43 protein-coding genes, 1 other RNA gene and 1 riboswitch are annotated in these 52,729 nt (G+C 71.2%); of the genes, 14 read left to right on the top strand and 30 right to left on the bottom strand.

The features are described 5' to 3' along the window. The first annotated feature begins 129 nt into the window (after positions 1 to 129). Positions 130 to 564, top strand: a complete 435-nt coding sequence (locus tag ABZ635_RS19795; RefSeq protein WP_357767110.1) for a DUF4345 domain-containing protein — start codon at positions 130 to 132, stop codon at positions 562 to 564. Here the strand turns inward: ABZ635_RS19795 and thiC are convergent. The 9 genes from thiC to ABZ635_RS19750 form a co-directional block, all read right to left on the bottom strand. Next, a complete protein-coding gene (thiC, locus tag ABZ635_RS19790) occupies positions 561 to 2,228 on the bottom strand; it encodes a phosphomethylpyrimidine synthase ThiC (protein ID WP_357767107.1) in 1,668 nt (555 codons plus the stop codon). The genes ABZ635_RS19795 and thiC overlap by 4 nt on opposite strands. Beyond that, positions 2,218 to 2,333: riboswitch (TPP riboswitch) on the bottom strand. It overlaps the preceding gene by 11 nt. Before the next feature lie 127 nt (positions 2,334 to 2,460). Next, on the bottom strand, positions 2,461 to 3,315 hold the full coding sequence (locus ABZ635_RS19785) for an SOS response-associated peptidase (protein WP_357767104.1): 855 nt from the start codon (positions 3,313 to 3,315) through the stop codon (positions 2,461 to 2,463). 9 nt (positions 3,316 to 3,324) lie between these two features. Then, entirely contained in the window at positions 3,325 to 4,647 is a 1,323-nt protein-coding gene (locus ABZ635_RS19780; RefSeq protein WP_357767102.1) for an MFS transporter, read from the bottom strand. Positions 4,648 to 4,668: 21 nt separating this feature from the next. Further along, the gene (locus ABZ635_RS19775; RefSeq protein ID WP_357767099.1) at positions 4,669 to 5,685 is read right to left on the bottom strand and encodes a DUF3068 domain-containing protein; all 1,017 of its coding nucleotides are present in this window, start codon (positions 5,683 to 5,685) and stop codon (positions 4,669 to 4,671) included. Beyond that, a complete protein-coding gene (locus ABZ635_RS19770) occupies positions 5,682 to 10,202 on the bottom strand; it encodes an alpha-(1->3)-arabinofuranosyltransferase (RefSeq protein ID WP_357767096.1) in 4,521 nt (1,506 codons plus the stop codon). Before ABZ635_RS19770 ends, ABZ635_RS19775 begins: the two co-directional genes overlap by 4 nt. Further along, positions 10,199 to 11,533 carry a glycosyltransferase family 4 protein gene (locus ABZ635_RS19765; protein ID WP_357767094.1) on the bottom strand — a complete coding sequence of 445 codons (1,335 nt, stop codon included), beginning with the start codon at positions 11,531 to 11,533 and terminating at the stop codon, positions 10,199 to 10,201. The genes ABZ635_RS19770 and ABZ635_RS19765 overlap by 4 nt, the downstream gene beginning before the upstream one ends. Positions 11,534 to 11,752: 219 nt before the next feature. After that, positions 11,753 to 11,893: a hypothetical protein gene (locus tag ABZ635_RS19760; RefSeq protein ID WP_017542507.1), complete on the bottom strand. Its 141-nt coding sequence runs from the start codon at positions 11,891 to 11,893 to the stop codon at positions 11,753 to 11,755. After that, positions 11,890 to 13,830, bottom strand: coding sequence for a hypothetical protein (locus tag ABZ635_RS19755; RefSeq protein ID WP_357767090.1), 1,941 nt, complete (start codon positions 13,828 to 13,830; stop codon positions 11,890 to 11,892). Before ABZ635_RS19755 ends, ABZ635_RS19760 begins: the two co-directional genes overlap by 4 nt. After that, entirely contained in the window at positions 13,827 to 15,452 is a 1,626-nt protein-coding gene (locus tag ABZ635_RS19750; RefSeq protein ID WP_357767116.1) for a GDSL-type esterase/lipase family protein, read from the bottom strand. The genes ABZ635_RS19755 and ABZ635_RS19750 overlap by 4 nt, the downstream gene beginning before the upstream one ends. Positions 15,453 to 15,868: 416 nt before the next feature. On the opposite strand from ABZ635_RS19750, the gene ABZ635_RS19745 reads away from it, so the two are divergent. Beyond that, the gene (locus tag ABZ635_RS19745) at positions 15,869 to 16,780 is read left to right on the top strand and encodes a hypothetical protein (protein WP_357767087.1); all 912 of its coding nucleotides are present in this window, start codon (positions 15,869 to 15,871) and stop codon (positions 16,778 to 16,780) included. Between the two features lie 36 nt (positions 16,781 to 16,816). Here ABZ635_RS19745 and ABZ635_RS19740 read toward each other — a convergent pair whose 3' ends face one another. After that, positions 16,817 to 17,332 carry an NAD(P)H-dependent oxidoreductase gene (locus ABZ635_RS19740; protein ID WP_357767086.1) on the bottom strand — a complete coding sequence of 172 codons (516 nt, stop codon included), beginning with the start codon at positions 17,330 to 17,332 and terminating at the stop codon, positions 16,817 to 16,819. 625 nt (positions 17,333 to 17,957) lie between these two features. Here ABZ635_RS19740 and nagA point away from each other — a divergent pair. The 3 genes from nagA (at position 17,958) to ABZ635_RS19725 (ending at position 20,135) form a co-directional block, all read left to right on the top strand. Further along, positions 17,958 to 19,106: an N-acetylglucosamine-6-phosphate deacetylase gene (gene nagA / locus ABZ635_RS19735; protein WP_357767083.1), complete on the top strand. Its 1,149-nt coding sequence runs from the start codon at positions 17,958 to 17,960 to the stop codon at positions 19,104 to 19,106. Between the two features lie 103 nt (positions 19,107 to 19,209). Continuing rightward, positions 19,210 to 19,518: a hypothetical protein gene (locus ABZ635_RS19730; protein WP_357767080.1), complete on the top strand. Its 309-nt coding sequence runs from the start codon at positions 19,210 to 19,212 to the stop codon at positions 19,516 to 19,518. A 110-nt stretch (positions 19,519 to 19,628) separates the two neighbouring features. Continuing rightward, complete coding sequence (locus tag ABZ635_RS19725; protein WP_357767077.1) at positions 19,629 to 20,135, top strand: SRPBCC family protein; 507 nt, start codon at positions 19,629 to 19,631, stop codon at positions 20,133 to 20,135. Between the two features lie 187 nt (positions 20,136 to 20,322). Here ABZ635_RS19725 and ssrA read toward each other — a convergent pair. The 8 genes from ssrA to ABZ635_RS19685 all read right to left on the bottom strand — a co-directional run bounded on the left by ssrA (position 20,323) and on the right by ABZ635_RS19685 (position 32,890). Further along, positions 20,323 to 20,694, bottom strand: a transfer-messenger RNA (tmRNA) gene (gene ssrA / locus ABZ635_RS19720). Positions 20,695 to 21,070: 376 nt separating this feature from the next. After that, positions 21,071 to 23,077 carry a penicillin-binding transpeptidase domain-containing protein gene (locus tag ABZ635_RS19715; protein WP_357767074.1) on the bottom strand — a complete coding sequence of 669 codons (2,007 nt, stop codon included), beginning with the start codon at positions 23,075 to 23,077 and terminating at the stop codon, positions 21,071 to 21,073. A 38-nt stretch (positions 23,078 to 23,115) separates the two neighbouring features. Continuing rightward, positions 23,116 to 23,580, bottom strand: a complete 465-nt coding sequence (smpB, locus tag ABZ635_RS19710) for an SsrA-binding protein SmpB (RefSeq protein WP_357767071.1) — start codon at positions 23,578 to 23,580, stop codon at positions 23,116 to 23,118. Positions 23,581 to 23,658: 78 nt separating this feature from the next. Beyond that, positions 23,659 to 24,570: a permease-like cell division protein FtsX gene (gene ftsX / locus ABZ635_RS19705; protein WP_357767068.1), complete on the bottom strand. Its 912-nt coding sequence runs from the start codon at positions 24,568 to 24,570 to the stop codon at positions 23,659 to 23,661. Positions 24,571 to 24,653: 83 nt separating this feature from the next. Beyond that, positions 24,654 to 25,343, bottom strand: coding sequence for a cell division ATP-binding protein FtsE (gene ftsE / locus ABZ635_RS19700; RefSeq protein WP_357767065.1), 690 nt, complete (start codon positions 25,341 to 25,343; stop codon positions 24,654 to 24,656). Between the two features lie 338 nt (positions 25,344 to 25,681). Beyond that, a complete protein-coding gene (prfB, locus tag ABZ635_RS19695) occupies positions 25,682 to 26,800 on the bottom strand; it encodes a peptide chain release factor 2 (protein WP_357767062.1) in 1,119 nt (372 codons plus the stop codon). Positions 26,801 to 26,945: 145 nt separating this feature from the next. After that, positions 26,946 to 31,826 carry an NAD-glutamate dehydrogenase gene (locus tag ABZ635_RS19690; RefSeq protein ID WP_357767059.1) on the bottom strand — a complete coding sequence of 1,627 codons (4,881 nt, stop codon included), beginning with the start codon at positions 31,824 to 31,826 and terminating at the stop codon, positions 26,946 to 26,948. 368 nt (positions 31,827 to 32,194) lie between these two features. Further along, positions 32,195 to 32,890: a haloacid dehalogenase-like hydrolase gene (locus ABZ635_RS19685; protein ID WP_357767056.1), complete on the bottom strand. Its 696-nt coding sequence runs from the start codon at positions 32,888 to 32,890 to the stop codon at positions 32,195 to 32,197. 193 nt (positions 32,891 to 33,083) lie between these two features. Between ABZ635_RS19685 and ABZ635_RS19680 the strand changes: the two genes are divergently transcribed. Then, the gene (locus ABZ635_RS19680) at positions 33,084 to 33,566 is read left to right on the top strand and encodes a hypothetical protein (RefSeq protein ID WP_357767053.1); all 483 of its coding nucleotides are present in this window, start codon (positions 33,084 to 33,086) and stop codon (positions 33,564 to 33,566) included. A gap of 63 nt (positions 33,567 to 33,629) precedes the next feature. Here ABZ635_RS19680 and ABZ635_RS19675 read toward each other — a convergent pair whose 3' ends face one another. Both ABZ635_RS19675 and ABZ635_RS19670 read right to left on the bottom strand, forming a co-directional pair. Continuing rightward, the gene (locus tag ABZ635_RS19675; RefSeq protein WP_357767050.1) at positions 33,630 to 33,878 is read right to left on the bottom strand and encodes a DUF397 domain-containing protein; all 249 of its coding nucleotides are present in this window, start codon (positions 33,876 to 33,878) and stop codon (positions 33,630 to 33,632) included. 2 nt (positions 33,879 to 33,880) lie between these two features. Continuing rightward, entirely contained in the window at positions 33,881 to 34,735 is an 855-nt protein-coding gene (locus ABZ635_RS19670; RefSeq protein WP_357767047.1) for a helix-turn-helix transcriptional regulator, read from the bottom strand. 174 nt (positions 34,736 to 34,909) lie between these two features. Between ABZ635_RS19670 and ABZ635_RS19665 the strand changes: the two genes are divergently transcribed. After that, positions 34,910 to 35,224: a hypothetical protein gene (locus ABZ635_RS19665; RefSeq protein ID WP_357767044.1), complete on the top strand. Its 315-nt coding sequence runs from the start codon at positions 34,910 to 34,912 to the stop codon at positions 35,222 to 35,224. A 263-nt stretch (positions 35,225 to 35,487) separates the two neighbouring features. After that, entirely contained in the window at positions 35,488 to 36,576 is a 1,089-nt protein-coding gene (locus ABZ635_RS19660; protein ID WP_357767041.1) for an rRNA adenine N-6-methyltransferase family protein, read from the top strand. A 101-nt stretch (positions 36,577 to 36,677) separates the two neighbouring features. Here the strand turns inward: ABZ635_RS19660 and ABZ635_RS19655 are convergent, their stop codons facing one another. Further along, on the bottom strand, positions 36,678 to 37,778 hold the full coding sequence (locus ABZ635_RS19655; protein ID WP_357767038.1) for an rRNA adenine N-6-methyltransferase family protein: 1,101 nt from the start codon (positions 37,776 to 37,778) through the stop codon (positions 36,678 to 36,680). Beyond that, positions 37,775 to 37,915 carry a hypothetical protein gene (locus tag ABZ635_RS19650; RefSeq protein WP_357767035.1) on the bottom strand — a complete coding sequence of 47 codons (141 nt, stop codon included), beginning with the start codon at positions 37,913 to 37,915 and terminating at the stop codon, positions 37,775 to 37,777. The genes ABZ635_RS19655 and ABZ635_RS19650 overlap by 4 nt, the downstream gene beginning before the upstream one ends. A gap of 183 nt (positions 37,916 to 38,098) precedes the next feature. Here ABZ635_RS19650 and ABZ635_RS19645 point away from each other — a divergent pair, with 183 nt between their 5' ends. Both ABZ635_RS19645 and ABZ635_RS19640 read left to right on the top strand, forming a co-directional pair. Continuing rightward, entirely contained in the window at positions 38,099 to 38,902 is an 804-nt protein-coding gene (locus ABZ635_RS19645) for a GntR family transcriptional regulator (protein ID WP_357767032.1), read from the top strand. Further along, positions 38,895 to 39,416: a GNAT family N-acetyltransferase gene (locus ABZ635_RS19640; RefSeq protein WP_357767030.1), complete on the top strand. Its 522-nt coding sequence runs from the start codon at positions 38,895 to 38,897 to the stop codon at positions 39,414 to 39,416. Before ABZ635_RS19645 ends, ABZ635_RS19640 begins: the two co-directional genes overlap by 8 nt. Here ABZ635_RS19640 and ABZ635_RS19635 read toward each other — a convergent pair. The 7 genes from ABZ635_RS19635 to ABZ635_RS19605 all read right to left on the bottom strand — a co-directional run bounded on the left by ABZ635_RS19635 (position 39,389) and on the right by ABZ635_RS19605 (position 45,819). Further along, the gene (locus ABZ635_RS19635) at positions 39,389 to 39,847 is read right to left on the bottom strand and encodes a hypothetical protein (RefSeq protein WP_357767028.1); all 459 of its coding nucleotides are present in this window, start codon (positions 39,845 to 39,847) and stop codon (positions 39,389 to 39,391) included. The two genes, ABZ635_RS19640 and ABZ635_RS19635, sit on opposite strands and share 28 nt — an antisense overlap. 55 nt (positions 39,848 to 39,902) lie before the next feature. Continuing rightward, positions 39,903 to 40,559, bottom strand: coding sequence for an HAD family phosphatase (locus tag ABZ635_RS19630; protein ID WP_357767025.1), 657 nt, complete (start codon positions 40,557 to 40,559; stop codon positions 39,903 to 39,905). Positions 40,560 to 40,753: 194 nt separating this feature from the next. Continuing rightward, the gene (locus ABZ635_RS19625) at positions 40,754 to 42,427 is read right to left on the bottom strand and encodes a glycoside hydrolase family 3 N-terminal domain-containing protein (protein ID WP_357767022.1); all 1,674 of its coding nucleotides are present in this window, start codon (positions 42,425 to 42,427) and stop codon (positions 40,754 to 40,756) included. A gap of 100 nt (positions 42,428 to 42,527) precedes the next feature. Continuing rightward, positions 42,528 to 43,016, bottom strand: a complete 489-nt coding sequence (locus tag ABZ635_RS19620) for a PTS glucose transporter subunit IIA (protein ID WP_357767018.1) — start codon at positions 43,014 to 43,016, stop codon at positions 42,528 to 42,530. Between the two features lie 93 nt (positions 43,017 to 43,109). Then, on the bottom strand, positions 43,110 to 43,346 hold the full coding sequence (locus ABZ635_RS19615; RefSeq protein ID WP_357767015.1) for a glucose PTS transporter subunit EIIB: 237 nt from the start codon (positions 43,344 to 43,346) through the stop codon (positions 43,110 to 43,112). Between the two features lie 190 nt (positions 43,347 to 43,536). Further along, positions 43,537 to 45,033, bottom strand: a complete 1,497-nt coding sequence (locus ABZ635_RS19610) for a PTS transporter subunit EIIC (RefSeq protein WP_357767012.1) — start codon at positions 45,031 to 45,033, stop codon at positions 43,537 to 43,539. Between the two features lie 48 nt (positions 45,034 to 45,081). Then, a complete protein-coding gene (locus ABZ635_RS19605) occupies positions 45,082 to 45,819 on the bottom strand; it encodes a GntR family transcriptional regulator (RefSeq protein ID WP_357767009.1) in 738 nt (245 codons plus the stop codon). Positions 45,820 to 46,103: 284 nt separating this feature from the next. Between ABZ635_RS19605 and ABZ635_RS19600 the strand changes: the two genes are divergently transcribed. From ABZ635_RS19600 to ABZ635_RS19590, 3 genes are all read left to right on the top strand, one after another. After that, complete coding sequence (locus ABZ635_RS19600; protein WP_357767006.1) at positions 46,104 to 47,147, top strand: SIS domain-containing protein; 1,044 nt, start codon at positions 46,104 to 46,106, stop codon at positions 47,145 to 47,147. 188 nt (positions 47,148 to 47,335) lie between these two features. Next, positions 47,336 to 47,743 (top strand): YciI family protein, encoded by a 408-nt coding sequence (locus ABZ635_RS19595; RefSeq protein ID WP_357767003.1) that lies wholly within the window; start codon positions 47,336 to 47,338, stop codon positions 47,741 to 47,743. Between the two features lie 19 nt (positions 47,744 to 47,762). Beyond that, the gene (locus ABZ635_RS19590; RefSeq protein ID WP_357767113.1) at positions 47,763 to 48,902 is read left to right on the top strand and encodes a DUF6596 domain-containing protein; all 1,140 of its coding nucleotides are present in this window, start codon (positions 47,763 to 47,765) and stop codon (positions 48,900 to 48,902) included. Between the two features lie 62 nt (positions 48,903 to 48,964). On the opposite strand, the gene secA is transcribed toward ABZ635_RS19590, so the two are convergent. Then, positions 48,965 to 51,811: a preprotein translocase subunit SecA gene (gene secA / locus ABZ635_RS19585; RefSeq protein ID WP_357767000.1), complete on the bottom strand. Its 2,847-nt coding sequence runs from the start codon at positions 51,809 to 51,811 to the stop codon at positions 48,965 to 48,967. 332 nt (positions 51,812 to 52,143) lie between these two features. Here secA and ABZ635_RS19580 point away from each other — a divergent pair, with 332 nt between their 5' ends. Beyond that, complete coding sequence (locus tag ABZ635_RS19580; protein WP_357766998.1) at positions 52,144 to 52,641, top strand: hypothetical protein; 498 nt, start codon at positions 52,144 to 52,146, stop codon at positions 52,639 to 52,641. Positions 52,642 to 52,729 lie beyond the last annotated feature (88 nt).

Genomic DNA, 52,729 nt, shown 5'->3' with positions numbered 1-52,729 from the left:
CCGCCGTGGTCTGGCACAACGACCGCACCGGCCAGCCGGTCCTACGCTCATTGACCGCTTACGATCACTGACCCCTTGGAATCACTCATCTAGGGTCGGGAGGGAGACCCCCCGTCGGATGGAGCCCCCGTGCGTCCCCCCAAGGCCTTCCAGGCCCTCCTCGTCCTGCTCGCGCTGTTCGTGGTGGTGGTCGGCGCCGTCGACACCCTGTTCGGCACCGCTCCCCTGCCGGGGGAGACCGCCGTGAGCCCGGAGGTGGACAGCAACTACCGCTTCTTCTCCGCGCTGTTCCTGGCCGTGGGCCTGCTGTTGCTCTGGATCGCGCGCGACCCCCTCGCGGCGGACCGGAGCCTGACGCTGCGCTGGGTGTGCGGCGCGGTGGTGCTCGGCGGTCTGGCGCGGGTGCTGTCGTTGGCCGTGGCCGGGCCTCCCGCCGCACTGCTGTTGCTGCTGATGGCGGTGGAACTGGTGGTGCCCCCGCTTCTGCTGTGGCGGCACCACTCACTGCTCCGGCGGGCCCGCCGCCCGGTGCGGGGCGACGGGCCCGGGGCCGTCGCCCGCTAGTCGGCGAGCGGCAGGTAGACGCGGTTGCCGCCCTCCGCGAACTCGGCGGACTTGTCCGCCATGCCCTTCTCGATCGCCTCGACCGTGTCCAGACCGTTCTCCTCGGCGTACCTGCGCACGTCCTGGGAGATCTTCATCGAGCAGAACTTCGGTCCGCACATGGAGCAGAAGTGCGCGGTCTTGGCCGGCGCGGCGGGCAGGGTCTCGTCGTGGAAGGACTGCGCGGTCTCCGGGTCGAGCGACAGGTGGAACTGGTCCTGCCACCGGAACTCGAAGCGCGCCTTGGACAGCTCGTCGTCCCATTCCTGGGCCCGGGGGTGGCCCTTGGCGACGTCGGCGGCGTGCGCGGCGAGCTTGTAGGTGATCACGCCGGTCTTGACGTCGTCGCGGTTGGGCAGCCCCAGGTGCTCCTTGGGGGTGACGTAGCACAGCATCGCGGTCCCGTGCCAACCGATCTGGGCCGCCCCGATCGCCGAGGTGATGTGGTCGTAGCCGGGGGCGACGTCGGTGGCCAGGGGGCCGAGCGTGTAGAAGGGCGCCTCACCGCACAGCTCCTCCTCCAGGCGCACGTTCTCCCGGATCTTGTCCATCGGCACGTGGCCGGGGCCCTCGATCATCACCTGGACGTCGTGGGAGCGGGCGATGTGGGTCAGCTCGCCCAGGGTGCGCAGCTCGGCGAACTGCGCCTCGTCGTTGGCGTCGGCGATGGAGCCGGGGCGCAGGCCGTCACCGAGCGAGAACGTGACGTCGTACCGGCGGAAGATCTCGCACAGCTCCTCGAAGTGGGTGTAGAGGAAGCTCTCCCGGTGGTGGGCCAGGCACCAGGCGGCCATGATGGAGCCGCCGCGCGAGACGATGCCGGTGACGCGGCGGGCGGCCAGCGGCACGTACCTGAGCAGGACGCCCGCGTGGACGGTCATGTAGTCCACCCCCTGTTCGGCCTGCTCGATGATGGTCTCCCGGTAGATCTCCCAGGTGAGCCGGGTGGGGTCGCCGTCGACCTTCTCCAGCGCCTGGTAGATCGGCACGGTGCCGATGGGTACCGGGGAGTTGCGGACGATGCGTTCCCGGGTCTCGTGGATGCGCTTGCCGGTCGACAGGTCCATGACGGTGTCGGCGCCCCAGCGGGTGGCCCACACCATCTTCTCGACCTCCTCGGATACCGACGAGGTGACCGCGGAGTTGCCGATGTTGGCGTTGATCTTCACGAGGAAGTTCTTGCCGATGATGGTCGGTTCGGACTCGGGGTGGTTGCGGTTGACCGGGATGACGGCGCGGCCGATGGCCACCTCGTCGCGGACGAACTCGGGTTCGGCGCCCTCTCGGGCGGCCACGAACCGCATCTCGGGGGTGATGGTTCCGGCCCTGGCGTGGGCCAGTTGGGTGACCGCGCCGTTCACGGGGTCGAGCGCCCAGCTCTCGCGGGTGCGCGGCAGCCCCCGGTGGACGTCGATGTCGGCGTTGTCGTCGGTGTAGGGGCCGGAGGTGTCGTACAGATCGAAGTGGCTGCCGTTGCTGAGATCCACCCGGCGGCGGGGGACGCGGAGGGTGGTGCCCTCGGGGGTGGTGATCTCCTCGTGGACCTTGCGAGATCCCATGATGGGACCTGTGGTCACCCGGTGCTCGTCGGTGGTGGAAACGTCACGACCGTCGATAGCCGTCATGGCATGCCTCCCTACGTCGGAATTACCCGAACAGGTTCTGCGGTCGGCGACACCGTCGAGTCGCCCTCTCAGCCCGCCATGGCGCGAGCTCCCGCGTTGCGTATTCACATGTGCGCACGTCGAACGTGCCGGGACACCTCGATCACGGTGCCCCGGGCTGGGGGGAAGCACTCCCCCGTGGCCTCGCACACCATACACAGGACGTCCCCGGGCCTGTCCAGGCCTCCGGGGGTCAGAAGAGTGTCTCCAGCTGGTCGGCTCCGTCGCCCGCGGTCGGTTCCAGGAGGTCGGGGCCGTTGTTCTTGATGCTGTTGACCTCGGTGGAGACCTCGTCGACGGCGAACCGTTCCACCGGGGTCTCGTGCAGCACCCGCTCCAGTCGGTCGGGGCCGCTGGACGGGTCGAGCCAGGCGGCCCAGTCCTCGCGAGGCACCACGACGGGCATGCGCTCGTGGATGTGCGCGAGCTCGGGCGCGGCCTCGGTGGTGATGACCGCGCAGCTCCAGACCCAGGCGGCGGGGTCCCGCTCGTCGTCGACCTCGGGGTCGCGCCAGCGCTCGAAGATCCCGGCCATGGCGAGGGGTTCGTCCCCGGTGTAGTGGACGGAGAACGGCTTCTTGGCCGCCTTGGCCTTGCGCCTGCGGTGCTGCGGGTCGGTGGCGGGCGAGGTGCTGGCCTCGGCGGTGCCGTCCTTGTTGAGGAGCTGCCACTCGTAGTAGGCGTCGGCGGGGATGAGGCAGCGGCGGCGCCGGTAGGCGGTGCGGAAGGCGGGCTTGTCCGCGACGGTCTCGCTGCGGGCGTTGATCATCCGGTAGCCGACGTTGCGGTCCTTGGCCCACGAGGGGACCAGGCCCCAGCGCATCGTGTGCAGGGTGCGCGGGCCCGGCGCACCGGTGCCCTCCCCGCGCGGCGGCGGTCCGAGCACGGCGTACACGGGGCGGCCCGGCGAGATGTTGTAGTCCGGGTCGAGTTCCTCCAGCGGGGGCCAGGAACGCGGGTCGTCCTCCTGTTCCCGGGCCTCCTCGGGAAGGGCGAAGGCCAACTGGAGCTGGTGCACGTTCCGGGACTGGGCATAACGACCGCACATGGGGGAATCCTACGTGATCCGCCCCCGGTCCTCCCCGTGCGCGCCGTCGTTCCCGCGGCCCCCGTCCGGCCCGTCCGACCCGTCCGACCCACCGTCGGCACCGGTGAGGCGCAGGGCCAGCGCGCCGAGCAGCCCGGTGAGCAGGGCGACCGACCCGGCGGCGGCCAGCAGCTCCCGGGGGTGGTCGGCGGCGAACCACCCGGCCACGAGGAAACCAGCGACGAACCCGCCGTTGACGAGCGATCCCATGAGCGCGTGGGCCCGGCCGAGCAGGGGTTCGGGCGTGTGCCGGTGCACCACCGACCTGAGTAGGACGTTGAAGGCGGCGTTGCCCGCCCCGGCCGCGACCACGCACAGCGCGGCCACTCCCAGGGCGGGGAGGGCCGCCCACAGTGCCAGTGCCGCGCCCACCAGGGCCGCGGCCAGGGCCACGGCCCGCCCGGTCGGTGCCGGGCGCAGCAGCGACACGGCCAGCGCACCGGCCAGGAGTCCCGCCCCCCAGCCCGCCGTGAGCGCACCGAAGATCCCGGCCCCGTGCCCCATGACCTCCCGCACCACGAACACCATCGCCACGTTGGTGGTGGAGGTGGCCGCCACGGCCACCAGGAGGACCGGCAGCAGGACCCGGAACAACCGGGCGCGCGCCAGGTGGCGGGCTCCGTCGAGGGCGCCCGCCCACAGGGGCCCCGGAGCCCGGGCGACCGGGCGCCGCACGCCCAGGAGCAGGAACGCGGTGGCCGCCGCGAAGAAGCTCACCGCGTCCAACAGCAGGGCCGGGGCGACCCCGAAGAGGCCGACCAGCACTCCGCCGGTGAGCGGCCCGAGCACCGTGGCCGAGGCCCGTACCCCCTCGAACAGGGCGTGGGCGCGCACCGGGGCGAGCTCACCGGCCGCGCTCGGCAGGAGGGTGAGGATCGCCGGGTTGGCGAAGGCCGCCAGGGAGCTGACCGCCAGCACGCACAGGACCAGGGCCCCCGGGTGGGGGAACCACAGCGCCGGGAGGATGGCCAGACCCTGCCCCGCGCAGGACAGCACCAGTACCCGACCCGTGTCGAAGCGGTCCAGCACGACCCCGGCCAGGGGCGCGAGCAGGATCAGCGGGCCGATCTGGGCGGTGAGCAGCGCGGTGACCCACAGGGAGTTCCCCGTCTCGGCCAACCGGAGGATCGCCGCGACCAACACCACCTCGTCCCCCATCGACGAGAGCAGGATCGCGCCGAGCAGGACGGCCGCCCTCAGGCGGCGTACCGCCGGAGGGCGCGGGGCGGCGGGGGCCGGGTCCGTGGTCACGGTGTCTCCGGGGGGTGCGGAGGAACGGTTCGGTGCGATCATGACCGCCCCTCCGCCGGTTCGTCACCCGGTTTTCGCGACCGGTGGCGCGTCGGCCCCCGCCTCCGGCACCGGCCCGCCGTCCTCCTTCGCGACCGGGGACCGGGACCGCCAGGCCCCGAGCAGCCCCGCCAGGACGGCGAGCGCCCCCATGGGACCCAGCGCCATGGGCGCCCAGCGTTCCAGGCCACGCAACAGCAGCGACCGCACGCGGGCCTGCTCCGCGTACCCGGAGACCTGTCCCTCGGCCAGGGCCAGGTCGGCGTCGAGCAGCTCCACCTCGCCGGAACCGTTGGTGGGGCGCAGGGTCTCGGTCCTGCGCTCCTCCAGGTTCACCACGGTGCCGGTGACCGGCTCGACCCAGAAGGTACGCTCCACGGCGATCCACCGGGCCGCGCTGACCGTCCCCTCGGCGCCGGAGTCGAAGAGGGCGGCCGGGACGTCCCGTGCGGAGTCGGGCACCTGGGTGGCCCCCAGGCTCTGCGCGTACCGGCGCACCGTCAGCCCGGCGACCTCGTCGTCGTCCTCGAACACGACCGCGGGCGCCGCGCGCACCTCGGCGTCGTAAAAGGAGTGATCCCCCTCGGGGACGCCGGGCGGCCAGTACAGGACCAGCCCCGCCTGGCGTACCGCGCGGTCGCCGCCGACGTGCTCGCCGCAGCAGTTGACCGCGCGTCCGGTCGCGCGGTCCACGATGACCCGGCGGCTCCAGTAGTCGAGCACCCGGTCCGCGGAGGCGGTCTCCACGGTCATCTCCCAGGCCGACCAGTCGGCTCCGTGCGCCGAGGCCTCGACACGGGTGTCACGTTCGAGGTCGGCGCCCCGCACCCGGGTCCAGGTGGCGGTGTCCAGGTAGCTGGCGTCGTCGTCGACCAGACGCAGGCCCAGGCTGGCGTCGGCGGGCAGCAGGGCGACCCGGTCGTGCACGTACAGCGGAAGCAGCAGGGCCAGGGTCAGCAGGAACGCTCCGGCCGCCACCAGCAGCGTGCCCGGGGGCGGGCTCCGGTCGGGTTCGGTTCCCCTGCCCGGGGTGGTCCTCACGGGTGCGCCTCCTCGACGTCGTGACCGGTCCCGGGCCGTTCCGGGCGTCCGTCCCGGCCATCCGGCCCGGCACCGTTCGGGGACGGGAACGGCTCGCGCCGCCTCCGCTCCCGCGTCCCGTTCGGGGACCCGGCCGCGCTCACTCCGTCGGCGTCCGCGCGCACGGCACCGGTGGCGACGGCACCGGTGGCGACCGCGTCCGGCGGGGCCTGGTCCGTGGAGGGCCGGCCGTCGTCACCGCGCTGGCCCAGTGCCAGGACGAGGCGGGCCATGGCGGGCAGGCACAGGGCCTGCGGCACCCAGCCGCGCAGGGCCGTCCCGAGGGTCTCGGTGACGTCGTGGAAGGGCAGGTTCACCACCAGGTACGTGCCCGAGGCCATGGCCGCTCCGGCCAGGGCCAGGGACACCGTGACCACCCACGGACCGGCCAGGTACGGCAGTGCCCGGCCCCCCAGGGACGGCCGACCGGGTTTGGCGTGGCGCAGTCTCTTCGGGGCCCGGCGGGCCAACCACCACAGGGACAGCAGGATCAGGCCGACCACGGCCGCGCCGGACCAGCCCGCGATCCACACCCCGTAGGCCAGGCCCAACGGCAGGAGCACCCGCCGGGGCAGCCAGCCCGGCCCCGCGCCGGGCAGGTCACGCGCCCCGCGCACCGGGGCGTCCGTCGACGCCCGCCCACCGGGAAGCCAGCGGCGCGGCCACAGCGCCAGCACCACGAGCAGCGCCGCCATGGCGCCGCCCCCCGCCAGCACCCGGTGGTACACGGCGTCGGGGGTGTAGGTCAGGGTGACCGTGCCCGCGCTGCCCTCGGGGAGGACCCAGGCCTGTTTCCAGCCCTCCAGCCGCACCGGCTCCAGCGGCCCGTCCGCACCGTCGAGCACGGCCTCCCAGCCCTCGTTGAAGTTCTCGTTGACCACCAGGAGGCTGTCCTCGTCGACGTCCACGCCGACGCGTCGCTCACCCGGTCCCCACCCGTGCACCTCGACCCCGGCCATCCGCACGCTCGGGGCCCCGCCGATCCCGTCGGCGCCCGAGGCCGCCTCGGCCTCCACCAGCGCCGACCGCACCTGGTAGCGGTTGCCCGGGTCGACCACGACCCGGTTCTCCCCCTCGGTGAGGTCCAGGTCCGTGCAGGTCTCGTAGCGCAGCGGACGCCCGGCGAGCTGGTCGGCGAGCGTGCCCTCACTGATCCGGGACTCCACCCGCTGCCCGTTCACCCGCAGGGTCGGCCCCAGGCCGCACGCGGTGGAGGCGTCCCCTTCGGGGAGCGGGTCCACGGCGGGCACACCGGGCAGTGCGACGGTGCCGATCTCCAGGGCCTGACCCTCGGGGGGCTCGAAGGTGATCCGCAGGGACGACGCCGTCAGTTCGGCGAAGTCGACCCGGCCGCTGCCGTCCAGCCACCCCTCACGGACGGTCCCGCCGCCCTCGACCGTGACGCGGATCGGCCGCATCACGCTGTCGGCGCGGGGGAACTCGACCCGCATGTGGTCGATCGCGGTGGGGGTCCCGAGGTCGACGTCGAGCCAGGGCTCCCGTTCCTCCGGGTCCGGGTACCAGACCGTGCCCTCGTCGTCGTCGAACGCGCCCCGGCCCATGGCCGCGGGGTGGCCGACTGCGGTCGAGGACCCGGTCACCAGCGGATACCCGCCGGCCCGGTTGGCGCCGTTCTCCGCTTCGCGGGGGTCGGTGAGGACCACCTCGCCGGAGATGGCGTGCGGCCCGGCGGCCGCGTCGGCGGAGAGCTCGAAGGTGCGGTCGAGCCCGCTGGCGTCCTCGCCGCTCACCTCCAGGCGGGGGTTGCACACCCAGGCGTGCGACCCCTCCATGCAGCCGGGAACGGTACCGGTGGACCCGGTGAAGAGGTGCGTTCCGGCGTCGGCGGGCCCGGGCACCCGCAGAGTCCGGGTGGGTTCCAGGCCGGGCAGGGAGATCATGGAGATCCCCACCCGGGTGCCGAAGCGGTACTCGGGCTCCCACGCCAGTTCGTCGATCCGGACGCGCAGGGTGCGGGTGGGCCCGGGCGGCGCGGCCAGGTCCTGGGGCTCGTCGGTGGCGGCCACGGTCGCCTCCGTGCGCCCCTCGTCCGTGATGAGGGTGACCCTGGAGGGCGGAGGGTCGCCGGGCAGCTGCTCGAAGGCCACACTCAGGCCGGTGAGGTCGCGGGGTTCCTCGAACTCGACCTCGATCCACTGGCCGAGGGCGCCCGCGAAGGCGCTGGACCGCCAGGCGGTGCCGAGGTCGGCGTCCAGGGCGGCGTGCGGGGCGTGACCGGGGTCGCGGTCGCTCGCACGGGACTCCACCCCGCCCTCGGAGCTGGACGCGGTGACCCCGGCGACACCGAGGTCCTCGGCGTGGGAGACGTACTCCTCCCAGGCCGGATCGAGGATGTCGGGCGCGGGGACGTCGCGTTCCAGCTCCTGGTCTTCTGTCATGGTGGCCGAGACGTTGCGGCGCACGTCGGAGTAGACGACCTCGCGGCGGCGGGCGGTGTCGGTGACGATGGTGTCCTCCGCGGGGACGGCGTCGGCACCCGGGTCGTCGCCGAGCAGGATCGGCCGGTCGTCGTTGACCAGGCCCTGTTCGGCCAGGTGCAGCACGGACTCCGGACCGCCGGTGACCCGCAGCGCGTCGGCGGAGGGCACCGTGCCGACCGTGGGCGCGGCGTCCTCCACCTCGTACACCGTCAGTGAGGGGTAGGGCTGGTCGAACCACTGCGAGGCGGACGAGTGGTCGAGGGAACCGATCACCGGCCCGAACTCCGCGGCCTCGGTGACGCCGGGTGAGTCCTGGAGCGCCTGGTGGACGCGGGCGGGCCAGCCGCCGTTGTTGCCCACGCGCTGGAGGTCGTTGCGGACGACGAGGTGGGTGACGCCCAGGCGGGCCAGGGTGTCCGCGAGCCCCTCCGAGCCGCGCCCCGACGAGACGCGCTGGTCGATCTCGTGGTTGATGCGGGAGATGCCGGAGGAACCCCACGGGATGATCTGGTGGTTGGTCCACGCGCCGGAGAGCAGCGGTTGCAGGGGTTCGTCGAGGGGGCGCCCCCACTCGTACTCGCCGCGCGCCGACCCGGGCAGGGCCATGGTCATACCCCGGTCGTCGCCCTGGTCCTCCAGCCACTCCACGGCCTCGTACCAGTAGTCGGGGATCTCCTCGAACCCTCCGCGGGGGGCGATGCCCACGGTCGCGATGGGGGTGAGGGTGACCAGGAAGACGGCGGCGCCGGCCCCGGCGACGGTCCGCCGGACCCGCGCCACCTCGCCGGGGGCCGGTCGGCCGCCCCGGCGGTCGGCCCAGTCCCGGGCGACCACGACGGGCAGGTGGGCCAGGCCCAGGACGATGGGAAGACGGATCAGCGCGTCGAACTTGTGGACGTTGCGGAAGGGTGCCAGGGCTCCGTCGAACAGCTCTCGCATGAGCGGCGCGAACGGCCCCGTCAGCGCGCCGGTGAAGCCCGCGACGACGATGGCGGTGCCCACCAACAGGCAGCTGATGAGGAAGAGGCGTTCGGGGGTGCGCCGGTTGATGAGCCCGGCCAGGCCCAACCCGGCGACCAGTGCGGTGACCGCGACCAGCCAGGGCGTCAGGGAGAGTTCGGCGCCCGAGGGCAGGGCGGTGTTGCCCATGTCGGGCAGGAACCCCATCCAGTTCGAGGTGCCGCGCAACGCGTTGAACAGCGAGGTGATCCCCGTGGTGACGGCGGCGTCCTCGGTGTAGGGCATGAACGAGTACACGTACCGCGACATCAGGAGCAGCGGGGCGATGTACCAGGCGGAGGCGAGCACGAGCGCGACCGACCACCACAGGATGAGCCTCCGCTTGCGCGGCCCGCGTTCCCGGGTGAGCAGGTAGAGGCCGGGGACGACCAGGACCGCGAGCTCGGAGGCCGCGTTGGTGCCGCCGCACATCAGGAAGGCCAGCCCCGAGAGCAGCGCCATGCGCGCGGGCGGGTATCCGTGCCGGGCCCCCAGGACCAGTGGCAGCAGAATCCACGGCATGAGCAGCATGGGCTGGAGCTCGGCCGAGTTGTAGGAGAGCAGAGTGAGCACGCGCGGGGCGAGCGCGTAGGCGACACCGGCGAGGATGCGGGTGTTGACGGTGCCCAGCCCCAGCGCTCCGGCGACCTTGTACACGCCGACGAACGCGGCGATGACCAGCACGGCCATCCACAGGCGCTGGATGAGCCACTCGGGCATGCCGAGCACCTCGAACAGCAGGTGGAAGGGGCCGTTCGGGAAGAAGTACCCGTAGGCCTGGTTCTGGAGCTGGCCGAAGTAGGAGGCGTCCCACAGGTGGAGGGCGCGCTCCATGAAGCCCAGCGGGTTGACCGTCAGGTCGATCTTGGTGTCGCTGACGATCCTGCCGGGGTCGATGCTGGCCGCCAGTGCTCCCAGGAGCAGACACACCGCGAGGACCTTGAGCCGCGCCAGCAGCCTCTCGTCCACTCCGCCGGGGGCGGTCGGTGTTCTGGAATCCTCCGGTTCGCGCCTGGCGGTGGATTCCGCCGAAGTCACATCGTCGCTTTCTTGCCTGCTGTGGGGTCGGGGGTGCCGATGGCGGTGCGGGCGGGGGCGTCCAGACCGAGTTCGGCGGCGACCAGGCGGGTCATGCGGGCGCCGCTGGCCTCCCAGGTGAACCGGGACGCCCAGGTGCGGCAGGCCCGTCGGACCTCCTCGGCGCGCCGGGGGTCGGACAGTTCCGAGAGGGCGCGGGAGACGACGTCCTCCAGGGTCTGGCCCTCGCGGACGAGCCATCCGGTCTCGCCGTCGCGGACCGAATCGCGAAGTCCGTCCACATCGTAGGCCACCGTGGGCACGCCGAGCCGCGCGGCCTCGATGACGGTGAGGCCCCAGCCCTCGAACTCGGAGGCGGTCACGTGGAGGTGGCAGGAGGCCAGGACGGCGTTCTTGTCCTCCTCGGAGAGGAAGCCGTGCAGGTCCACGCGCTCGTGGAGGCCGTCCCGCTCCACCTGCGCGGCGAGGTGCTCCCCCTCGGGGCCGCGACCGATGATGTGCACGCGCAGTCCGGGGTGGGTGTCGTCGAGCGCCCGGACGAGGTCGACGACGCGGGAGACGCGCTTTTGGACCACGAGGCGCCCGAGGCTGACGAGCGCGGGCGCGGCGTCGGCGGCCGGGGCGGGCTCGGCGGCGACCGGGGCGGGTGCCACACCCCCGTTGTGCACGATCTCGATGGGGGCGCGCCACCCGAGCTTGTCGCGCATGGCGGCGCGGGAGGACTCCGAGACGGTGACGGTGGTGCAGTTCCGGTACACGCGGGAGGCGACCGCGGACTCCAGGAACCGGCCGAACCAGGCCATCGGGGCCGGGAAGTAGGCGTTGAACTGGAGGTCGTGCACGTGGTGCACCACGCTGACCACGCGGGTGCGGCGGCGCAGGACCAGCCGGGAGAAGAACGGGACGCCGTTCATGCAGTCGAAGGCGAGGTGGTACTCACGTCTCCACAGGGCCAGCCAGGCCATGACGCGCGGGTAGACGGTGAACCTGCCGCCCATACGGCGGATGACGATGCCGTCCTTGGTCTCGACGCGGGCCTGGTGGGGTTCGCGGCTGGTGAGGAAGGTGACGATGGCGCCGCGTTCGGCCAGGTGACGGCTGATGCGCCAGGCGTACTCCTCGGCTCCTCCCGCGGTGGACTGCCATGGGTCGCGCCAGTTGACCATGACGATCCGGACGCCGTCCAGGCGGGGGCCGAGGTCGTCGGTTGCGGACCGTGCGGGGGCCGGCGCGGCGTCGGGGGCCGCGCTGGGGGCGGGAACGGTGGCCTGGGCGGGGGCGGCCGCGGGGCGACCGGACTCCACCCGGGCCGGGACCTTCTGGAAGACCACACGCTCTCCTTCCGCGCGGTTCCCGGGCGCTGGCGCGAACGCGGAGCGCGCGCTCGGACACGTTCGGCGAGCGCGCGGGACGCGTCGAGGGCACGCCGAACGGACCCGTGGACCGGGCGTCGTTGGGGATGGGGCGGTCACGAGGGGTGCGACCGCGGGGGGCGGGGCGGGCGCCCCACTGGCGGCGGGGCGCCCGCCTGCCTCGGCAAGAACGGACGCCTAGCGGTCGCCGTAGTTGTAGAGGGTTTCGTTCACCGGTTCCGCGGTCGCGGTCGACTCGGTGGCGAGGTTGGTGGCCACGACGGTGGCCCCTCCCGCCAGAGCCGCGCCGATCACGCAGGCGGCGATTACCTTGATCACTTGGGGATCTCCTTCCGCGCGTCCCGCTCCGTTCGTGGTCGGGGACGCTGGAACCCGAGACTAGAACCTGATCTAGCCATAGACCGGATGATTGCCCCAACTGTAACTAACCCACTGGTAACTTCCAACCCCGGAAATGGCTCTTTGTCCGCGTTGATGTGCTGGTCATCCACACGCAGAAGGGTCATGTCAGCGCTCTCGACCACGACCGACAGGGACTCCGCCCCTGACCAGAACCGGTTCTCGACCGGGGCGGAAACCACCACGTGGCGTACCCCCAGCCCGCCCAGGAGCTCCGCGAGGGCGTCGGGGTCCGACAGCAGCGCGTCGCCCGGAAGGCCGGTCGCCGGATCGGGGTCGAGCAGCCGCGCGACCTCCCGGGCCCGGGCGTCCTCCCCGGTGACGACGACCCTGCCGCCGTCCGGGGTGCCGACGCTGAGGTCGTCGTTCCAGAGGGTGCGCCGGTCGAACAGCTTGGTCGCGGGGTCGAGCACCACGACGGGCGCCCCGGACCACTCCGGTCCCCGGTAGGCGCTCCAGGGCAGGACCAGCACGGCGCCGGGCCGGTCGTCCGCGGCCACCGCCTCCTGGGCCGCCCGCCACCCCGGCGGGTACTCCACCGGCGCCAGACGCCCCCCGGCGCCCCACAGCAGCCCCGGCAGCACCACCACGGGCGCCAAGGCCACCAACACCACCGACACCGCGCGCCACAGCGGCACTCCCGTGCCCCGTGAGGCCTCCCCGGCCGCGCCGCCGTCCGGGCCGCGTCGCCCGTGGCGCCTCCCGTCGGGCCACCGCTCACCCGTCGAGGGCGGGGCGCCCAGCAACCACAGGACCACCGCGCCCGCGCCCAGCGCCTGCACCAGGGCGAGCGGCGCCAGGTACAGCTGCCCGTCGCGCAGCGGACCGAACCCCGGCCACACGCCGATCAGCGCGGCCAGCAACTCCCTGCCCGGTGCGCTCACCCCGAGGAGAGCGACCCCGAACCCGGCCGCCGCCGACACCGTCAACCCGACGCCCACCGCCGGGCGGAACCGCCGCAGCCACCACGCCCAGCCGACCACGGCCGCCGCGCACAGCAGGAGCCGGGCCGTGGCGGTCACCGGTTCTCCGTACCCCGGCGGCACCGCCCCCGCGTTCCACACACCGCCCAGCAGTGCCAGCGACCCCACCGTTCCGAAGGGGGTGTCCGAGCGCGCCGCGAACGCCTCGACCCCAGCCGGGTCCGTGACCGCGCCCGCCGCGCCCGCGGCCAGGGACGGCGCCAGCCACGGCAGAGACACCAGGACCAGCCCGAGCACGAACAGTCCGGCGTTCCGCCAGCGGCGCGGCCCGGTCAACGCCTGGGGTCCGGCCGTCAACGCGCTCAGCACCACCGACGAGAAGCCGCCGACCGCCGCCGGAACCAGGGCGACCACCACACCGGCCAGCCCCGCGCCCGGCCGCGCCGACCCCAGGCGTACCACCGCCCACAGCACCCACGGCAGCCCGGCGTACCCCAGCAGCACCGCCCACTGTCCGAGCAGCAGACGCTCGGCCACGAACGGGTTCCACACGTAGAGCACACCGGCGGCGGCACCGGCCGACAGCACCGCGCCCGGCGCCCGACCGCGTCCGGACGCCCCGCCCACCAGCCGCACCGACAGCCGGAAGGCGCCCGCCCCGCCCACAGCGAACACCGCCAGCAGTGCGAGCGACTGCACCAGGTCTCCGGGCAGCACGAGGGACAGGGCCGCCACCACGGCGTCGCTCGGGATCGCCCTGGGGAACCCGTCCGCCCCCACCAGCACCGTGGCCGGTGAGAGGTCGGGGACGAAGACCATGTCGTACCGGAGCACGTACCCCGGGCCCAGGACCGGACCGAGCGCGAGCACACCCGCGGCCAGACCCACCAGCCAAGGGAGCGCCCGGGTCGTCAGGCGCGCGGCCGTCCTCACCAGCCCTCCGTGAGGACGACGCCGGCGGAGTGGCCGCCCTTCACGTAGTCGCGGTGGGAGCGCACCACCACCTCGTGGGGACCGGAGACCGACACCGTCCAGTCCGTCCGCTCACCGACGGAGCCCAGCGTGTGCCAGCCCTCGCCGTCCTCGGGCCCCCGGTCGTCCGGGGGCGCGCAGGAGGTGCCGGGCGCGGGCGCCGCCGGGGGCGGGGGGTCGGGGTCCGGTTCGGGTACGGTGACGGGCGGCTCCGGCCGCTGGGAGGGGGTCGGCCGGGGCTCCTCCACCTCGGGATCGGTGCCGCCCGGGACGTCCGGGCCGTCGGTGGCCGGGTTGGCCGGGCGCGTCACGACCCGGTCAGGGGGCGCGGCCGCCACGCGGAGCCCCCCGGGGGCGGCACGCTGGTCCGGCCCGCACTCCAGACGCCGTACCCACACCTCGTAGTGCCCTGCCTCCGGAACGTCCTCCCAGGTCACCCGGGAACCGCCCTCGTGCACGCGCACCCAGGAGGGCGCGGGCGGCGGCTCACCGTCCCACACCAGTTTCAGCGGAGCGGACCCGGTGCCCTCGTCCCGCCCCTTGAAGGGGCGCACGACGAACTCGTAGCGGGCTCCGCTGAAGAGCGAGTCGACCAACAGGAAGCGGTCGTCGTCCTCACTTCGGACGTCGGCGGGAATCACCCCCGCCTCGTCCGGGTCGGGGTCCAGTCGGCGCTGCACCACCCGGTAGTCGGTGGCCCCGGGGACGTTCTTCCAGCTCAGCAGGAGGCCTTCGTCGGTCTCCTCGTACTCGGGTTCGGGGGCGGTCAGCGGACCGGCGGAGAGCTCGGGCAGGGGGCGCGAGAACCCCTCCCCCACCCCCAGCGGGGCTGCCAGGGCGTCGGCGAAGGCGGCGGCGATCTTGAGTTCGCCGCGCACGTTGGGGTGGGTGGCGTCCCAGTTGTCGAACGCCGGGACGTACTCCCTGGCGACCTGCGCGACCACCACGGGCGAGGCCGCGGAGGTGAGCTGGTCGGCGAGGTCGACCAACCCCATGTTGAACCGGGCGATCTCGGCGTTCACCCTGCCGTCGTCTCCGGTGCCGTCCACGTCGGGCAGCTCGCCCACCACGAACCGGGCCCCGTCGAGCACCACCCGCACCGTGGACACCGTCTCGGCGATCCCGTCGAGCGCCTGGTCGGCGCCTCCCCCGGCGAGGATGTCCTCCGTCCCGGCGAGCACCAGCAGGTACTGGGGGTCGTGTTCGGCGGCGACCTCGGCGATGTCGGCGGACAGCTCCCGGGCGGTGGCGCCCCAGCGGGCCGCGTGGTCGGTGTCGAAGCCGGGGACGGCGTAGCTGCGGTCGCCGGGCTCCTCCGTGTCGAGCGAGTACATGTCGTCGCTGGGGCCCACGAAGTCGAAGTCCACACCCTGCTCGGACAGGTGGGTCCACAGGTGGTAGCGCCAGGTGTGGTCGCCGCTGCTGCCCTGGGTCGCGGAGTCGCCGACCAGCATGATGCGCAGCTCGCCGTCCGGAGGTCCGGGAACCGGGACCGGCCCCTGGTCACCGGTGCCGCGCTCACCGCCCAGTCCTCCGGAGCCGGTCTGGAGGAGCAGCATGGTGACCGCCATGGCGGAGAGCATGACCCCGAGCAGGCCGAGCGGGCCGGGCTCGAAGCGCGATCCCCCTCGGCGCCAGACGGCGAGGCCGCGCCAGTCCCGGGCGGTGAGCCAGGCGGGCGCGCGCCGCGTCCACGAGCCGCGCCCCGTACCCGTCCCCGACCGGTCGGGGGCCGCGTCGGCGTCGGGGAGCCCTCCGTCCGCGGGGTCGCCCGGCCCTGGGGTGGCGTGCTCGTCCGGGTCCTGCACCGTGCCCCATCTCTCGCCGCCGCGCGTCGCGGGTAGTTACAGGTTCCTGTTCGGCAACGGAGCGCCGTTACCCCTCGTCCATCGACCAGGGACCCGTCGCTCGCCAGACCAGACTAGAACTGGTTATATGGATGCCGTCAAGCCTCTGGCCCAGCCCGGTCCGGCGGCACCGAGCCGAAAGGCCCCTCACCGTGATCGGACTCCTGGTCGCGCTGCTCTCGGCGCTGGTCTACACGATCGGTCTGACCGTGGAACAGCGCGCGCTGCACGGCTCCGAGTCCATCTCGATCAACCGCCCCCTCCACCTCGCCAGAGTACTGCTGGGTAACCCGAGGTGGGTGTTCGGATGCGCCTTCGCCGCCCTGGGCAGCGTGGGCCTGATCGTCTCCCTGGGCCTGGCCCCCGTGTCCGTGGCCCAGCCCGCCTTCGCGGCCGGAGTGGCCACCACCCTGCTCGTCGTCACCCTGGCGCGCGGCGAGCGGATCACCCGCGGCGAGTACACGGCCCTCGGCGTCATGCCGGTCGCGCTGGGCCTGCTCAGCCTGTCGACCGTGGACGGGGCCGAGACCGGCACCACCGCCGACACTCCGGTTCTGGTCGCCGTCAGCGTGGTCACCGTCGTGGCGTGCGTGGCGGTGATGGGCTTCGTGGGAGGGAGGGGCCGGTACGTGTCGGCCGCCGCCATGGGGGCCGCCGCGGGACTCGCGCAGGGCAGCGCCGGGCTCCAGGGCAAGGGGTTGGGCGGCCTGCTCGCCGACAACGGCTTCCTCGGCGCGGTCGTGCCCGCTCTGCTGTCCCCGTTCCCCTACCTGTACGCGTTGGGTTGGGCGGTGGGGATCGTCCTCTTCCAGACCTCGCTCCAGCGCTCCCGGGCCTCGATCACCGCCCCGGTGTCGAACGTGGTCGGCAACGTGTTCGTGGTGGTGGTCGGCACCCTGCTCTTCGGCGAGCAGCTGCCCGAGGACCCGCTCCTGCTGGCGCTGCGGGTCGGGGGGTTCGCCCTGACCCTGGTCGTGGTGGTCCTGGTGCGCGGCAACGTCGCCCAGGCCGAGGCGGACACCAACAGGCTCCGCGCCGAGGCCGACCCCGCCCACCAGGGGTAGCCCGGGGCCGCTCGGGCCCCGGGCCACCGGCGTTCGTTAGGCGGCCACGGACACGGCCTGACGCAGACCGGGAGCGGCCACGTCGGCCCAGGCGCGCACGACGCTGTCCGGGCTGTGGGTCTCGTCGGCCGCCAGGACGAGGCCGGGTTCGGCCACCCAGGCGCCCAGGTCGGCCAGGAGGACGCGCAGGTCCTCCTCGATACCGTGGCTGTTGCGCAGGTCGTCGACGACGGCCAGCGGCACCGCGACGGTGTGCCCGAGACCGAGCTCGGGGAGTCGGTCCAGGAACACCTTGAGCAGCCCGGTGTAGGTGCCGTGGACCTGCGGGGACGCCACCAGCAGGACGTCGCTGCGGCTCACCCGCTCCAGAGCGTCCTCCACCGGGGCGGAGGACTCGGCGAGCAGGTCCGGGCCGAGGGCGGCCAGGTCGATGATCTCGGGCGGCGAGGTGACCCCCGCGCGGGCGGCGACCTCGGCGGCGGCGCGCAGGGCGGCCGCGTGTACGGAGGAACGGGGCTGGGGGGCGGCGACGAGCACGGTCAGGCGAGTCATGGCGGAGAACTCCTGGGTTCGGTCAGAGCGAGCCGGGATCGACCGGAAGGAACGCGGGGGGCGGTGATCGGAAGACACCGGAGGGGAACCGCTGTTCCTCGTGGACCTCGACCGAGCGGGACCTCGTCGTCCGGGGCTCGTGTGCCGTGGTCCAGTCGGGGGTGCTCACACGGACCGAGAGAGGCGGTCCGGGACCCAGGTGGGAGTCATGAGCGTCCGGTGTCTGCGTAAGGGCACGGGGGCACGGGTCAGAACCGTGGCGGGGCGGGGCCCCGCAAGGCGCTAGCTACGACAGAGCGCGCTCGCCTGCTGTCTCAGATCGACATGCAGGCGCTGGACAAGCAGCTCACCGGCGGACATGTCTCCATCATGAGGCGCGTCGGCCGCTATCGTCAATGCGTGCCGCCGCCCCTCCCAGGGGGTGTCGGGTTCCGCGCGGGCCGGTCCACCTCGCGGACAACCGTCCCAGGGAGCGGGATCACCCTGTTCCGCTGGGGTTACGCGACGGTCCGGGGGCGCGCACGGCCCCCGGAGGAACGGCGCGTTCACAGAAATGTAATTTACGACACACAGAGCCCGACACCCGCCCCAGAGCGGCATCCGACACACAGGGAGAGCCCCAGACATGGCCCACACACCCCTCACCCTGACCGACGCGCGCGTCGTCACGGCCGACGGCGTCCACGAAGGCTGGCTCCGGATCGAGAACGGCAGGGTCGCCGCGCTCGGCACCGGCCAGCCGGGGCCGGGCGACCGGCTCGACGTCGGCGGACGGCTGGTGACGCCGGGGCTCGTCGACACCCACGTGCACGGCGGTGCGGGGCACGCCTTCCCTGAGGCGGACCCGGAGGGCGTGCGGGAGATCGTCGCCTTCAACCGCCGCGCTGGAGTGACGTCGCTGGTCGGCGGGTTGGTCGCGGCCACCCCGGAGAGCACGCTGCGCCAGGTGGCGGCGCTGGCCGACCTGTGTGAGGCGGGCGAGCTGGCCGGGATCTACCTGGAGGGCCCGTTCATCGCGCGCTCCAAGTGCGGGGCGCACGATCCCGACCTGCTGCGCGATCCGGACACCGCCGAGTTCGACGCCTGGTTGAAGGCGGGCCGCGGCCACGTCCGGATGATCACGGTGGCCCCCGAACTGCCCGGCGCCCTCGACCTGATCCGGGCGGCGCGCTCCTGCGGCGTGGTCGCCGCGGTGGGGCACACGGAGGCGACCTTCGAGCAGACCCTCGCCGCGATCGACGCGGGCGCGACCGTGGCCACCCACGTCTACAACGCGATGCGGCCGCTGAACCACCGGGACCCGGGGCCGATCGCGGCGGTCCTGGGAGACGAGCGGGTGACGGTGGAGCTGATCCTGGACAACGTGCACGTGCACCCGGGGGCGGCGCGGCTGGTGTTCGACGCCGCCGGACCCGGGCGGGTGTCGCTGGTGACGGACGCGATGTCGGCGACCGGCCTGGGCGACGGCGAGTACACGCTGGGCGACCTGAGGGTCCGGGTCCGGGACGGTGAGGCCCGGCTGGTCGAGAACGGCGCGATCGCCTCCAGCACGATCGTGCTCCCCCAGGCGGTGCGCAACGCGGTGGCCCTGGGCGTCCCCGTGACCGACGCCGTACGCTCCGCCTCCTCGGTCCCGGCGGCGGCACTGGGGCTGGAGGCCGCGGGTCGCGTCGAGGTCGGGGGCCACGCGGACCTCCTCGTCCTCGACGACGACATGACGGTCTCCTCGGTGATGTTCCGAGGCGCCTGGAATTCGGACACTTCGGTGTTCTAACGGCGTGTCGTGAGCACGGTACGGATTAGTAACTTGCCCCTGAGCGACAATTACGGACAGGGCGTCGAGGAAAGCACCGTGCCTGACACGAAAGGAACCAGCCATGGCTCAGTCGAGACAGGCCAGCGACCAGCAGCCGACGCGCGTGCCCTCCGAGGAACGCGAACACCTCGGCAAACTCGCCGGTGAGCTGACCCGCTACGGGGTCCAGGCGGAGGTGGTGGACGAACCCGCGGTGTGCCTGCGGGTACGCAACCCCTCCTCCGTCTACGCGGTCGAGGACGTGGTCTGCGAGCGGCGCGAGCACGACTTCGCCTTCCTCGCCTCGTTCGGAGTGCACCTGGGCAACAGCGGCAGCGTGTCCCTGACCGCCCACAAGGTGGCGTGGCTCGTCGGGGCCACCGAGGCGTAGGACGCGTCACACGACGGGGGCGAGGGCCTGCGGCCGCCGCCCCCGTCAGGCGTCCCGCCTCGGCTTGGTACCTTCACCAGAGGTGACCCCGGACGCAAAGGACCGCCCTCGTGACCGCCTTCCGCTACGGGCTCGACCCCGTCGACGAGACCTTCTTCGAGACCGCGCCCATGCGCTGGCGGGTGGGTTTGGAACTGGCCGCCCCACCGGACCGGGTGTGGGCGGGCCTGACCGCGCCCCGACCGCTCTCCTGGTGCCGGGCCCTGCCCGAGGTCGTCTACACCTCGGAACCGCCGCACGGAGTGGGCACCACCCGGGAGGCCAGCGTGCTCGGCACGTACCGGATGCGGCAGGAGTTCTTCCGGTGGGACGAGCCGGGGCGCCGCAAGTCGTTCCACGCCACCGAGGCCACCCTCCCCCTGTTCAGCGCCTTCGCCGAGGACTACCACGTGCTCCCCTTCGCCGACGGCAGCAAGCTGGTGTGGTCGTTCGCCTTCGCCCCCTGGAAGGGTCTGGACAGCGCCGTGCAGCTGGGACGGCCCCTCACGGAGACCCTCCTCGCGTCCCTGGTGCGGGACACCCGCAACCACTTCGGCTCCCTGACCGAAGTCCGCTGACCGCCCCCACCCCGGACACGACAAAGCGCCCCGCAGGGAGGAGGCCAGAGGCCCCCACACCACGGGGCGCGTCGGGCGCGAGCGCCAGCGAGCGCACATCGGGGGGTCCGGGGGTCGTCCCCCCGAAAAGACAACGAAGGCGACCCCGGCGAGCGCGTTCACGCGCGAGCAGGGTCGCCTTCGAGACAGGTGGAGGTGGCGGGAATCGAACCCGCGTCCTTCAGCATCGAGCCAGGGCTTCTCCGGGTGCAGTCTGTAGTGTCGTTCTACTCGGCCCCAGCGCTTGTACAGACACATCGCTGACGGGCCCAGCCACGAAAATGTCCCGCTCGGGCCCCGTGGCCTGATCTGAGCGGTGAGTCATCTGAATGGTGCCGGACCCCGAGCCGATGACGAGCCCGGGCCGACAGAGTCACAATCGCTTAGGCAGCGAGAGCGAACTCAGTGCGCTTGGAATTGGCACTTGAATTTACGCGAATGCAGGATTAACGAGGTCACAAACACAACCCTCGACCCGCTTCCCCTGGAACGGCTACCAAAGTCGAAACCGATCACCCCCTGTGAAGTTGTCAAGACCACCTGTCACCCGAGGGTTCCGGGTGGCCGACAAGCGAGTGAACGAGCACTCGCGTGATCGACACTCTACCTCTTCAACGGTGTGGGCACCAAGCTGATTCCCGGTTGCGGCGGGGATGTGCCGGGCAGGGAGAAACCCCCGTGAGGCGGACTCCAGAGTGGTCGACGCGCTCACGGGGGCGGTCGGCCTGGGTCGGGGCCGACCTCCAAACGCGACGGGCCTCCCGCGGGGCGGGGTCCCGTCTCCTACCTGGTCCGCTACCCCCTGCGCGGGCCAGTCACAGGGAAAGACGCCGCCGGAGCACCCGTGGGTTGCTCCGGCGGCGCCTCGACATCGCGGACGTGGTCCGATCTTCGGTTCAGGGTCCGGTGGCGTCGGCCTCGGCACCCTCTCCGAAGCCCTGGTCCTCGACACCGGCGACGCCGGTCGGCGGGGCGGTCTCGCCGACGCCGGGGGCTCCCTCGATCCCGGTCTCGGCACCGGTCTCGGGCACGACCCCCTGGGCCAGTCCGTTCAGGAAGCTGGTCGCGGCGGTGACGGCGTACTGCTGTAGTCCGCTCATCCCGGGGTCGACCTCGGCGAGCACAGCGAAGGCGACGTCGCCCTGGTATCCCACGAACCAGTGCAGGGCGGTCCCGTCCTGTTCGGCGCGGGCGGCCTGTCCGTACACCTGCTCCTCACCGACGTTCACCTCGGGGACGCGCAGGGTGACGGCGTCGCCGAGCCCTTCGCGGACCACTTCCAGGTGGGCGGCGTCGAGTTCCTTGGCGTTGTCAGGGCTCGGCCCCTCCTCGCGGACGAGGGTCGGGCCGTGCCAGGAGCCGTCGGCGACGGCCGCGACGGCCAGGGCCATGGAGAGCGGGCTCACCCGCACCCCGTGGTCACCGATCATCGCGGCGGCCAGTTCGGCGTCGCCGTCACCGATCTCCACGGTCCCCGGGGAGACCGGCAGGGGCAGCTGCCAGTCGGCGCCCAGCCCGAGCTGGCCGGCGGCCTCGGTGATCGCGTCGGCGCCCACTTCGGAGGCGATGTCGACGAACCCGACCGTGCACATGTAGGTCATGTTGCGGACGAGTGTGGGGTTGTCCGCGAGGAAGCCGTTGCTGGGGTTGGTGAAGACCTGGTCGCCGACCTCGGACTGGTACCCGCAGGGCATGGCGCTGTCCGCGGTGACCGCGCCGGACTCCAGGGCGGCCAGCGCCGACACCATGGTGAAGGTGCCGCCCGGGGCGTAGCTCCCGGAGAGGGCACCGTCGTCGGCGGCGCTCCCGGACGCGTTGGCGGCGGCCAGGACCTCGCCGTTGGTGGTGTCGACCGCCACGATGTAGCCGTCGCCGGGCAGCGCCTCCAGGGCGCTCTCCGCGGCGTACTGGGTGGACAGGTCCAGGGTCGTCTCGATCCCGGCGCTGCGCACGCCCTCCCAGGACTCCAGGACGTCGGTCTGGTCACCGTCCGCGCCCAGGCTCACGACCTGGGTGGTCGCGGTTCCGGCCAGTTCCTGCTGGAAGATGTTCTGGAGGCCGCTCAGGCCGACGGTGTCGCCCGCCTGGTAGGGCCCGGCCACACGGGAGGAGACCCGGTGCTCGGCCGTGCCCGCGACCTCGCCGAGGACGGAGGGCGCCACCCGAGGCGAGAGGTTGATCTCGACCTCCTGGGTGTCGACCCCGGAGATGCTCGCGGCCTGGCGCAGGAGCGCCTCGTCCGCGTCGCGCATGAGCACCAGCGGCTGGAACTGCTCGGGCGGGGCGGACCGCACGCGGTTGACGAGCGGGTCGGGGTCCTCGTCGAGGAGTTCGGCGAGCTCGGTGACGCCCGCCTCCTTGTCCTCCATGTCGGCGGGCAGCACACCGAAGGCGGTGACGCTGTCGGCGCCGACCAGGGGTTCGCCGGACCGGTCGAGGATCTGGCCCCGGTCCTCGATCTCGTAGCTGACGGCGAGGCGTTCGCCTTCGGAGAGGTCGGGGTGGATGACGCTCGGCGACCAGTCGATGAGCCAGCCGGTGGGGCCGTTGGTCAAGGACATCTGGCCGGTGTAGTTCCACACCGGGTCGCCGATGCCGAGGTCGGCGGTGGCACCGAACTCGGCGCTCGCGGACCCTCCCTCGGTGGAGATCCGGCCGAGGTCGAACCGGATGGAGGCGAGGTCGAGCTGATCGTGCACGTCCGTGAGCGCCCGCTCGACCTCCTCCGGTTCACCGTTGGTGTGTCGCGCGGCCTCGGCGTGGTTCCCGTCCTGCCAGGCGAGCAGGAAGGACCTGACTGCCACCTCCGGACTGGGGTGGGTCGTACACGCCGCGAGACTCAGGGCGACGATCAGGCCACTGCTGGCGGCCGCGATGCTGCGGCCGAGGGGACGGGGGGACACCTTGTGTGTTCCTTTCAGGCGCCTCAGTGTGGGACGGCTCAACGCCGACGACGGAGCGCGCGCTCCATGTCGCGCTTGGCTTCGCGTTCGGCGATGGCATGGCGCTTGTCGTACTCGCGCTTACCGCGGGCCAGAGCGATCTCCACCTTGGCCCGTCCGTCACTGAAGTACAGGGACAGCGGGATCAGCGTGCGCCCGGGCTCCCGGGTCTTGCCGATCAGCCGGGAGATCTGCTCGCGGTGCAGGAGTAGCTTACGGGATCTGCGGGCGGAGTGGTTGGTCCAGGTGCCCTGTGAGTACTCGGGGATGTGGACGCCTTCGAGCCACACCTCGTTGTCATGGATGTGCGCGAAACCGTCCACGAGGGAGGCGCGACCCTCTCTGAGGGACTTCACCTCGGTGCCGGTCAGGACCAGGCCCGCCTCGTAGGTCTCGTCGAGGTGGTACTCGTGCCGGGCACGGCGGTTCTGGGCGATGTTCTTTCGCCCGGTTTCCTTGGCCACGGTTGGCTCCCTTCATGCGTCCGGGGGGCCACGCCGTGTGGCCCCCCGGTACCCTGCGCCCGCCGGACTGGTGACCCGTCAGACCTTCAGGTAGCGGCGCAGGGTGAGGAACGAGGTCACGGTGCACAGGAGCACACCGAGGATCATCGAAACTCCGATGACGTACAACAGCGAACCCGTGCCGAGCGCCACGTCGAACTGGAACCAGTCCTCGATCTGGGTGAGCAGTGTGTACCTGGTGGCCACGATGAACCCGGACGCGATGACACCGCCGATGAGACCGGCGATGGCCCCCTCCAGGAGGAAGGGCAGCTGGATGTAGAAGTTCGAGGCGCCGACCAGGCGCATGATGCCGGTCTCCCGGCGGCGGCTGTAGGCCGACAGACGGATGGTGTTGCCGATCAGCAGCGCGGCGGCGGCCAGCTGCACACCGGCGACCACCAGTGCGGCCCACTTGAGGCCGTCGAGCAGCCCGAAGAACTGTTCGAGGACGCGCTGGTCGTTGGAGACCGAGTCGACTCCCGGAGCCCCGTCCACCGCCGCGCGCACGGTGTCGTAGTGGTCGGGGTTGGTGAGCTGCACCCGGTAGTTCTCCGGGATGTCACCCTCCTGCGCGGCCTCGGCGAGGGCCTCGTTGGAGGAGCCGATGCGCTCCTGGAAGTCGGCCCAGGCCTCGGCGGCGGTGAGGTAGCGGTACTCGTCGACCTCGGCCAGCGAGTCCAACTGCGCTTCGAGTGCGGTGCGGTCCTCCTCCGTCGCGGCGCCGTTCTCCTGACAGGCCGCGGTCGGCGAGATGTCGTTGCACATGTAGATGGTCAGCGTGATCCGCTGGTCCCAGTAGTTGCGCATCTCGGAGACCTGCTGGTTGACCAGCAGACCGGCACCGAACAAGGCGAGGGAGATGGCCACGGTCGTGATGACCGCGATGGTCATCGTCAGGTTGCGGCGTAGGCCGATCCACGTCTCGGAGAGAACGAATTGTGCTCGCATGATCTGTTAAAGGTCCATCCTTCGGGGCTTCGCCGTGCCGGTTGTCGCGGTCGCCGACCGCCCGGCGACGAGCGTGCCAGGGGTCAGTACGCCTGGCCGTAGACGCCGCGCGTCTGGTCGCGGACCACCACGCCCTCTTCAAGCTCGATCACGCGCTTGCGCATCGAGTCGACGATGGCGGCGTCGTGGGTCGCCATGACGACGGTCGTGCCCGTGCGGTTGATGCGGTCCAGCACCTTCATGATGCCGATGGAGGTCGCCGGGTCGATGTTTCCGGTGGGCTCGTCGGCCAGCAGGATCTGCGGGCGGTTGACGAAGGCGCGGGCGATGGCCACGCGCTGCTGCTCACCACCGGAGAGCTCGCCGGGCATGCGCCCGGCCTTGCCTTCGAGCCCCACGAGCTCGACGACCTCGGGGACGACCTTCTTGATGAACCGCCGGGGCTTGCCGATGACCTCCAGGGCGAAGGCGACGTTCTCGAAGACGTTCTTGTTCGGCAGCAGCCGGAAGTCCTGGAAGACGCAGCCGATGCGGCGGCGCAGGTGCGGGACCTTCCAGTTGGACAGGCGGGCCAGGTCCTTGCCCGCGACGTGCACCCTGCCCTCGTTGGGCTTCTCCTCCTTGAGCACCAGCCTGAGGAAGGTCGACTTTCCGGAGCCGGACGGGCCGACCAGGAAGACGAACTCGCTCTTGTCCACGTCGATGGAAACACCGTCGAGCGCGGGGCGCTTCTGAGTCGGGTACAGCTTGGTGACGTTATCGAAGTGGATCACAGGCGCATCACAAGGCTCTCGAAGGTATGGGCACCCGGCGGACCGAGCTCCGCGCGGGATCGTACCGGCCGCATGGCCACCGACAGTTTAGAGGGGACAGGGGCCCGGATTGTCCAGGTCCCGTCGCACCCGGGAGATCTGTGGAGATCAGAGCACTATCGGCCAACAGCCACGAGCATATCGGAGGTGTCAACCGATGATAACGTTCACATATAGCAGTTTCGGTAAAACTGCGGGGTCGTGAGTGTCACCGTCGCGACACGGGGCGGGTTCCACCGCCCCGGGCACCGCTCACGCGGCCGGGCGTGTCCCCGCCGCGCGGGCGGGGACGCCACGGGTCAGTTCTGTTCGTTCTTCTCTCGGCTGCGCATCCACCGGATCTCGGCGTCGATGAACGCGTCGATGTCGCCGTCCAGGACACCGGAGGTGTTTCCGGTCTCCGCGCCGGTCCGCACGTCCTTGACGCTCTGGTACGGGTGCAGGACGTAGTTGCGCATCTGGGTCCCCCAGCTGCTCACCGAGTCGCCCCGGATCTCGTCCAGCGCGGCCTGCTCCTCCTCGCGCTTGCGGGCCAGGAGCTTGGCCTGGAGCATCGACATCGCGGTCGCCTTGTTCTGGAGCTGCGAGCGCTCGTTCTGACACGACACCACGATGCCGGTGGGCATGTGGGTGATGCGCACGGCGGAGTCGGTGGTGTTGACCCCCTGGCCGCCGGGACCGCTGGAGCGGTACACGTCCACCCGCAGCTCGGTCTCGTCGATCTCGATGTGGTCGCTCTGCTCGACCATGGGGACGACGTCCACTCCCGCGAACGAGGTCTGGCGCCGGTTCTGGTTGTCGAACGGAGAGATGCGCACCAGGCGGTGCGTGCCGTGTTCGCCGCGCAGGGTGCCGTACGCGAAGGGGGCCCTGACCGCGAACGAGGTGGACTTGATGCCCGCCTCCTCCGCGTAGGAGGTCTCGTAGACCTCCGTGGGGTAGCCGTGCCGCTCCGCCCAGCGCAGGTACATGCGCTGGAGCATCTGCGCCCAGTCGGCGGCGTCGACGCCGCCCGCCTGGGAGTTGATGGTGACGATCGCTTCGCTCTCGTCGTGCGGGCCGTTGAGGAGCGTGCGCACCTCCAGCTCGCCGATCTCCTTGCGGAGCTGCTCCAGCTCACGGTCGGCCTCGGCGCGGGTGTCGGCGTCGTCCTCGGCCTCGGCGAGCTCGTAGAGCACCCCGAGGTCGTCCAGGCGCTGTCCGATGCCGCTGACCTTGTTGACCATGGACTCCAGGCTGGAGAGCTGGCGTGTCACCTTCTGCGCGTTGCCCTGGTCGGCCCACAGTTCGGGGTCGGCGGACTGCTCGCGCAGTTCGGCGATCTGGGTCTGCATCGCCTCCAGGTCCAACACGGCGGTCACACTCGCCAGGGTCGCCGCGAGTTCCTTGATCTTCTCTGCTGGGTCCAGTTCTGCCACGGACCCAGTGTAGGACCCAGCGGGAGGGCGGACCCCATCCGTGCCCCGGCCCCGGTCCCCCGGCCTCGCCCACCGCCCCCGGACACGCGGGAGGGGCGCCCGGGCACTGAACTGCTCCCCGGACGCCCCTCGAAGGCTCGGTCCGCTAGTCGACCAGCGAACGGATCGACCGCAGCGCCACCGAGAGGGTGGCCAGGTCGAAGCGCTCGTTCTCCTGGATCTCCGACAGCGTGATCCCGGCGCGCTGCACCGCGGCCTCGTTCTGCCCGGTCCACGCGGAGATCAGCTCGTCGTTGGAGCCCTCCCCGCCCGCCTCCAGCACACGGCTGGTGAGGTCGGCGTGGGCCGCGTAGAGGTCGTCGCGCAGGGCCGAACGGGCCATCGTGCCCCAGCGGTCGTCCCGGGGCAGGTCGATGATGCGCTCACGCCACCAGCTGATGTTGAACCGGTCGGCCAGCTCGAAGTACAGGCTGGCGACCCGTCCCACGGGCTGACCCGTGCGGCGCGCGATCTCCACCAGGTCGAGCGTGGAGTAGGCGGGGACCATCACGGCGACCCGCTCGGCGAGGTCCGTGGGCACGCCCAGCGACGTGTAGCGGTCGCGGCGCTCCTCGAACGCCTCCAGGTCCCGGCCGTGCAGCAGCTCCCGGAGCTGCGGCAGCACCTCGCCCACGCCCTCGGCGAAGAAACCGATCTCACTGGCGAGGTCGAACGGGAAGGTGCGGTTGCGCAGCAGCCACCGGGCGGACCGCTCGGCGAGCTTGCGGATCTCCAGCAGCAGCACGAGCTGGCTGTCGACCGAGATCTGGTGGTCCAGCTCCTCGATCTCGCCCCAGTACTGGCGCAGCTCCAGGATCTCCTGGGTGACCAGGTAGGCGCGGGCGATGTCGGCGGCGCTGGAACCCAGCTCCTCGTTGAGACGGAACGCGAAGGTCGTCCCGGACCGGTTGACCATCTGGTTGGTCACCTGGTTGACGATGATCTCCCGGCGCAGCGGGTGCGACTGCACGCCGGCGGCGTACCGGTCCACCCGCAGCGGGGTCGGGAAGTAGTCCGTCAAGGTCGACGCCAGGTACGGGTCGTCGGCCAGGTCGGACAGCCCGATCTGCTCCTTGAGGCTGATCTTGGTGTAGGAGAGCAGCGTCGCGAACTCGGGGCCGGTGAGCCCGGTGCCCTGGGCGCGCCGCTCGGCGATCGCCTTGTCGGAGGGCAGGTCCTCCTGCTTGCGCTTGAGGACCTTGGTGCGCTCCAGGTGGCGCATGTAGCGGCCGTGGACGTGCAGCATCTCGCCGGTCTGCTTGCGCGCGGCGGCCAGCACGGCGTTCTGCGCGTAGTTGTTGCCCAGGACCAGCGAGGCGACCTCGTCGGTCATGTCGATGAACAGCTGGTCGCGGTCGGCCTTGGCCAGCTCGCCGGAACGCACCTCGCGGTCCAGCATGATCTTGATGTTGACCTCGTGGTCGGAGGTGTCCACACCGGCGGAGTTGTCGATGAAGTCACTGTTGACCCGGCCGCCCTCGCGGGCGAACTCGATCCGGGCGGGCTGGGTCAGGCCCAGGTTGCCGCCCTCGCCGACCACCTTGACGCGCAGCTCGGTGGCGTTCACCCGCACCTGGTCGTTGGCCTTGTCGCCGACCTCCGCGTGGGTCTGTCCGCTCGCCTTGACGTAGGTGCCGATGCCGCCGTTCCACAGCAGGTCCACCGGCGAGGTGAGCACGCACCGGATGAGCTCGTCCGGGGTGAGCGAGGTGACGTCCTCGTCGATACCGAGGACCTCGCGGACCTGCGGGGTGACCGGCACGGACTTGGCGGTGCGCGGGTGCACGCCGCCGCCCTCGGAGATCAGCGCCGGGTCGTAACTCTCCCACGTGCTGCGGGGCAGGCGGAAGACGCGCTCGCGCTCGGCCCAGGAGACGGCCGGGTCGGGGTTCGGGTCGAGGAAGACGTGCCGGTGGTCGAAGGCGGCCACCAGCTTGATCTTGCGCGACAGCAGCATGCCGTTGCCGAACACGTCGCCGGACATGTCGCCGATACCGACGACGGTGAAGGGCTCCTCCTGGACGTTGACGCCCATCTCGCGGAAGTTGTACTTCACCGACTCCCACGCGCCCCGGGCCGTGATGCCCATGGCCTTGTGGTCGTAGCCCACGGAGCCGCCGCTGGCGAAGGCGTCGCCCAGCCAGAAGCCGCGCTCGTTGGAGATGGCGTTGGCGGTGTCGGAGAAGGTCGCGGTTCCCTTGTCCGCGGCGACCACCAGGTACGAGTCGTCGCCGTCGTGCAGGACGGTGCGCTCGGGGTGCACCACCCGGCCGTCGACGAGGTTGTCGGTGACGTCCAGCAGGCCGCTGATGAACTGCTTGTAGCAGGACACGACCTCGGCCATGACCTCCTCGCGGCCGGCCCCGGCGGGCAGCCGCTTGCAGACGAAACCGCCCTTCGCGCCGCTGGGCACGATGACGGAGTTCTTCACCATCTGCGCCTTGACCAGGCCCAGGATCTCCGTGCGGAAGTCCTCGAACCGGTCCGACCAGCGCAGGCCGCCACGGGCTACGGAGCCGAAGCGCAGGTGGACGCCCTCGACCCGCGGCGAGTACACGTACATCTCGAACCGGGGCCGCGGGTGCGGAAGGTCCGGGATCTGCTGCGGGTTGAGCTTGAGCACCAGGTAGGGGCGGCCCTCGGAGCCGCCCTGGTAGTGGTTGGTGCGCAGGGTGGCCTGGATGACCGCGAGGAACGAACGCAGGATGCGGTCGTGGTCGAGGCTGGCCACGCCGTCGAGCTCGCCCTCGATCTTGCCGACGATCACGTTGCCGCGCTCGGCGCGGCCCTCGTCGGGCTGGTCGGGGTCGAACCGGGCCTCGAAGAGCTCCACGAGCAGGTTGGCGATCCCGACGTTGGCGACCAGGACGTCGGCCAGGTAGTCGGGGGTGAAGGTCGACCCGGTCTGGCGCAGGTACTTGGCGTAGGCGCGCAGCACGGTGAGCTGGCGCCAGTCCAGCCCGGCGCGCACGACCAGGCCGTTGAACCGGTCGGACTCGCCGAGGTCGCGCCAGGAGGCGTCGAAGGCGTCCTCGAAGAGGCCCTTCAGGCGTTTCGGGGAGAGGTCGGAGGACTCCAGCGGGCCCAGGCCGAAGTCGTAGATCCAGACCCGGCCGACGCCGTCGACGGTGATGTCGTAGGGCAGCTCGTCGACCACCTCGACGCCCAGGTGCTCCAGGACGGGCAGGACCTGGGACAGCGAGATGGGCTCGCCGATCCGGGCGAGGCGGAACCGCCAGGCGCCGGAGGCGGCGCCCTCGGGCTGGTAGAGGCTCGCGGAGAACTCGCCCGCGCGGTCCTCGGGGGCGGTGCGCTCGAGCAGCTCCTCGATGCGGCAGATGTCCGTGGCCGCGACCGTCGGGTCGTTGTCGATCTTGTAGGCCTCGGTCAGGCCCGGGCCGTAGCGCTCCTTGAGCGTGGTGGCGCGGGTGGGACCGAACGCGTCGACGAGGGCGTCGTCGAAGTCGGCGTCCCAGGAGCGGGCCGCCTGGCGGACCTTCTCCTCCAGCTCGACCTGGTCGATGTCGGCGAGGGTCTGGCCGCTCCGCGCCCGGGCCACCAGGTAGAGGCGGGCCAGCGGGGCGGCGCCGATCATCACGTTGTGGTCCATGGTGGCGCCCTGGAAGGCGTCCGCCAGCACCTGCTGGATGTCGAGGCGCACCTGGGTGCTGTACTCGTCGCGCGGCATGTACACGAAGCAGGACATGTAGCGGCCGCCGTACGGGTCGCGGCGCATGAACAGCTTGGTGCCGCGGCGGTCGCGCAGCCGCAGGACGCCGCGGACGATGCTGTACAGCTCGCCCACGGGGATCTGGAGGAGTTCCTCGCGCGGGAAGGTCTCCAGGAGCTCGATCAGGTCCTTGCCGTCGTAGCTGTCGGCCTCGAACCCGGCCAGGGCGAGGACCTCGGCCTGCTTGCGGCGCAGGATGGGGATCTGGGCGATGCTGCTCGTGTTGGCCTGCGAGGAGAACAGGCCGAGGAAGCGGCGTTCCCCGATGATGTTGCCCTGGGCGTCGAACTTCTTGACGCCGATGTAGTCGAGGTACTTGGGCCGGTAGACGGTGGCCCGGGAGTTGGCCTTGGTGAGCACCAGGACGTAGGGCTCGCGGGCCTTGCCGCGGATCTCCGGGGGCAGCGCCGAGAAGCTGGTGGGCGCGTCGGCGTCCATGCGCAGGATGCCCAGGCCGGTGCCGGGCTCGGGGCGCAGGGAGTCGTCGCCGTTCTCGTCGGTGACCAGGGCGTACTCGCGGTAGCCCATGAAGGTGAAGTGGCGGTCGGCGATCCAGCGCAGGAAGTCGACGCTCTCGCCGATCTCGCGCGGGTCGACGCCACCGGCGACGAGGCGGTCCTGGTAGGCGGAGACCTCGTCGGCGATCCGGATGACCCGGTCACTCATCTTGGCGGAGTCCTCGTCGGCGTAGCGGACGTCGTTGAGGACGCGCTCCAGCCGGGTGGTGATCTCCTTGACCCGCTCGGGGTCGCTCTGCCGGTCGATCTCGATGTGCATCCACGACTCGTCGGTCGGCAGCAGGCCGTCGCCGCCGATCTCCGGGTCGAACTCCCTGAGGTGCCCGGCCAGGTCGCGGCCGACGGTCATCTGGGGGTGGATGATGAGCCGTACCCCGGCACCCAGGTCGCTGAGGGCCATGGTCACGGAGGAGACGAGGAAGGGCGCGTTGTCCGTGACGATCTCGACGACGCTGGTCTGCTGCTCCCACCCGTCGTCTTCGAGCGTCGGCGTGTAGACGCGGACCTTGGCCCGGCCCTGGACGCGCTCGGCACCGAAGGAGCGGTGGGCTTCGGCGGTCCAGCAGATCTGCTCGGGGCTGCGCCCGCTGATCTCCTCGGGGTCCGTGTGCCGGTAGTAGAGGGGGAGGAAGCCGCGGACCGCGTCGGCGGCCTCGGGGCTGAGCCGGTCCCCCGGATTCCACCGGGAGGCCGCGTCACTCAGCAGCTTCTGGAGGATGACGTCTGATTGCCCGGACATAGGGATCTTCTCACTCCTTTGTGAGCAACGTCGCACGAGCGCAGTCGAGGACACCCGGTCATGTGACGTGTGTGGCTCGTCAGGCGACCTGTGAACTTCTGTGGCTGACTTGTGAATTCCCGTGAGGTCCTTGGGCCGCAAGGAACCCACGAGGGCGTTGGTTGGGTTGGTACCTGTGCGCACAGGTGGCGTCAAACGAGGTCGGGACGTCGTTGTCCCGCCCTCTGCACGACCCCCACTCGGTGGGGGCCGCCCCCAGGCTACTGCTTTTCGCGCGCGAGAACAGGACCAACACCGTTACGGGCTGGTTACGTACCGTAAGGACTGGATTGCGGCGGGCACGGAACCACGTACGCGGCCCGGCCCGATCACCGTGTGGTGGCCTGGTGGACGGCCGTCATCACGGCTCGCGGGTCGCTCAGGTCCTGGAGGACGATCTGGGCCCCGGCGTCCCGCAGCTGCCCCTCGGTCGCGGAACCGTTGAGCACCGCGACGGGGGTCGCCCCGCCGATCAGCGCCGCCCGTACGTCCGGGGCGGAACCGGTGACGAACACCGTCTCCTCCTCCGTGTAGGCGCGGCCGCCCTCGCCGGAGGCGTGCAGCCGGATGGACTGGATCAGGCTCGACTTCGGGTAGTTGACCGACCCGAACCCGCCCACCGCCAGGTTCAGGTGCGAGTCCAGGCCGAAGGCGGCCAGCTTGGCCGTGGCGTTGGCGCGCGTGCTGCCGCTCACCACGGTCTGCAGGGTGTCCGGGAGCGCGGCCACGGCGGCCAGGGAGGCGGCCGCGCCCGGCATGACCCGGCCCTTGGCCAGCAGCTGTTCGTGGCGGGCGGCGAAGGAGGTCTCCAGGGCGGCGAGGAAGTCGCCCAGGACCTCGGTGTCGGGTTCGAGCTCCACGTAGTTGCGGGCGCAGAACTCGAAGAACATCTCCGAGTCGGTGCGGCCCGCCGACGAGGTCAGGTAGACCAGCGGTTCGCCCGTGACCTTCTCGAAGGCCTCGGCGTAGGCGGCCCTCATCACCTGCCCCACGTCGAGGAGGGTGAGGTCGATGTTCCATAGCACCAGGCGGCTGATGGCTGACTCCTCGGGGATCGGAGCGGGGGTTCGGGATCTCCCTATTGTGCCGGATGGGTGATGAGAGGCGGAAACGGCGTCCGGACCCGGCCAGCGGCGGAGCACCGGGGCCTTCGCGCGCGTCTCATCCCCCGCGGACGCGTATGAGCGGACGTACCCCCCTGACGAAGGAAGGTCCCCCGTGAACGGTTCCTGGCGGTTGCCCCTGATCGCGGCGACGACGGCGGCCCTGGCGGCGTGTTCTCCCGGCGGCCCGGCCCGTGACGGGACGGCGGTGGTCGGCGACGACCCGCGCGTCATCGTGCACGACTTCTCGTACGGGATGGACATGGGTCTCACACTGGCGCTGGAGTACGTGCCGGAGCACGGTTGCCTCCTGGTGCGCACGGCCGACCCCGAGGACGGCGGGCCCGGAGAGGCGTTCACGCCGATCTGGCCGAGCGACGTGGAGCCGTTCCATGAGGACGGACGTGCGGGGGTCAGCGTCCCGGGAGTCGGTGAGCTCGTGGACGGGGACGCGTTCACGAGCGGGGGCTCCTACACGGACGCGTCCGAACTGGACGAGGTGCCCGACCTACCCGGGGAGTGCCTCCCGGAGGGCGGGTTCGTCACCATCAACCAGGGTTCGGTGGAGAGGAGTGAGGGAGCCCCGGGCACGGAGTGACGCCCGGGGCACACGTGTTGGCGTCCCGGCCCGGTCGCGGGCCGGGACGCCAACACGGGAACCTCAGACGTGGGAGGGGCGGGCGGCGACCAGCCGCGCGAAGGCGGCCCACTCGGAGGCCCCGACGGGCAGGAAACCGTGGTCGGGGTTCTTGGAGTCACGGATGGCCGCGCCGGTCGGCAGGTCCGCGACCTCGACGCAGTTCTCCTGAGAGGTGGAGTAGGAGGACTTGCGGAAGGTGAGGATTGGCGCGACCTCGACGCAGTTGTCCTGGGAAGAGGAGTAGGAGGACTTGCGGAACTCCAGCAGCATGATCAGGCTCGCTTGTCGTGCTCGGCGGCGATGGATTCGATGAGGTCAAGAGACTTCCTCGGGTCCAAGGCCAGGTTGTGGACGCCGTCGAAGATCAGCCTATGCCGATCCACGTAGGCCTCATCCTCCACGTACAAGGACTCCACCCCAGTGGAGATGCTGACGATCCCCGGCTCCGGATTGGGAAACTCCAAAAGCGAGAAGGCACCGTCCATCGCGGTGTGTGCTCCAGCATCAAACGGCACCACCAGTAGTGTCACCTTGTAGTGCGAGGCCATGCCTTGCAGAAATCGAAGCTGTTCGGCCATCACCTCAGGTGAACGTACAGCCCGACGAAGAACGGCTTCGTCAATCACGCTGATCAGCTGTGGCCCCTTTGGAGCATCGAGCACGCTCCGACGGGCCATCCTGGATTCCACCTTGCGCTGTGTGTCTTCGGGTGGGACGACACCCCCGGACTCGAAAATCGCAGCGGCATAGCCCGGTGTCTGCAGCAATCCCGGTATCGCAAGCGCCTCATAAGAGCGGATTCGGACGGCCTCGGCTTCCAGGTCAGGCAGAGCTCCCGGGAACAAATCGGCGTATTCATGCCAGTCGCTGCGCCCGCGAGCCTCCTCGGTCAGACTGAGAAGATGCGCGCGGTCATCTCCCTCCACCCCGTAGAGGTCCAGCAGGGCCTCCACGTCAGTGCGCTTGGGAAACCGCCACTCGTTCCGCTCCGACCTGGTCAGCTTGCCCGTCGACCACTTCAGCTTCTCGGCCACCGACGCGGCGGACATGCCCCTGTCATCACGGAGCTTCCTCAGCGCGGCCGACAGCCTGCGCCGCCGGACCCCGGGCGAATGACCTCCGGCCACGACATCTCCTTCCAGGCAGCGGTTGCGTGCCTCGATCGTAGTAGCAGCCATCGTCGGGCCGATTTTTCTGACTGACTACAAAAATTGCTTGTAATCATGACTGGCTCGAATCATACTGAGATCAGTAGCACACCCATACCGGGTGTCGCCTCCTCTACGTAGGGAGATGACTCCATGGCGTCAACAACCCTGTCTCAAGCCCCGCTGATCACCGACATCGTCCAGATCATCCGGGGCGGAGAGCCCGACGAGCACGGGGTCTCGCTGGCCGGGCGCCTCTCTCCGTCCGCCCCGCGCTACCACCGGGAGTGCGCCTGCTCCTGCGTCGGGATCGCGGACTACTTCTGGGAACGGCTTGACCGCCTGAACCCCTACGGCAAGAACAGCGGATTCTGGCTGCGAGTCGTCTCCGAGGACTTCGAGGACGAGGGTCTCCCCGAGGGAGCGACCATCGTCGAGACGATCCGGGTGAGCCACCGCGTCCACTGATCCCCCTCCGTGCCGTTGGGCGGCGCCGTCCTCGTCAGGCGGCGCCGCCCATCCGCACGGATGGACATCCCTCGATTGGAGACCTCCATGTCGCTCCTGTCCCCCACTCGTGATTCCGCCCTTCCCCCGTTGAGCGACCCTCGTGCCACTGACTCTTGTACCTGCGGCGGGTCCGGAGAGATGCGCATCGAAAGCGACGGAAACAGACCCTGGCCGGGTCACCAGCCAGTCGACCATCCGATCTGCAAGGGAAGTGGTGAGGCATGAACTCGAACGACCCGCACACCCGGCTCGTGGAGGCGCTGGACACGTCCGAGACGGTGCGTGCGGCCTTCGCCGACCACCCCCGGCACCGGTTCGTCCCGGACATGATCTGGCCCGGTGTGTCCGGGCTCCCGCTCTTCCGCTCGGCCGACCCGGAGCGCTGGACGCGGATCGTCTACGAGAACGACGCCGTCATCACCCAGGCCAACGACGGTGGGAGCGGGCCCGTCAACAGGCCCTCCTCGTCCTCCTCCGCCCCACAGGTGATGGCGGACATGATCCACGCGGCGGGGGTCGGCCCGGGGATGCGGGTTCTGGAGATCGGCACCGGGACCGGTTGGAACGCGGCGATCCTCTCCTCTCTCGTCGGCCCCACCGGATCGGTGACCTCCCTGGAGATCGACCCCAAGGTGGCCGAGCACGCCGTGAAGAGGCTCTCCGGGACCGGAGTGTCGGTCGCGACCGGCGCCGTGCCACCCGACGGGCCCTACGACGCGGTCATCGCCACCTGCGCCGTGCGGCGCGTCCCGGAACCGTGGACGACGGGCCTCGTGCCGGAGGGCACGATCGTCCTTCCCTGGGCCACCCACGACTCTCGGGGGCCCACACCGATCGTGGCGCTCTCCGCCGGAAGTCCCCTGGCCGGGCCGTTCGTCCGGGACGGTTCCTTCATGCGCGACCGCACCCAGCGTGTTCCCCCGGAGCGGTTCCCCGGTGTGGGGGCCGAGAGCGAACGGGAGGGGCACTTCCCTCTGGGCTCTGAGGAGCTGATCGACCAGGACCGACTGACACGTCTGGTCCTGGCCGCGCCGTTCCTCTCGATCGACCTGCACGGACACCCGTGGCGGGAGGGACACGCCTCGATCGTCGCGCTGGGTGCCGACGACTCCTGGACGTACGTGTGGCCGGACGGCTCGACCACCGGCGGCGGCCCCCGAGACCTCGGCCGAGAGCTGGGCGAGGTTTACACCGAACTGGACGGGGCGGGCTGGCCCGAGCTGAAGGAGTTCACTCTGGAGGTCTCCCCCGACCGCCGGACGCACACGATCCGCAGCGGCCCGCTCGGCCCCTGGGAACACGGGGTGTGAGGTACCGCCCGTCCCGGAGCCCTCGGCACCGGGACGGGCGGACCTCGCGGCCCTGGACGACCGCTCGGACGGGGAAGACCACCGAGGTACCAGGACGCGACCTACACCGAGTGCTCCCAGCTACCGAAGGGCGCCGTGACCCGGCACGCCCCCTCGGCCAGGTCGGCTTCCAGCGAGAACTCCGTCAGGGCGGGCCACCCCTCTCCCGCCAGGAGTGCGTGGGCCGCGCGCAGGCGCTCCACCAGATCCGTGGGGCCTCCGCCGTGGGTGGCGCCGTCCGGCCACAGGTAGGCCCAGGAACCGTCCGGGGTGCCGAGGTAGATGATGGACCCGACACCCCCGCCGAACGGACGCATCCCCACCCCGAGGCGAACTCCGGGAAGCATGAGCATGAACCGGGTGACGCGGTCGTCCTCGGTCAGGTCCTCTGCGGTGAAGGGCAGGACCCGGGTGCCCTCCGACTCACAATCCATCCCGGGAAAGTCTCCGCTGGGGACCCGCTGGGTGCGGTCCCGCATGAAGAAGGCCTCACACACGAACGGCCCGGCGGCACTGGTCGGTCCGGTCTTCTCCAGGACCGCGACCGGACTGGCGTGCGAGTCCGAACTCGGCCCCCAGGGCACCACGATCCGGCCCTCCGGGCTCAGCCCGCCGAGCCAGGAGACGGGGACCCGGCTCACCGCACAGGTGGCGATGACCGCGTCATAGGAGTCCCCTGTGGGCGGCTCCGCCGCGTGCACCACCTTCACCGGCGTTCCCGTGAGACGTTTGCTCGCCCGCCCCGCGACCTTGGGGTCGATCTCCAGAGAGGTCACCGATCCGGTGGGACCCACGAGAGAGGAGAGGATCGCGGCGTTCCAGCCGGTCCCGGTACCGATCTCCAGCACCCGCATACCGGGTTCGATCCCGGCGGCCCCGATCATGTCGGCCATGAGCTGCGGTGCCGAGGAGGACGAGGAGGGGTGGTTGACGGCTCCGCTGCCCCCGTCGTTGGCCTGGGTGACCACCGCGTCGTCGTCGTAGACGTAGGCGGCCCAGCGCTCGGGATCGGCCGAGCGGATCAGCGGCAATCCCTGGATGTCCGGCCACACCAGGTCAGGGATGAACCGGTGCCGGGGATGGTCGGCGAAGGCCACACGCACCGACTCGGAGACGTCCAGCCGCCCCACGAGATCGGAGTGCATCCGCTGGAGATCCGTCACTTCCGAACCGTTCCCGTCCCCCCGCAGTCCTGGCAGGTCACCACTTCCTTGTCCTGACCCCAACCCTTCTTCTGCCCGTCACTGGTGAGGATGAAGGTTCCCTCACCACGGCAGGCGCCGCATGTGCTCTCAGCCACGTGGATCTCCTCATTCCAGGGGTGGGTGAGAGGACACGTCCCTCGCCCACCAGGGGGTTCCTGAACAGCACCTCACGGAAATCGGACCAAGAGTCACTCCGTGGCGACGCTGAGTTCCATCAGAGCACAAGTGGCTTAAGCCAGTCAAAATACTGGCTCAAGCCAGCTGCGTAGAATATCTACATGACTTCCGAGGAGCACAGAGAGCAGCCGCCCCCCAGCCGGAGGATCGCCGATCGCCTGCGCTCGGCGATCCACGACGGCGACCTGCTCCCGGGGGACAGGCTGCCCTCAGAACGCGATCTCGCGCAGGAGTACGGAACGGCCCGCAACACGGCCCGTGAGGCGCTCCGCATCCTCGCCGAGGAAGGCCTGGTCGACCGTCGGCACGGTTCCGGGGTGTTCGTGCGCGAACGCCGCAGGACGCTCAGGTTCGGGGCTGAGCGGTATTCCCGACGCCTGCGGGAGGAGACCGGGCTCTCCCCCTACCGTGCGGAGCTCGCGAAACAGGGCCTCGTCCCCCGCGTGGACTGCGTGTCCATCGAACGGGTCGTCCCACCAGCAGATGTCGCCGAGCGGCTGGGGCTGACCGACGGGGCATCGGACGTGGTGCGCAGGGAGAACTGGTACTACGCCTCGGATGGCACTAACGAACACCCCGTACAGGTGGGGGTCACGTTCGTGCCCTGGGCCATCGCCGGGGGCACTCCTCTGGCGACCTCGGCGAACCTGGGCAAGGGCAGCCTGTACGCCCGTTTCGAGGATCGCGGCCACCGGATCACCCGCAGCCGCGAGGAGGTGTCCGCCCGCATGCCGACCCCCCAGGAGGCACGTGGGCTCATGGTTCCCTCCGGGGTTCCGGTCCTGGAGGTGCTGCACACCGGGATCGATCAGGGGGGCCGCCCCTTCGAGGTCACCCGATTCGTGATGCGGGCGGACCTGGCGGCATTGGACTACGACATGGCGGTGGAGGAGACGGATGACTGACCGAGTGCGGGTCCGGGAGCGGACCGACGACGACCTGACCGCGCTGAGCGACCTCCTCGTCCGGGTGCACGCCCACGACGGCTACCCGGTGGAGGGCGTGGCCGACCCACGGACCTGGCTGACCGACCCGGGGTTCCTCCGCTCGTGGGTGGCCGAGCACGACGGCGCGCTCCTCGGGCAGGTGAGTCTGGCCGAACCCGAGGGGGCGGACGCGGTCGCGCTGTGGAGCGAGCGGACCGGCCGCGCCCGCGACGAGGCGGCCGTCCTCTCCCGGCTGTTCGTGAGCCCCTCGGCACGCGGCCGGGGTGTGGGCGAGTCCCTGACCCGCGCGGTGATGGAGCACGCCCGCCGCCACGACTCCGCGCTGGTGCTGGACGTGATGGCCAAGGACCGGTCGGCCGCGCGCCTGTACGAACGCCTGGGCTGGGAGCGCCTGGGCGCGATCACGCACGCCTTCGACGGTTCCCCCGGCGTGCCCGCGTACTGCTACGCGTGGGACTCCTCGACCAGGTAGCGGATCTCCTGCACGCCGAACCACATGAGCTCGTGGTCCTCGGCGGCCTCCGAAGCGGGATCGGCGGCGGACTCGGCGACGTCGTCGGCGGCGTCGGTGTCGTCGATGTGCACGGAGCGCAGCTTCTTGTAGGGCACGCCGCCCGCGACGGTGACGCGGGCGACCCCCTCGGCGTGCCGCCCGCCGTGCTCCACGGCGGCGTCGGGCATCTCGGCGGCCAGGACCACGCGGCGGCGGGGCGCCCCGGGGTCCTCGGCGAGCAAGCGCAGGGAGGCCCGGGCCGCCGCGTACATGGCGTCGTACTCGGCCTCCTCGGTGTCACCGTCGGGTCCGGCGTCGGCGGTGAACGCGGTGAGGGCCTCCCCCTCCAGGCGGCCCCGGTCGAGCAGGGCCGCGAGCGCGGGGACGGTGCTGGGCAGGAAGACGTACATGGGCTCTCCAGGGCGGGATCGGGTCCCTACGAGTTTCCCAAAGAACCCGACGAGGTCAGACCGGCTGCCGCTCGTGTTCGTCCTCGGGGGTCAGGAACCGTTCCAGCGCGCGGCGGGTGCTCTCCACGTCGGTGTGCAGGATGCCGGTCATGCCGAGGGACTCGGCGGTCGCCACGTTGTGCGCCAGGTCGTCGATGAACACGCAGTCCTCGGGTTCCAGCCCGAGCCGCTGGCAGGTGTGCAGGTAGATGCGCTCCTCGGGCTTGCGCATGCCGACCTCGCCGGAGATGACGACGGTGTCGAAGGTGGCCGTGAAGTGGTCGCGGGGGTAGCCATTGCCCCAGGAGTTGGAGAGCAGGGCGGTGCCGTGCCCGCTCCCCCGCGCCGAGCGCAGGGTGTCGTACATGGCGTCGACCGGGTCGAAGTGGGCGAACATGCGCTCGATGAGCCCCTCCGCGCGCACCGGTGCGCCGTGGGTGGAACGCAGCAGTGCGGCCAGGTCGCGCTCGAACAGGTGGGTCTCGATCTCGCCGCGTTCCAGGGCGTGCACGGGGTTGTCGGGTGCGCTGCCGTCGAAGTACGGGCGCATGACCTCGTGGTAGTGGTCGATGTCGATCCGGTCGGACCTGAGCCAGGCCCGGATTCCCTCGGGCAGGGGCGGGGTGAGCACTCCGCCCCAGTCGGAAATGACCCCTCGTCGGGTGCCGTTCATCCGGTCGCCTCCATCGGTGATCGCCGCTGTGGACCACCCGTCCGGCCCGGTGCGGAGCCACCTGGAGGCCGGACGGGGAACGGTTCTTCCCGTTCCCCGTCCGGTTCAACCTTCGTCCACGGCGCGCGGACCGGTGGTGGGCGCCGCCGGTCGCGGTCCCCGGCCCGGGCCGCCCGGCACCGCCGCACGGCGGGTCAGTAGCCCAGCCCGGTCCCCGCGGTCACCTCGGCCCCGGGGATGTCCACCGGCAGCGTGCCGGAGGGGTCGACCTTCCCGGAGATCGCCCGGGCGGCGGCCACACGGGAGACCTCCACCGCCGAGTACAGGGCGATGTAGGCGTCCACGTCGGGGAAGGCCTCCAGGTCGTAGGGGCCGCCCTGGGCGACCGCGACCACCGGGGTGCCCTGGGCCCGGCCCGCGGCGACCATGCCGCGCTGCTCCTCGGAGCTCCGCGCGCCGTTGGTGCCCACCACGAGGACGTCCTCACCGCTGTCCACGACCTCCAGACCGGCCTCGGCGAGCGCCGGAGCGATCCGGTCGGCGCCCACCCCCTGGACGCGCACGCGCGTGCCCGCGTCGAGCGGCAGGAGGCCGCCCTCGTTGCGTACCAGGGTGACGGAGGCGTCGGCGACCCGTTGGGCCGCCTCGGCGTGCTCGGGGTCCTCCATGGCGGCGTCGGCCTCGGCGGGGTCGGCGGACTCCCGTTCCAGGACGCCGCGCTTCTCCTTGAGCGTGAGGACGCGCAGCACCGACTGGTCGATGCGCTCCTCGGTGATCCGGCCGCTCTCGACCGCCTCCCGGATCGCGGAGACCGCCGCGCCCGGGTCCGGCGGCATGAGGAGCTGGTCCACCCCGGCCTCCACCACGCGCACGGCGATCTCGCCGTCCGGGTGGGTCTGGCGCACGCCCTCCATGTTGAGGGCGTCGGTGGTGACCACCCCGTCATAGCCGAGCTCGTCGCGCAGGATGCCGTCGATGATCAGCGGCGAGAGGGTGGCCGGGTCCTCTCCGGGGTCCAACTGCGGCATGAGCACGTGCGCGGTCATGATGGCGTCCACGTCCGCGTCCACGGCGGCCCGGAACGGTGGCAGGTGCTCGGCCTCCCAGCGGTCGCGGGGCAGGTCGATCACGGGCAGGCCGGTGTGGCTGTCGACGTCGGTGTCGCCGTGGCCGGGGAAGTGCTTGATGACCGGCACCACGCCCTGTTCGGCGTAGGCGGCGGACTCGGCCAGCACCATCTCCGACACCAGTTCCGGGTCGGAGCCGAAGGAGCGGATACCGATGACGGGGTTGTCGGGGTCGGTGTTGACGTCGGCGTCGGGCGCGTAGTTCATGTTGACGCCGACCGCGAGGAGCTCGTCCGCCGTGGTGGACGCCCGCAGCGCCGCGAGGTCGGTGTCACGGGTGGCGCCGACCGCCATGGCGTCGGGGAACAGGGTGCCCACGGGCATGCGCACCACGAGGCCCTGCTCCTGGTCGATGCTGATGAACAGGGGCACGCCCGGACCCTGACCGGCCGCCTGTTCCTGCATTCCGGCCGACATCCGGGCGATCTGCTCGGCGTCGTCGAGGTTGGCGTCGAAGTAGATGACGCCGCCGGGCCGGTACGCCTCGATCTGGGCGGCGTTGTCGGCGGCGGTGGTGCCCTGCGCGGTGAGGACGAGGAGCTGGCCGATCTTGTCGTCCAGGTCCATGTCGGCGAGCAACTGTGGAGCCAGGACCGGTTCGAAGGGCTCGGGTGTGGCCTCGGCGCTGGGTTGGACGTTCTCGGGCGAGGTGTCCACCTCCTCGGGTGTGGTGCAGGCTGTGGTGATCAGGGTGAGGGCCACGCAGGCCGGGGCCAGGGCGCGTGGAACGGACGGTCTCATAAGGGACTTCTTCTCCGCCGGATCGCTGGTTGCGGGCGGAGACTACCCGCTCGGGCGGAGCGGCTGGGACACGCCCCTCCGTGGCGGGCGGTGCGCGGGGTCAGCCCCAGGCGAACAGCTCCTGGCCGGGTTCCACCGCTCCCCTCGCCAGTTCGGAGAGGCTGCCCGGCTGGGCGTCCAGGGCGACGACGGGTACCACCGAGGGCTTGCCAGCGGCGGCCACGGAGCCCGGCGACCAGCGGATGACCGGGGTGCCAGCGGCCACCTCGGCGCCCTCCTCGGCGAGGAGGGTGAACCCCTCCCCCGCCAGCTGCACGGTGTCGATGCCCAGGTGGACGAGGACACCGCGCGCGCCGTCGGAGGACAGGACCACGAAGGCGTGCGGGTGGAGCTTGACCAGGGTCCCGGCGATCGGGGCGACCGCCTCGTGTTCGGAGTCCTGGCCGCCCTCCTGTCCGGGTTCGGGGTGGACGGCCACGCCGGGGCCGACCATGCTCTGGGAGAAGACCGGGTCGGGCACCGTGTCCAGGGGCAGGGCGGTCCCGGCGACGGGAGAGAGTACGCGCAGCGCACCGTTGAGGTCTGACATGGGTGAGGTCTTCCCCGGGAACGGGACTTAACCCAGAAAAGGGGCGACCGGAAGAGCACAAAGGCCCTTTTTCCCGCGGCCCGTCCAGGGGCGTCAGTCCAGCAGGTCCTGGATGTCGTCCGTGAGGGAGTCAGCCTCCGGACCGACGACGACCTGGACGACGTTGCCCGAGACCAGGACCCCGTGCGCGCCCGCGGCCTTCAGGTCGGCCTCCCGGACCAGTGCGGGGTCGGCGACCTCCGTCCGCAGCCGCGTGATGCAGGCCTCGATCTCCTCGATGTTGGCCGCGCCGCCCAAACCGGCGACGATCGCCGTTGCCTTGTCCGACATGTGCCCTCCGTGCTCTACCCGGGATCACGTGACCCGGGGGGTCTGAGCCGAGCTTAGAGGTGGCGTGCCTCACACGCCAGGGTCGGCGCGGCGGCGGGCGCGGGCGCGCTGGTGGAGCGGGGTGGCCCGGCGCCGCCACCGGGGGCGGTCGCCGGGCTGCCCGGGCGGGCGGGCCGCTCGGGCCCGCCGCTCAGCCGGAGCGGTCGGAGCCGCCGCCGCTCGGCGCCTCGGGGCCGGTCCCGATCGCGCCGTCCGCCTCGGCCGGGGCGGTGGGCGGCGGCGCGGGCTCGTCGGGGTCGGGCTCGCGACCCGGTGTGGGGAAGTCGAACCGCCTGATCAGCACGTAGAAGATCCCGAAGTAGACCAGGAAGTAGACGACACCGAACAGCAGCAGTGCCCCCAGCCCCTGGGTGTTGCTCTTGGTGGCGTTCAGCAGCAGGTCGATCAGGCCCGCCGAGAACCCGAAGCCCAACTGCACGTCGAACAGGTTCATCAGCGCCAGCGAGACACCGGTGAGCACGATGTGTACCGCGAAGAGCACCGGGGCCACGAAGATGAACGCGAACTCCACCGGCTCCGTGATGCCCGTGACGAACGCCGTCAGCGCCGCCGGGATCATGATCGAGCCGATCTGGGCACGCCGCTCCTTCGACGCGGCCAGCCACATCGCCAGCGCCGCGCCCGGCAGGCCGAACATGAGCACCGGGAAGAAGCCGGAGAGCATGCTGCCCGCGGTCGGGTCACCCGCGAAGTAGCGGGTGATCTCCCCGTGCGAGACGGCGCCGTCCGCATCCGTGTAGGTACCGGAGACGAACCAGACGAACGAGTTCACCACGTGGTGCAGGCCGAGCGGTAGCAGGACCCGGTTGACCACACCGTAGATCCCGGCACCCAGCGCGCCCGCGCCGATGAGGGCCTCGCCCAGGTTCTGAATCCACATGCCGACGATCGGCCAGACCAGTCCCAGCACCACGCCCATGCCCAGCCCGGCCAGGGCCGCGACGATCGGGACGAAGCGGCGCCCGCCGAAGAAGCCCAGCCAGGTGGGCAGTTTGATCCGGTGGTAGCGCTGCCACAGCACGGCGGCCACCAGGCCCACCACGATCCCGCCCAGCACGTCGGTGGGGTTTTTGACCGCGTGGTTGATGACCGGCATGAGGGCGTTCACCCCCTCCGCTCCGGCAGGTGGGTCCAGGACCGGCGGCGGGTCGAGAACCGGTTCCCTGGACACCGGATCGGTCGCGACCGGGTAGGACACGAGCCGGGACCCGATGTCCCCTGTCGCACCGTCGAAGGTCACCATCGTCCAGGTGGAGACCCGGTCGAACACCAGGTAGCCGACCACGGCGGCCAGGGCCGTGGAGCCGTCCGCGCGCTTGGCGAAGCCGATCGCCACACCGATCGCGAACAGCAGGGGCAGGGCCTCGAAGATCGCCTCGCCGGCGGTGCCCACGGCACCGGCGACCGGCGCCATCCAGCCCATGCCGTTCACACCGGCCAGGCCGTCCGCCCCGAGCAGGTCGTCCTGGCCGAGGCGGAGCAGGATCGCGGCGGCGGGCAGGACCGCGATGGGCATCATCAGGCTGCGGCCGAGCCGCTGGAGCACGGCGAGCGCGGCGGCGCGGCGACGGCGTGCGGGGGGCCCGGACCGGTCCGGGTCCTTCGTCGCTGGGGTCGGGTCCGACATGGTGGGGGGTCCTCCCTCTCGGACGCGCGCCCGACGGGGCGCGAGACGTCAGTCCCCGTGCCTCCGCGGGTCCAGGCGGGAGTGCAGCTGGTAGCGGTCGGCACGGTAGGTGGACAGGGCGAGTTCCACGCACTGTCCCTTGGCGAAGCTGCGGCGCTGCATCACCAGCACCGGGCTTCCGGCGGGTAGGCCAAGGAGACGGGAGTCGGCCGAGTCGCAGATCCCGGCCTCGATGGTCTGCTCTCCGGAATCCAACAGGATGTCGAACTCGTTTTCCAGGACCTCGTAGAGAGATCGTTCGGCCAGATCGTGGTCCTCCAGGCCGGGGACCATGGCCGCCGGGATGTTGGAGCGCTCCACCGCCATCGGCTCGTCGTCGGCGGTACGCATGCGCTCGATGTGGTGCACGAGCGTGCCGGGGGCGATGTCGAGCATGCGGGCGGTGTGACCGCTGGCCGGGATGACCTGGCGGATCAGTTCGCGCGCGCCCGGCTCGAAGCCCCGGGCGCGCATGTCCTCGCTGAAGGAGGCCAGGACGAGGGACATCTCGATCTTGGGCCGGGCCACGAAGGTGCCCTTGCCCGGGACCCGGTACAGACGCCCCTCGGCGACCAGGAGGTCGATGGTCTGGCGCACGGTCATGCGGGAGAGGCCGTAGGTGGAGCTGAGCTCCCGCTCGGAGGGGACCATGTCGTCCACGCCCAGCCCGGCCGCGGTGATCCAGTCCAGGAGCAGGTCGCGGAGTTGGACGTACTTGGGCAGGGGGTTGCTGGCGTCGATCGGCATGGGGCGGATGGCCTTCTCGGTCGGCGGGTCGGGTGGTCCGGTGGTCGGCGTTCGACCTTAGCGCGGCATCCGCCCGGACTCGTGACACTTGCCGGGTCATGCCGGGATCTGACTGGTATAGTCCGGACTAGACCATAGCTCGACCCGCGTGTCAATCCTCCTTGTGCCACGCGGAGTGAACCAGCATCGTGGCTGGCCAGCGACGTAGTCCGGGCCGTCCACGAGCGACCAGCGCGGCCCCCGGCGTACGTCCAGGACCGCACGTCCACACCGGAAGGCTCCGTATGACCACCACGACGAGCGTGATGCGCTCCGAGATCGCCGAACAGCCCGAGGCCCTGCGCCGGACCTTCGCCGAGCTCCTCCCCCTGCGCGGCGAGATCGAGGCGCTCGGCCGCTCCACCCAGCACGTCCTGTTCATCGCCCGGGGCTCCTCGGACAACGCGGCGGTCTACGGCAGCTACCTCCTCCAGGCGCACACCGGACGACTGGCCACGCTGGGCTCCCCCTCGATCGCCACCGCCTACGGTGCGCGCGTCGACCTGTCCGGGGTCCTCGCCGTGGCCATCTCCCAGTCCGGCAAGACCGAGGAGATCGTCGAGACCATGCGCTGGGCCGCCGACTGCGGCGCCCGGACCGTCGCCGTCACCAACGGCGCCGACTCCCCGCTCGCGACCGAGGCCGACGTCGCCCTGGTCACACGGGCCGGGAACGAGCTGGCGGTCCCCGCCACCAAGACGTACAACACGCAGTTGGCCGCCCTCGCCGTGCTGGCCCTGGGTCTGGGCGCCAAGCTGGACGCCGGGGAGCTGGACCTGGTTCCGGAGGGCATCGAGCAGACCCTCGCCGCGCCCACCGACTCCCTGGAGGAGATCGTGGAGCGGATGGTGGCCGTCCAGGGCGCCGTGATCTCCGGTCGCGGCATGGCCTTCTCCACCGCGCTGGAGGCCGCGCTGAAGCTCAAGGAGGCCTGCTACCTGCACGCCATGGGGCTGTCCTACGCCGACCTCCAGCACGGCCCCATCGCCGTGGTGGACCCGCGCACCCCCGCCCTGCTGGTGGCGGCCCCCCACGGCCCCACCCTGGAGGGCACGGTGGCCCTGGCCGACCGGGTCCGCTCCGCCGGAGCCCCGGTGTTCGGCTTCGGCGGCGGTGCCGCCCTGGCCGCCGCGAGCGACCTCTCGGTACCGGTGCCGGACGTCCCCGAGTGGGTGTCGCCGATGAACCTCATCGTCCCCGCCCAGCTGCTCACCGAGCACCTCGCCCGCCGGCTGGGCTACAACCCGGACGTGCCGCGCGGCCTCAACAAGGTCACCCAGACCACCTGACCTCCGGCCCCTCCGCTCCCCCGAACCCGGTGCGGCGCTCACGGCCCGGCACCGCACACGCGGTGCCGGGCCGCCGGTGTTCCAGGCCCCGGTAAAGATTCCGACGAGGGTGTCGAGAACGCGCGCCCGGCTCCGTCCCCGCTGTGAACGCGACCACAATGGGTCGCACCGCGACAAGGAGAGGGACCATGGCCAAGTACCTGCTGCTCAAGCACTACCGGGGCGCCCCGGCCTCCGTGAACGACGTCCCGATGGACCGTTGGACACCCGAGGAGGTGTCGGCGCACGTGAAGTACATGAACGACTTCGCGGCCCGGCTACAGGAGACCGGCGAGTACGTGGACTCCCAGGCGCTCGCCCCGGAGGGGACCTTCGTCCGCTACGACGGCGAGGGGCGCCCTCCCGTCACCGACGGCCCCTTCCCCGAGACCAAGGACGTCATCGCGGGCTGGATGGTGATCGACGTCGACGGCTACGACCGGGCGCTGGAACTGGCCGGTGAACTGTCGGCCGCGCCCGGGGCGGGAGGACGCCCCATCCACGAGTGGCTGGAGTTGCGCCCGTTCCTGGGCGCCTCGCCCACCATCGAGGAGTGAGCCCGACGTGACCGCCGACGTGGACGAAGCGCTGCTCCGGACCCTCACTCCCGAGGTGACCGGTCTGCTCGTCCGACGAGGTGCCGACTTCGCGTCGGCCGAGGACGCCGTCCAGGACGCGCTGATCGAGGCGGTGCGCGTCTGGCCGGGGGACCCGCCCCGCGACCCCAAGGGATGGTTGGTCACCGTCGCCTGGCGCAGGTTCCTGGACGCCACCCGCGCCGACACCGCTCGCCGCAGACGCGAGGCGGCCGTGGCAGAGGAACCGGAGGCTGGAACCGCGCGCGCGGTGGACGACACGCTCCGGCTCTACTTCCTGTGCGCCCACCCGTCACTGACCCCGTCGTCGGCGGTCGCGCTCACCCTGCGCGCGGTCGGCGGACTGACCACCCGCCAGATCGCCCGCGCGTACCTGGTCCCCGAGGCCACCATGGCTCAGCGCGTCAGCCGTGCCAAGCGAACCGTCTCCGGCGTGCGGCTGGACCGCCCGGGAGACGTCCGCACCGTCCTCCGAGTGCTCTACCTGGTCTTCAACGAGGGCTACTCGGGGGACGTCGACCTGTCCGCCGAGGCCATCCGGCTCACGAGGCGGCTCCACACCGCCGTGGACCACCCCGAGGCGGCCGGTCTGCTCGCCCTCATGCTGATCCACCACGCCCGCCGCCCCGCGAGGACCACCCCGGACGGGTCCTTGGTACCGCTCGCCGAGCAGGACCGTTCTCTGTGGGACACCGTTGCCATCGCCGAGGGGGTCCGCGTGCTCCAGGGAGCGCTGGCGCGCGACCGCCTGGGCGAGTACCAGGCCCAGGCCGCGATCGCCGCGCTGCACGCCGACGCCCGGACCTCGCAGGAGACGGACTGGCCGCAGATCGTGGAGTGGTACGACGAACTGGTGCGCCTGAGCGGCAGCCCGGTGGCGCGGCTCAACCGGGCCGTCGCCCTGGGTGAGGCGCAGGGGCCGCGGGCGGGACTGGCCGCCCTCGGCGAACTGGACGAGTCGCTACCCCGATACCGGGCCGTGGCCGCGCACCTGCACGAGCGCGACGGCGACCTCGGGCGTGCGGCGCGACTGTACACGCGAGCGGCTCTGGACGCCCCCGACCTCGCCGAACGCGCCCACCTGACCCGACAGGCCGCCCGGATCAACAGCGGACGCTGACGCGTGTGGGCGCGGCCCCTCGGGAGCCGCGCCCACACGCGTGTTCGTGGTGCCCTCAGCCGTTACCGGGCCGTGGGGTCACCGTGGCACTTCTTGTACTTCTTGCCGGAGCCGCAGGGGCAGGGCGAGTTGCGGGCGGTTCCCGCGTACTCGTTGTCCACCGTCTCGCTGTGCCGCTCGACGGTGCCGTCCTCGCTCGGCGCGGAGTACTGGAGCTTGTTCGGCTGGTCCTCGCCGAACCCGGGAACCACCACGTCCTCGGCGGGCGCGGCCTCCTCCTCGGGAGAGTCTGCCCTGGCCGCCTCCGGGTCGTCCTCCACGGCCGTGGCGACGGCGGTCGCACCGGAGGAACCGCCGACCGTGGCGGCCGTCTTCGCGGCGGCCGACGCGGTGAGCGTGGGCTCCTCCTTCTTGCGGACCTGGACCTCGACGTTGAAGAGGAAGCCGACCGACTCCTCCTTGATGGCCTCCAGCATCTGCTGGAACATGTCGAAGCCCTCGCGCTGGAACTCGATCAGCGGGTTGCGCTGGGCCATCGCTCGCAGGCCGATGCCCTCCTGGAGATAGTCCATCTCGTAGAGGTGCTCACGCCACTTGCGGTCCATGACCTGGAGGATGACGCGGCGCTCGACCTCGCGCATCGCCTCCTCGCCCAGGTCGGCCTCACGGGCGTCGTAGGCGGTCCTGGCGTCCTCGACCACCCGGGAGGCGATGAGCTCGCCGGTGAGGGTGTGCAGGTCGCCGTTCTCCTCGATGAACTCGTCCACCGTGAAGCTGATCGGGTACACCTGCTTGAACGCGCGCCACAGCTTGTCGAGGTCCCAGTCGTCCGGGTCGCCCTGGGCGGTCTCCTCCACGACGTAGCCGCGCAGGACCTCGTCCAGCATCTCGACGACCTGGTCGCGCAGGTCCTGACCCTCCAACACCTTGCGGCGCTCGGCGTAGATGACCTTGCGCTGGCGGTTGAGGACCTCGTCGTACTTGAGGACGTTCTTGCGAATCTCGAAGTTCTGCGTCTCGACCTGGCCCTGGGCGGAGGCGATCGCCTTGCTCACCATGCCGGACTCGATCGGCTGGTCGTCGGGGATGTTCAGCTGGTTCATGAACACCTCCAGACGGCTGGAGTTGAACAGGCGCAGCAGGTCGTCCTGGAGCGACAGGTAGAAACGGGACATACCCGGGTCGCCCTGACGGCCCGAACGACCGCGCAGCTGGTTGTCGATACGGCGCGACTCGTGGCGCTCGGTGCCGAGCACGTAGAGACCGCCCGCCTCGACGACCTTCTCGTGCTCCGACTCGAACTCGGCGGTGGCCTTCTCCAGCGCGGCGGGCCAGGCCTCCTCGTACTCCTCCGGGGTCTCCAGCGGGCTCAGGCCACGGGACTGGAGCTCCTCGTCGGCGAGGAAGTCGGGGTTGCCGCCCAGCATGATGTCGGTACCGCGACCGGCCATGTTGGTGGCCACGGTGACCGCGCCGAGCTTGCCCGCGCGGGCGATGATCGACGCCTCACGGGCGTGGTTCTTCGCGTTGAGGACCTCGTGCGGGACGCCCTCGCGCTTGAGCATCCGGGAGAGGAGCTCGGACTTCTCGACGCTGGTCGTACCGACCAGGACCGGACGTCCCTCCTCGTGGCGCTCCGCGATGTCCTCGGCCACGGCCTGGAACTTCGCGTCCTCGTGCTTGTAGACGACGTCCTTGACGTCCTCGCGGACCATCGGCTTGTTGGTCGGGATGGGGACCACGCCGACGCCGTAGGTCTGGGTGAACTCCGCCGCCTCGGTCTGGGCGGTACCGGTCATGCCGGACAGCTTCTCGTAGAGGCGGAAGTAGTTCTGGAGCGTGACCTTGGCGAGAGTCTGGTTCTCGTCCTTGATCTTGACGCGCTCCTTGGCCTCGATGGCCTGGTGCATGCCCTCGTTGTAGCGGCGGCCCGCGAGGACGCGGCCGGTGAACTCGTCGACGATGAGGACCTCACCGTCCTTGACGATGTACTCCTTGTCCTTGCGGTACAGCTCCTTCGCCTTGAGGGAGTTGTTGAGGAAGCTGATCAGCGGGGTGTTGACGGCCTCGTAGAGGTTGTCGATCCCCAGCCAGTCCTCCACCTTGGCCACACCGGACTCGGTGATGCCCACGGTGCGCTTCTTCTCGTCGACCTCGTAGTCGGTGTCCTTCTTCAGACGGGGCGCGATCTTCGCGAACTCGGCGTACCAGCGCGAGTTCTGCTCGGAGGGGCCGCTGATGATCAGCGGGGTGCGCGCCTCGTCGATGAGGATCGAGTCGACCTCGTCGACCAGGGCGAAGAAGTGGTCCCGCTGGACGGTGTCCTTGAGCGAGAGCGCCATGTTGTCGCGCAGGTAGTCGAAACCGAACTCGTTGTTGGTTCCGTACGTGATGTCGGCCTGGTAGGCCTTGCGGCGCGCCTCGGCGGTCATCTGGGGGCCGACGACGCCGACCTCCAGCCCGAGGAAGTGGAAGATGCGGCCCAGGTTCTGGGCGTCGCGTCGGGCGAGGTAGTCGTTGGTCGTGATGACGTGCGCGCCCTTGCCCGCCAAGGCGTTGAGGTACACCGCGAGGCTTCCGGTCAGGGTCTTGCCCTCACCGGTCTTCATCTCGGCGATGTTGCCCAGGTGCAGGGCGGCGGCGCCCATGATCTGCACGTCGAAGGGGCGCTGGCCCAGGGTGCGCTTGGCCGCCTCGCGGACCGTCGCGAAGGCCTCGGGAAGGAGGTCGTCGAGGGACTCACCGTCCTCGTGGCGCTCCTTGTACTCCTTGGTCAGGTCGCGCAGTTCCTCGTCCGTGAGGTCGACGTAGTCGTCCTCCAGGGCGTTGACCTGGTCCTTCAACTTCTTGAGCCGGCGCAGGATCTTACCTTCACCCGCGCGCAGGAGCTTGTCGAGTATGCCTGGCACTTCCTATGCGCTCCTCGCAGATCGCGGTTGGCTCCACCGAGGGGGTGGAGAGTCAGATCTAGGCCCGCTGACCGCTTCCCGTGGCCACGGAGGTCAAGGGGTCAATCCTGGGTCCTCGGGCCTACATCCTAGAGGACCCGGAACCGCTTCCCGTCCTCTGGACAAACGAGCGGGACGGGCTTGGATGTTCCCTTCTTTTTCGTGAACATTCGTGCGGAGAGCGGCATTGTTCCGGGTAGTTCTCCAAGGGAGAGCGGTGGTTCCGGCCGACCGTTTCCACCGGTTCGGACGGAACCCGACCGGACGCGACCGTGTTCCCAAGGGGGGACCACATGCGAAGCAGAAGAGAGCGCGAATCCGTCCCGGCCCCCGGTTCCGGGCCCCGCCTGTCGAGGACCCCGGACGACGCCGTGAACGAGTTCCTGAAGGGGCGCCGGCCCACCGTGCTCGGGCCCAGCGACACGGAGGACCCCGGGCTCGCGTGGGAGCTGCACCGCCCCACGGACGAGGAGAAGGGTCGGCACGGCGATATCCGGGGCTTCCAGCGCCAGGGCGGTTCGCTGGCCCCGACCAACGGGCACCGGGGAAGCGCGGCGTCGTGGGTCTGCGTGGCGGTGGCCGTGGCCGGGTTCGCTCTGGGCGGCCTGGCCGTGGTACTGGACGGCTCCGTCGTCCTGCTGGTGATCGGGGCGGCCCTGATGCTGGCCTCCCTGGTCGTGGCGGTGTCCACCGACATCCTCAGCGACGTGGTGCTCGACCCGCCGCGTGAGGAGTCCGAGGAGCCCCACCAGACGCCGCTGCACCGCATCAAGCACCCGCGAAGGGCCTGACCACACGCGTCGCGGCGGGCCCGTCGGGCACCGGTCAGGTGGCCATCCTGCTGGGACTCATCGCCCTCTACCTGGCGATCCCGCTGAG

The sequence above is a fragment of the Nocardiopsis sp. NPDC007018 genome (assembly GCF_040635075.1).
GTDB lineage: Bacteria > Actinomycetota > Actinomycetes > Streptosporangiales > Streptosporangiaceae > Nocardiopsis.
Note: the sequence above shows the minus strand (reverse complement) of the source record. Positions and strands in the feature narration are given on the sequence as shown.

Bases quoted from the DNA above. Each gene is read 5' to 3' on its own strand.
- ABZ635_RS19785 (WP_357767104.1), bottom strand. From the start codon at position 3,315: ATGTGCGGTCGTTATGCCCAGTCCCGGAACGTGCACCAGCTCCAGTTG.
- ABZ635_RS19740 (WP_357767086.1), bottom strand. From the start codon at position 17,332: ATGACTCGCCTGACCGTGCTCGTCGCCGCCCCCCAGCCCCGTTCCTCC.
- ABZ635_RS19615 (WP_357767015.1), bottom strand. From the start codon at position 43,346: ATGTCGGACAAGGCAACGGCGATCGTCGCCGGTTTGGGCGGCGCGGCC.
- ABZ635_RS19620 (WP_357767018.1), bottom strand. From the start codon at position 43,016: ATGTCAGACCTCAACGGTGCGCTGCGCGTACTCTCTCCCGTCGCCGGG.
- ABZ635_RS19690 (WP_357767059.1), bottom strand. From the start codon at position 31,826: ATGTCCGGGCAATCAGACGTCATCCTCCAGAAGCTGCTGAGTGACGCG.
- ABZ635_RS19595 (WP_357767003.1), top strand. From the start codon at position 47,336: ATGGCCAAGTACCTGCTGCTCAAGCACTACCGGGGCGCCCCGGCCTCC.
- ABZ635_RS19645 (WP_357767032.1), top strand. From the start codon at position 38,099: ATGACTTCCGAGGAGCACAGAGAGCAGCCGCCCCCCAGCCGGAGGATC.
- ABZ635_RS19750 (WP_357767116.1), bottom strand. From the start codon at position 15,452: ATGCTCTCCGCCATGGCGGTCACCATGCTGCTCCTCCAGACCGGCTCC.
- ABZ635_RS19625 (WP_357767022.1), bottom strand. From the start codon at position 42,427: ATGAGACCGTCCGTTCCACGCGCCCTGGCCCCGGCCTGCGTGGCCCTC.
- ABZ635_RS19780 (WP_357767102.1), bottom strand. From the start codon at position 4,647: ATGATCGCACCGAACCGTTCCTCCGCACCCCCCGGAGACACCGTGACC.
- ABZ635_RS19640 (WP_357767030.1), top strand. From the start codon at position 38,895: ATGACTGACCGAGTGCGGGTCCGGGAGCGGACCGACGACGACCTGACC.
- ABZ635_RS19660 (WP_357767041.1), top strand. From the start codon at position 35,488: ATGAACTCGAACGACCCGCACACCCGGCTCGTGGAGGCGCTGGACACG.
- ABZ635_RS19580 (WP_357766998.1), top strand. From the start codon at position 52,144: ATGCGAAGCAGAAGAGAGCGCGAATCCGTCCCGGCCCCCGGTTCCGGG.
- ftsX (WP_357767068.1), bottom strand. From the start codon at position 24,570: ATGCGAGCACAATTCGTTCTCTCCGAGACGTGGATCGGCCTACGCCGC.
- ABZ635_RS19665 (WP_357767044.1), top strand. From the start codon at position 34,910: ATGGCGTCAACAACCCTGTCTCAAGCCCCGCTGATCACCGACATCGTC.
- ABZ635_RS19605 (WP_357767009.1), bottom strand. From the start codon at position 45,819: ATGCCGATCGACGCCAGCAACCCCCTGCCCAAGTACGTCCAACTCCGC.
- ABZ635_RS19610 (WP_357767012.1), bottom strand. From the start codon at position 45,033: ATGTCGGACCCGACCCCAGCGACGAAGGACCCGGACCGGTCCGGGCCC.
- nagA (WP_357767083.1), top strand. From the start codon at position 17,958: ATGGCCCACACACCCCTCACCCTGACCGACGCGCGCGTCGTCACGGCC.
- ABZ635_RS19630 (WP_357767025.1), bottom strand. From the start codon at position 40,559: ATGAACGGCACCCGACGAGGGGTCATTTCCGACTGGGGCGGAGTGCTC.
- thiC (WP_357767107.1), bottom strand. From the start codon at position 2,228: ATGACGGCTATCGACGGTCGTGACGTTTCCACCACCGACGAGCACCGG.
- ABZ635_RS19730 (WP_357767080.1), top strand. From the start codon at position 19,210: ATGGCTCAGTCGAGACAGGCCAGCGACCAGCAGCCGACGCGCGTGCCC.
- ABZ635_RS19675 (WP_357767050.1), bottom strand. From the start codon at position 33,878: ATGCTGCTGGAGTTCCGCAAGTCCTCCTACTCCTCTTCCCAGGACAAC.
- ABZ635_RS19635 (WP_357767028.1), bottom strand. From the start codon at position 39,847: ATGTACGTCTTCCTGCCCAGCACCGTCCCCGCGCTCGCGGCCCTGCTC.
- ABZ635_RS19600 (WP_357767006.1), top strand. From the start codon at position 46,104: ATGACCACCACGACGAGCGTGATGCGCTCCGAGATCGCCGAACAGCCC.